The sequence below is a fragment of the Actinokineospora globicatena genome (assembly GCF_024171945.1).
GTDB lineage: Bacteria > Actinomycetota > Actinomycetes > Mycobacteriales > Pseudonocardiaceae > Actinokineospora > Actinokineospora globicatena.
The window spans coordinates 997,730-1,055,400 of sequence record NZ_JAMTCR010000003.1 but is presented as its reverse complement, the minus strand read 5'-3'; the positions used below and the strand labels follow the sequence as shown (position 1 = coordinate 1,055,400).

Sequence of the window (57,671 nt, the reverse complement as noted above, 5' to 3'; positions counted from 1 at the left end):
GCCCGGTCTCGTCGACGGTGACCAGGTTGCGGTACTGGGCCTGGGTGAAGCGCTGCCAGCCCTGGCCGATCGGCACGCCCGCACCGTCCCAGCCGGTGCCGTTCCAGCGGAACCGCTTGAGCGAGCCGTCGGTCGGGATGCTGTACACCACGCCGTCGGGACCCGCGAGGGTCTTGCCGAACCACTGGGTGCCGCGCACCTGGCCCTGCGACCACACCACCTGCCCGTTCTCCGGCTCCTCGTGCTGGTAGATCGCGAGGTCGCCGTTGGTCCTGGTGGTGAACACCGGCACGCCGGTGCGGCAGGTCAGCGTCGGGTCGGCGGCCGCCGACTGCCCTCCGCCGAGCAGTACCAGCGGGACGGCGGTGACTGCCGCCAAGAACGGCGTCGACCACCGAATTGCTCGTCGTCTCATCACATTTCCCCTGAATGGGATAGAAGAACGGAAAGCTGGATCGAGCTACCCTAACGAGCGCTTCCATCATCTCGCCATCATCTCGGTATCACCACGTTGATGGACTGAAAGTGCTGGTAGGACTGCTTGTGCGAACCGACTGGCGTGATGCATGCTCTGCCCGGTAATGGTGTGTCCTGAATCTTGGGGGGATGACTCCGGTGAATTCGAGCACTGTCCGAAAACGTGGCGTCCTCGGACGTTTGGCCACCACTCTCGTCATCGTCGCGGTGACCATCGGTCTTGTCGGACCCTCATTCCCGTCGCCGGTTCCCGACCTGTCCGATGGCGAGCGGGCACTGGCGGAGGCGATGGGGCTCGCACCGCGCCAGGCCTGGGGCGAGGCGAGCGCCGAGGCCGGTGGGTCCGCCGCGCCGACCCCGGCGGAGATCGGCAACCCCAACCAGGCCGCGTCTGTCTCGTTGCAGAGCAAGTACCCGCCGATCGCGGGGCAGTCGGCCGAACCCGCCGCCAACACGGTGCGGGTCGAGCAGGCCGAGTCGACGGTGCGCGGCTACGACAAGGCCTCCAGCCGTGAGGTGCCGCAGCAACGGGGCAGGCGGGAGCGGACCTTCCGCAACGCCGACGGCACGCTGACCACCGAGTTCTCCCGCGACCCGATCAACTACCAGGCGCCGGACGGGACTTGGCGGCCGGTCGACACCGCCATCGCCGACGCGGGCCGTGAGGGCTGGCGCAACGGCGCCGACGGCGTCGGTCTCGGGTTCAGCCGCACGGCCGACGCCGAGCGGTTGGTCCGGGTGCGGTTCGACGACGGGCACGAGTTCGCCTACGGCCTGCGGGGCGCCACAGCGTCGGCGGGCGTCGTCGCGGGCTCGACGATCACCTACCCCGGGGTGCTGCCCGGCGCTGACCTGCGCCTGGACTCGCAGGCGGGCGGGGTCAAGGAGACCATGGTCCTGGCGAGCCCCGATGCGCCGCACAGCTGGCTCTTCCCGTTGCGGCTCAGAGGCTTGACCGCCGCCGTTGTCGACAACCGGGTCGTGCTCACCGACGAGCGTGGTGTCGAGCGCGGTGTGGTTCCCGCGGGCTACATGACCGACTCCGCCGTGAACCCGCGCACCGGTGACCCGGCCACCTCGACCGGGGTCCGCTACTCCATCGTGGACGACACCGCGGCGGGCCCGGCGCTCAAGGTCGACCTCGACAGCGCGTGGCTGCGCGACCCGGCCCGCCGCTACCCGGTGCTGGTCGACCCCAGCGTCGAGCAGGCCACCGCCACCAGCACCCTCGTCGTCCAGGGTGGCGGCCGCACCACCGGCCCCGCTGACCTGCGGGTCGGCTTCAACGGCACCGAGAATGCCGCCACCTACCTCGCCTTCCCCGACATCGAGAACCGGCTGCGCAACCACCGCGTGTTCGGCGCGCAGCTCTACCTGACCAACTACTGGTCTTGGTCGTGCGCGCCGCGGTCGGTCACGGTGCACGGGGTCACCCAACCCTGGGGCAGCTCCGGGGGATACCCCGGACCGTCCGTCGGCCCCGCGCTGACCGGCGCGTCCTTCGCGCACGGCTACATCGGGCTGGAGCAGACCGGGTCGAGTTGCCCCACCGCCGCCGAGGTGGTGGACCTCGGTGTCGCGGGTCGCGACCTGGTGCAGCGCTGGGTCAACGGCGAGCAGCCCAACCACGGCCTGTCGGTGCGCGCCTCGGAGACCGAACCGTACGCCTGGAAGAAGTTCGCGGGCCAGGGCACCGCCAACCCGCCCCGGCTGTTCGTCACCCACACCGAGTACGACGCGGAGTACCGCATCGACCGGGGTGTGCCGGAACCGCCGGTGCACGCGCTGCAGGGTGGCTACGTCAAGATCACCGTCACCAACCGCGGCGCGCAGACCTGGACGCCCTCGACCTTCGCCCTCGGCCACCGCGCCTTCACCGCGCAGGGGACCCCGTTCGCGACGGTCGAGTCCGCGCAGTTGCCCGGTGACGTCCCGCGCGGCGCGTCGGTGACGCTGGACGCGTTCATCCCCGCCATGCCCGTCGGCGAGTACGTGCTCGACTTCTCGGTGCTGCGCAAGGGCGGCCCCTGGTTCACCGACGAGCAGATCCCGCCCGCCCGGTTGACCTTCCGCGTGGTCAACATCCGGCCGATCGTCAAGGCCCAGTACCCGCCCAACGGCTACTCGGCGCAGACGCTGACCCCGCAGCTGTGGGTGGACGCGGTCGACGTCGACTCGCCACCGGACCGCAAGCCGCAATACCGGTTCGAGGTCTGCGAGGACTACGTCAACGACGTGGGCACGAACTGCACGGGCTCCGGTTACGTCAACGACCGCACCTGGAGCGTCCCGGTCGGCGCGTTGCGCTGGAGCAAGGACTACCAGTGGCGCGCCTTCGGCTACGACGGCACGGCGGAGAGCGTCGCGCTGCCGCCGAGCCACCTGCTCACCGCGGTTCCGCAGCCGGAGATCACCTCGCACCTGGCCAACGCGCCCTACGGCGGCACCGACCAGGACTTCGACGCCCAGACCGGCAACTACCACACGGCCGCGGCGGACGCCGTCGTCACCGTCACCGGGCCCCCGCTTGACGTCACCCGCAGCTACAACAGCCTCGACCCGCGCCGTGACCTGGCGTTCGGGGCGGGCTGGTCGACCCGCTACGACATGCGCGCGGTCCCCGACGACGACGGCTCCGGCAACGTGGTGGTGACCTACCCCGACGGCCAGCAGGTCCGCTTCGGCCGCAACGCCGACGGGTCGTTCTCCCCACCGCAGGGCCGCTACGCCAACTTCCGCGCCGAGGTCGTGGAGAGCGGCGGCTGGGCGCTCGTGGACAAGGCGTTCACGGCCTACCGGTTCCGCGCGGACGGCAAGCTGGTCCAGGTCGTCGACGAGGCGGGCAACCGCGTCGAGATCGCCTACGACACCTCTGGCCGGATCAGCACCGCCACCAACCGCACCAGCGAGCGCGCGCTCACCTTCGCGTACACCGGTGGCCACGTCACCTCGGTCGCCACCGACGTCATCGACGGCCGCAGGCTCACCTGGACCTACACCTACAGCGGCGACGAGCTGACCAAGGTCTGCGACCCGCGCGGTGGCTGCACGACCTACGAGTACGGGACCGGCTCGCACTACCGCAGCGCGGTCGCCGACTCGCGGCCCGCTTCCTACTGGCGCCTCGGCGACCCGCAGGGGACCAAGGCCGAGAGCCAGGTCCGCACGAACCTGGGCAAGGACGACGGCATCGCCACCGACGTCACCCCGACCGGCGGTGCCATCTCGGGCACGACCGATGGCGCGGGCGACTTCAACGGCACCTCCTCGGTGGTCAAGCTCGCGGACGGGTTGGTGCGCAAGAACCGCGACCTCTCGATCGAGCTGTGGTTCCGCACCACCACCGGTGGTCCGCTGTTCGGCTACCAGCAGCAGGACATCAGCACGACCTCGGCGGGTGCGGTCCCAGCGCTCTACATCGGCCAGGACGGCAAGCTCCGCGGCCAGTTCTGGAACGGCGGCGCCCATCCGATCACCTCCGCGGGCACGGTCAACGACGGTCAGTGGCACCACGCCGTGCTGTCCGGATCACTGGCCACCCAGACGCTCTTCCTCGACGGCGTCGCCGTGGGCACCCAGCTCGGCGAGATCGCCCACCCGGACGCCCTGCACAGCCAGATCGGCGCCGCCTACACGGTCCCACCGGGTGCCTGGGAGAGCTGGGGCACCGACGCGCGGCGCTTCTTCCGCGGTCAGATCGATGAGGTCGCCTACTACGAGCACCCGCTCGGCGCGACCGCCGTCCGTGCGCACTTCCAAGCCCGCGCGCCCGCTGCCCAACTCACCTCAGTCACCACCCCGAGCGGGCGCGTCCAGGCCCGGATGTCTTACGACGCCGGTGCTGATCGGCTCACCGACTACACCGACGACAACGGTGGCCTCTGGCGGTTGGCCACCCCGGTCGTGACCGGCACCCCGGAGAACCTCGTCCGCACCACCAGGGTCACCGACCCGGGCAACAGGCACCACTTCTACGACTTCGACCCGCAACGCGGCCGGATCCTGCGCTACGTCGCACCACTTGGACTGTCCACAAGGGACGAGGACGCCCGAGATCCGGCTGGGGCGCCGACCACTCCGCCCGCACCGACCTGCCCCACCGGGCCGAGCGACACCCCGCCGAGCTACTGCGGAGGCGCGGGCACGCCCAACGGCGGCTGGATCGGTGGCCCCGTCAACGGCCAAGGAGTGCGCACCTTCGACTACGACGCACAGGGCTTCCAGAGCACGATCACCGATGAGAACGGCAGCGCCGTCGTCCTGGTCAACGACGCCCGCGGCAACCTGCTGTCCCGCAAGAGCTGCCGCGTCGCGCCGAACGACTGCCAGACCGCGTACTCGAACTACTACCTCAACCCCGCCGACCTCACCGATCCGCGCAACGACAAGCTGACCGAATCCCGCGACGCGCGCTCGTCCGGGCCCACCGACAACCGATACCTGACCACCTACGCCTACACCGGCACCGGCAAGCGCGGCCTGCTTGAGAAGCGCACCGCAGCCGATGGCGGCGTCACCTCCCGCGCCTACACCGACGCCAGCGGTGGCACACCGGCGTTCGACACCGGCAGCGCGCCCGCCGGGCTCGTCGCGTCCACCAAGGACAGCAGGGGCGCGGTCGTCACCTACCGGTACTTCCGCAACGGCGACCTCGCCGAGGAGAAGTCCACCGCCACCGGCTTGACGACGCGCTACACCTACGACGCGCTGGGCAGGTTGGCCAGTCAGACACAGATCTCCGACACCTACCCGCTGGGCCTGCGCACCACCTTCGCCCACGACGAGCTCTCCCGGCGCACGAGCACGACCGAGCCCGCCACCACCGACGCGATCACCGGCACCAAGCACACCCTGCGCACCACGGCGGTCCACGACGCGGACGGTCGTACGACCCGAGTCGACGTAGCCGACCTGACCGGCGGCGACGCCACCCGCACCACCACCAACGGCTACGACGACCACGGCAGGCTCAGTGCCGTCACCGACGCCGAGGGCGGCCAGACCTCCCACGGCTACGACGTGTTCGGCAACCGCGTCTGGACGGTCGACGCGGGCGGCGACAAGTACGAGTTCGCCTACACCGCGCGCAACAAGGTCTCCGAGGTGCGGCTGCGGTCGTGGCACGGCGACCCGGTGCCCGCGGGCGGCGGTACCGGCGGCGACGGCGATGGGCCCAAGGCGCCCGGCACGACGTTGGTCCTGCGCGCCCACACCTACGACCTCGCGGGCCGCCTCCTGCGCGAGACCGACGCGATGGGCCGCACCACCCGCTACGAGTACTACGCCGATGGCCTGGTCCGCCGGGTCGTGGCCCGCGGCGTACGGGACCCGCTCGACCAGAACGCCCCCGCTCGCGACATCGTCCTGGAGGACAACACCTACGACGGCGCGGGCAACGCGATCAAACAGGTCACCCCGGGCAACCGCGTCGTCACCAACGAGTTCGACGCGGTCGGTCGGGTCTCGGCCACCGCGCTCGACCCGGCAGGGCTCAACCGGCGCACCGAGTTCCGCTACGACACCGAGGGGAACCGCACCCAGGAGAAGCGCACCGGCGCCAGCTCCAACAGCGCTCGCGTCGACACCAGCCGGGTCGAGCTGACAGACCTCGTCTACGACAGCTCGGGCAAGCTCACCCAGCGGCGGGTCAGCAACGGGCCCAAGGTGCTGGTCAGCGTGTTCGGCTACGACCAACGCGGCTTGCTCCGCACCGCGACCGATCCGCGCGGTGCCGGCTACACCACCGACTACGGCTACGACGAGCACGGCAACGCCGTGTCGGTGACCGCGCCCGCGGTGCAGGTCGAGTCCGGTGGTGGCGCACCCTCCAGCACCCGACCGGTGACCCTGGTCGGCCGCAACACCTTCGGTGAGCCGACCGCGGCCAAGGACGCCAACGGCCGGATCACCACGACCGCCGTCGACCGGCTCGGCCGGACCGTGCGGACGGAGAGCCCCGACTACACCCGGCCGGGGGAGACCACGCCGGGACGGGCCGTCGTCACCACCAAGTACGACGCGCTCGACCGCCCGACAGAGGTGACCGACCCGCTCGGCGCGGTCACCCGGCTGCGCTACGACCAGCTCGGCAGACTGCGGGAGCGGCACCTGCCCGCCCCCGGCGGCACTTGGTCCTACTCCTACACCCGGGTCGGCGAGCAGCTCTCCGCCACCGACCCGACCGGGTCCCGGGTGGAGGCGACCTACGACGACCTCGGCCGCCAGGTCACCGCCACCCAGCTCGAGCGCACACCCACCCCGGCGGCGTTCACCACCAGGTTCGGCCACGACGACGCCGACAACCTCGTGCGCGTGACCTCGCCGACCGGCGACGTGACCCAGCACGGCTACGACGTGCTCGGCCGGCGGACCTCCAGCACCGACCCGGCGGGCGTCGTCACCCAGTTCGGCTACGACCTCGCAGGCAACCAGGTCCGGGTCTCCGACGGACTGGGCCGCACCCGGTTCACCAAGATCGATGCCGCGGGCGGCGTGACCGGGATCTACGACCTCGACCCGGCGGGCCGCATCCTGCGCCAGTCCACCGCCAAGTACGACGACGCGGGCAACCAGGTCGAGTCGCGCGACGCGCTGGGCGCGGTGACCAAGTGGGAGTACGACGCGGGCAACCGGTTGACCCGCCAGGTCGAGCCGGTCGCCGACGGCCGCGCGATCACCACGTCGTTCGGCTACGACGCGGTGGGCAACCGCACCCGGTACACCGACGGCCGCGGCAACGCGACCATCCAGACCGTCAACAGTCTCGGCCTCGCCGAATCCGTGGTCGAGCCCGCCACCGCGGCGCACCCAGCCGCGACCGACCGCACCTGGACCACCAGCTACGACCTCGCGGGCAACGCCATCCAGGTACGCGCGCCCGGCGGCATCACCAGGACCACCACCTTCGACGCGCTCGGACAACCGCGCACCGAGACCGGTTCTGGCGCCGAGGAGGCCACCACCACCCGCGTGTTCGACTTCGACACCGCGGGCAGGCTCACCGGCGTCAGCGCCCCAGGCGGCACGAACGTGCTGTCCCGCAACGATCGCGGTGCGCTCGTGGCCGCGACCGGACCGTCGGGGAACAGCTCGTTCGTCTACGACGCCGCCGGCAGGCTCACCGCCCGCACCGACGCGAGCGGCACCACCACCGCCACCTACGGTCTCGGCAGGCTGGCCGCGGTCCGCGACGGAGCGACCGGCACGACCCGGACCCTGTCCTACGACGGGGCGGGCCAGGTCAGCTCGGTCAACCTCGGCGCGGGCAATGCCCGGGACTACGTCTACGACGACTTCGGCAGGCTCAAGACCGACACCGTGCGCGGCGGCACGACCGCGGTGACCGCCACCGCGTACGGCTACGACCTCGTCGACCGGGTCAAGACCCGGGGCGTCACCACGGGGCCTACGACAACGGCCGATGCCTACGACTACGACCAATCCGGGCGCCTGGTCAAGTGGACGGTCAACGGCACCGCCACCGCCTACGAGTGGGATGACGCGGGCAACCGGACGAAGGCGGGCGCCAAGGTCTCGACCTACGACCAGCGCGGCAGGCTCCTCTCCGACGGTGACGCCACCTACACCTGGTCCGCCCGCGGCACCATGACCGGCCGCACCGCTGCGGGAACCACCCGTCCGTACGGCTTCGACGCGTTCGACCGCGGAGTGCGCCAGGGCAGCACGACCTACGCCTACGACGGCCTCGACCGCGCGGTGGCACCCGGGTTCTCCTACATCGGCACGAGCCGCGACCTGGCAGCCGACAGCACTACCACCTACAGTCGCGGCCCGGACGGGAACCTGCTCTCACTGGCCAGGGGACCGGACCGGCGCACGCTCCTGACCGACCAACACGGCGACGTCGTCGGCGGCTTCGACCCGGCCACGCAGATCAGCGGCCTCAACGAGACCACGTCGTACGACCCGTTCGGCCAGGTCCGGACCAGCACCGGCACCCGTCCCTCCCTCGGCTTCCAGAGCGACTGGACCGACCCGGCAACCGGCCACGTCGACATGGGTGCCCGCTGGTACGACCCAACCCAGGGCAGGTTCACCGCCAGGGACAGCATCGACCTGCCGACCACACCATCCACCCGCGCCAACCGCTACACCTACGGCGCGGCCGACCCCGTCGGCAACGACGACCCCACCGGCCACCTCAACTGCGGCACCGGCGGCGGGACGTGGCTCGAGGTGGGCCTGCAGGGCATCTGCACGGTCGCCACCAGCACGGCCGTCACCAGCGCGACGAAGTTCGCCACCAGGAAGCTGCCCGTCATCGGCTGGCCGCTGACCGCCTACGACCTCTACACCGACTTGAGGACCGGCCCCGAAACCAGCGGCCACCGCGGCGCCGTCGTCGTGCCGAAACCCAGAGTCGTGGCCCCCACCGAGGAAAAGCCGGAGGTAGGGGAAAAAGGCGATGAAGAGGTCGGAGACGAGGGCATCGGCCTGCCCCCACCCGTCCCACCGGGCATCGCTGCCCGCATCGCCGCTGAAGGCAGCGTGTTCAACGAGCGTGTCCCGTTGGTCCCTGGGGCCGCCGATCCTCGTTACGCCGATGGCAGGACGTCGTCGGGCTCGGACTCACCCTCGAACAGGGTCGGTGCGGGCGAGTACGGGGTGCAGGACGAGGACGAGGTCAACCGCCGAATCCGCGACACCCTCCTTGACGGCGCGCTGGACATCATCAAGGACATCGTCGAGGGACCACTGTCCGAACTGGATAGTGCTGACACCACGCACATCTACGAGGACGGCAACGTGTACCGCGTCGTCCGGGACGCCGACGGCAGACTGGTGCGGGTCGAGCTCGTCGTCGGAGGTCGCGGCGGCGGACGTGCGGGCGCGCTCGCCAAGATCGATCCCAACAAGTTCAACTACCTGTTCGGCAAGGTCAAGGAGGACGACCACAACACCCCGCGGGCGCTGCAGAACAAGAGGCAGTTCGCCAGGATCGGGATTCACGACTCTCCCGAGGGGCGGGCCTTGATCGAACAGCACTTGCGGGGGACGGTAGGCTCACCGGACAACATTCTGGAGAGCTATGTGAACGAGCACGGTTCCTTCCAGGTCCGCGAGTCCTTGTTGGCGGGCCCCAATGGATTTCTTGTGCTCAAGACCACGTGGGAGGTCCTCGATGACTCCCTGCGGCTCACGACTGTGATCCCGGTGGGTGGGTGAGAGATCAATGGCGCACATCGCCATTCCCTCGGACGACGAGTTCGCCACGACGTTCGGTGTCGCTTCCAGGTCTGTCGACGGAGAGGACGCCGTTCGCCAGATCGTGCTCGAGTCGGGTCGGGACGTGGTGACGCTCGTCGCTGACCTGCCGGGTGCGTCGGTGCGCCTCGTGTGGCGGCGTGACGACGTCGTCCTGCTCGACCTGTTCCGCGAGGCGGTCGAGCAGGTGGCCATCGTGGATGAGGACGGCGCGACCCGGCTCGTCGCCACGTCGGCGCTCGCGGGCTACCGGGGCGAGTTGATCATCCAGATCTTCCCGCGGGTTCGCGTCGAGGACCGGCAGTTGATCGTCTGAGCCCGACGAGCGGCCACCCGCTCCTTCGCTGAGCCCGTGGGGGCGGTCCGGACCCGGACCGCCCCCACGCGGCCACCAGCGGCAGACCACGTCCAGCGTCCTGTCTGAGTTCGCCGCCCGACCGACCACCGCTCGACTCATCATCGAGGCCTCGTGGCATCCGGCCCACAAGGGCCGAGTCCGGGAGTTTGGGTCAGGGCTTGGGTGTCTCGCCGGTGTCGGTGGGTGGCGTGGTGCGTCTTTCTTGCTGTTGGTCAACGATGTGCATTGCGGTCCCCCTTGTGGTGGTATCGCCCTCTCGGCGGTACAGGGGAGAACTATCGCGGGTGTAGTTTGATCGGTTGCTTGGGGAAACCTTGGCCAGGTAACGCTGGAATCGGCCTTGATCCACTGGCGGTGGTGCTGGATCGTGTGGGTTGTGGGCGAGGTGCCGAACTTCGGGGTCCTGGGGGTCATCCGGGTCCAGGTCGGTGCGGCGTTGATCGACGTCGGTCATGCGCGGCAGCGGTGTGTGCTGGCGGCGTTGCTGGTGGAGCCGAACCGGCCGGTGTCGGTCGATCTGCTGATTGAGCGGGTGTGGGGTGAGCGTCCGCCGACGCGGGCGCGGGGGACCCTGTACGGCTATCTGCACCGGCTGCGGCAGGCCCTCGCCGGGGTAGGTGCGGAGATTCGGCGCGGTGGTGGCGGCTACGTCTTGGAGGTGGACGAAGAGTCCGTTGACCTGTATCTGTTCCGGCGCCTGGTCGCCCGCTCGCGGCAGGCAGGCGACCGTGAAGCGCTGGACCTGTTGCACCGGGCGCTCGGTCTGTGGCGCGGCCGCCCGCTCGACGACGTCGACGGTCCGTGGGCGGACTCGGTGCGCCGGGTGGCGGAGCAGGACCGGTGGACGGCCCTGCTGCGGCGCAATGACATAGCCCTGCGCGAGGGGCACCACGACACCCTGCTCGCGGAGCTGCTGGACCTCGCCGACGCGCACCCGCTCGACGAGCAGCTCGCCTGCCAGCTGATCCTCGCGCTCTACCGCGCCGGACGGCAGGCCGAGGCGTTGGAGCGCTTCGAGTTCGTCCGGCGGGTGCTCGCCGAGGAACTCGGTGCCGACCCCGGCCACGAGTTGCGCGAGCTGCACCGCCAGATCCTCACTGGAGAACTCACCGGGTCACCCAGCGCAGACGTGCGGCCGCTTCCCCGGCAACTCCCGGCCGAGGTGCGGTTGTTCGTCGGCCGCCACAACGAACTCGCGCAGCTCGACAAAGCGTTGATCGGGACGCCCGGCGCATCCGCACTGGCGATCGTCGGGGTCGGCGGCATCGGCAAGACCACGCTCGCCCTGCATTGGGCGCACCGCAACACAAGCGCGTTCCCCGACGGCCAGCTGTACGCGGACCTCCGGGGTTTCGACCCGACAGGGACACCGGTGCCGCCCGCGGCCGTGGCGTCGCGCTTCCTGGCCGCGATGGGTGTGCCGTCCACCGCGTTGCCCGCCGACACCGACAGCATGCTCGCCCTGTTCCGCAGCGTGGTGGCCGAGAAGCGGGTGTTGGTGCTGTTGGACAACGCCCGCGACAGCGACCACGTGCGCCCGCTGTTGCCCGGGGGTTCCGCGAGTTCGGTGGTGGTCACCAGCAGGAACCGGCTCACCGGCCTCAGCGCCTCGCACGGCGTCCCCGTGCTGACCCTCGAAGTGCTCGACCGCGGCACAGCGCGCGACCTGCTCGCGGGTCACATGTCCGACGGCCGGGTCCGGGGCGAGCCCGACGCTGTCGCCGACCTGCTCGACTGGTGCGCTGGTCTTCCGCTCGCGTTGGCGCTGCTGGCAGCGCGGGCGACCAGCCACCCCGCGTTCCCGCTGCGCGTGCTGGCCGAGGAACTGCACCAAGCCGACGGCATCGGCGACTGGGACGCCGACGAGTCCAGTTCCGGTCTGCACGCGGTGTTCTCGACCTCGTGGCGTGCGCTGCCGGTCGCCACAGTCGAAGCCTGCTCGCTGCTGGGTCTGGTGCCAGGGCCGGACATCGGGGTGGACGCGATCGCCGCGCTGCTGGCGGCGTCCGCGTCGCGTGTCCGGGCGGTCATGCGCCCCGCGGAAGCCGCGCACCTGGTTCGTCAACCCGCCCCGGGCCGCTACCGGATGCACGACCTGGTCCGCAGATTCGCCGCGGAGCAGGCGGACCACGGCGACGTGCGGGCGCCGTTGAACAGGCTCGTGGACTACTACGTCGACACCGCCCTGGCGGCCGAGGCGGTGCTCTACCCCTACGAACTGCCCTTCGGCGCCAACCACTCGACAACGCGGTTCGCCGACGAGGACGAAGCGCTGGCCTGGCTCAGCGCCGAGTACCCAGGCCTGATGGCGATCCAGGCCGTGGCTGTGGACCTCGGCCGCCATGCGCCGGTCTGGCGGGTGGCGTGGGGGCTGGACACCTTCCAACGCCGCCAGGTGCACAGCGAGGACCAGGTGCGGGTCTGGAGCGCGGCCCTGCGGGCGGCCGAGCTGGCCGGTGACGCCGACGCCCGCGCGTTGTCGGCCTGGCGCCTCGGTGCGGCGCACAACCGGACCGGCAACCGCGCGCAAGCCCTGCGGTTGCTCGACCACGCGTTGGAGGTGAGCCTGGAGTCGGGCAACGGCCGGGCCCAGGCGAACGCGCACCAGGCCTTGGCGCCGGTGCACGAGGACATGGGCGACAACGCGCGAGCTCTCTCGCACGCCGAAAGCGCCCTTGCGATCCTGCGCGAGATGGGCAACGAGATGCGTCAAGCCCATGCCCTCAACCAAGCGGGCTGGTACGCGGCCAAGGTCGGTGACCTCGGTCGCGCCCGGGAACACTGCGCGGCGGCCTTGGAGCTCGCCAGCCGCCACGCAGACGCCGACGCGGAGGCCCGTGTCCTCGACAGTCTCGGCTACCTCGCGCACCTGGAAGGTGACCACATCCGAGCCGGGGACTACTACCGCCGCGCCTTGGCGTTGTTCGGCCGCACGCGGTCGATGTACGACTACGCCGACACCCTGGAACGCCTGGCCGACAACCACGTCGCCGGTGGCGATCTGCGCCGTGCGCGGTCGTTGTGGCGCGAGGCCCGCCGGATGTACGACACCCAGGGACGCGTGGACGGCGTCAACCGGATCTCCGTCCTGCTGGCGACCACCGACGAGGGGTGAACAGGCCGCACGCTGGCGATTCAAGGTTTCCCCGAGATGTACCGCAGCCACAGCGGTGATCCTGGTCGTGACGGACGAGGGGCGTGTACCGATGGGGCGTAGGGGACATGGTGGTCTGGTCAGTACTGGTACCAGTACTTCATCGACAGGCCTCCGGTTGCCGAGACCGCCGCGTAGTAGGACAACGCGAACTCCCGGCACGTCGCGCGCGGCGTCCACATCCCGTACGGCGCGCTCGGGTTGCGGGCGAGCACGGGGTAGGCGTTGCACGTGTAGTCGCGCAGCGTGGTGAAGAAGACGGCGTCGACCGCGCCCTTCCTGGACCGGTCCCACTGGCGGGTCTTCAGGTAGATGATCCCGTAGCCGTAATCGTGCATGTCGCAGGCGGCGCGGAAGTCGAAACCGCGGGGCTGGTCCGGCGACGTCGTGCAGTGGTCGTCGTTGACTCCCACGACCGCCTTGCGACCGGGTGTCCGCTTCCACGACGGTTGGAGTTTCTTGCCGCCGTACGCCATCGGGACCGGGCCCACCCAACACCCGTCGGTGCCCCACAGGTACTGCGAGGCGTACTTGCACTGGCTCGGGAGTGCCGAGACGGCCGGTGGGCGCGCGGCGGAGGCGAGCTTGCCCGCTGCCGCGTAGGTAAGGGCCCACGTGCCGTCTACGGGTGTGGACAACGTCGTGAGGTTGCCCGTGCTGTCGTAGCCGTAGGTACTGGTGAGGATCCCGTTGCCGTCCACCTGACGCAGGTCGCGCACCTCGCGCAGCCGTTTGGCCTGGTCGTAGGCGTACTCGCTGACGACGACCGGTGGCGCGTCGCCCGCTGGGTCGTGGGTGATCCTGGCGAGTTGGCCCGCCACGTCACCGAACCGGCTCGCTGTCGCGGTGGTCGTCGTCGCGTAGCCGAAGGTCAGCGACTCACACCCGCAGGGCGCGGTGAGCACCGCGTACCGGCCCTGGGCGTCGTACCCGACCGCGCTCATCCCCACCTGAGCCGTTCCGGTAGCGGTGACCAGGAGTTCACCGTTGACCAGCGCCCACACCCGTTCGGTCGGCGGGTCGGTCGCGGTCTTCTCCCGAAAGGTTCCGCTAGGCCCACGGACCACCATGGAGCCGTCCTCGGCCTTGAAGGTGCCAGGGCTGGCCGGGTCGGCGACGAAACGTGTGGACGCCGTCCCCGTGCTGCGGGCCAGTTGCAGGTACCCGTTGGCGCTGAAGTCCTTGAGCCGGTCGCCGAGCGAGCCACCGAGGGGCTCGAGGCGCCATCGCGGACCGAGCACGGCCTCGTTGCGCCGGGTCTGGTCGATCCGCTGTCCCGCCGCGTGGCTGCGGGTGGTGATCAGGCCCGCCTCGGTGGTGTCGGTACCGCCGGTGATCCACACCCCGGTGTCCGGCTCGGCGTGCCCCGGCCACGCGTCGCTCGGCGACGGACCCGGGTCCGCGGGGTCGTCGCCCTCGCCGGGGACCACCGGGGTGTCTGTGGTGATCGTCAGGGTCGGGCGCGTGCCGTCCTCGTGTTCCGACGAGGTGAACACCCGGTGGTTCGCGGTCGCGGTCTCGGTGGGGGAGCGCAGGACGAGGCCGTGGTTCGGAGTCCCGGTCGCCCACCTCGCCACGATCGCGGTGACGTCCCACGTCATCACGCCGCTGCCGCACGTACCCTGCTGCGACCCCTCGGTGCTCGACGCGGCGTCCTCGGTCGTGCCGTCCGGCTGCGGCGTCCAGGTCTGGCTCGCGGCGGTCCAGAAACCGGTGACCCGGCGCACCTGGATGCCCGCGCCGACGGCAGGTCCGCAGCCGGGGGCGTCGACGTTGGTGATCCGCAGTTCCGCTTTGAGCGGTGCGCGCAGCCCGCGGGTGTCGAACCGCAAGTACGTGCGGGCGCGTTCACCGTCGGTCTCGGTCCCGGCCTTGAGGTACGGGCCACCCGGGTCGGCGCCGTCGAACGAGCTGTTGACGTCGGTGTCGTCCAGCAACGGCAACTCGGCGCGGAACTGGTCCGCCGCGTGCGCTACCCGTTCGTCGGCGGGCAGTGCGAAGACCAGCGCGCCGAGCAGCACAAGAACCAGCACGCCGATCCAGGTCCTGGGCAGGCACGGCGCGGGTGGGCCGGAGCGGCTCGGTGTGTCCAGCAGTGTCACTTTCTCGTGCGGCAGCAAGGTGATCCTCCCCCCGGGCCGGTGCCCGTCGGGGACGAGACTGCGCGCCGCGGTGTGGGGGAACCTTGAACAAACCTGGAAACCCCAGGTGGGCGCCGGTCACCTTCGGCCTCCTGGGACCGGTTCGGGCATGGGGGCCGCGGGGTCCGGTGCGACTGGGGCACGCGCGCCAGGTGCGGGTGCTCGCCGCGCTGCTCGTGGACGCGGGCAAACCTGTCCCGGTGGAGCACCTGGTGTGCCGGGTGTGGGGGGAGCAGGCACCGCACAGCGCGACCACCACGCTGTACAGCTACGTCTCGCGGCTGCGGCAGAGCCTCGCCGACACCGGTGCCCGGATCGAGCGCGGCTCCAGCGGGTACACCGCCGAGGTCGAACCGGACTCCGTGGACCTGCACCGGTTCCGGCACCTGATCGCCCTGGCCCGTAGTGACGCCAAGGCCGACCTGCTCGCCGAGGCGCTGGAGCTGTGGCACGGCGAACCGTTCGGCACGATCGACAGCCCGTGGTTCAACGCGCTGCGCGAGTCGCTGCTGCGCGAACGGCACGCCGCCGCGGCCGACCTGGTCGACGCCCGGCTGGCGCAGGGCAGGCATGCCGAGCTGGTGCCCGAACTCGCCGACCGCGCTGCCGCCGAGCCCCTCGACGAGCGGGTGGCCGGGCAGCTGATGCTCGCCCTCTACCTCCAGGGCCAGACAGCCGCCGCGCTCGCCTGCTTCACCCGCACCAGGGCCCGGTTGGCCGACGAGCTGGGGGTGGACCCAGGACCGGAGTTGGTCCACCTGCACGCGCGCGTCCTGCGCGGCGACCCGGACCTCGCCCCACGTCGACCAGGCGAGCGCACGAGTCCGCCGCCCGCGTCCGCGCGTCCACCGGCGATGCTGCCACCGGACGTACCCGACTTCACCGGACGCGCCACGCAGGTAGCGGACTTGCGCGCGTTGCTGGCAGGCGCCACCCCGGTCACCGTCGTCGTCGGCATGGGCGGGGTGGGCAAGACCGCGCTCGCACTGCACGTCGCGCACCTGATGGCGGACAGCTTCCCGGAAGGGTGCCTCTCCGCGACCTTGCGCGGCGCCGACGAGCAGCCCGTGCCCGCCACCGACGTGCTTGCCCGGTTCTTGCGTGCCCTTGGCATGCCCGCGCGGGCGGTCCCGGTCGAGGAGGTCGAGCGGGCCGAGGCCTATCGGGCGTTGCTGCGCGATCGGAAGGTGTTGGTGCTGCTGGACAACGCGGTCAGCGCCGAGCAAGTGCGCCCGCTGTTGCCGGGATCGGGCAGTCCCGCCCTGGTGACCAGCCGAGATCCGCTCAGCGGGATCGCGGGGGCGCGCCGGGTCGAGCTGGGCGCGTTCGACCGGACCGACGCGGTGCGGCTGCTGGCGGGCATCGTCGGGGAGGCGAGGGTCGACGAGGAAGCCGAGGCCGCTACTCGGATCGTGCGGCGCTGCGGCTCGCTGCCCTTGGCGGTGCGGGTCGCGGGCGCTCGGCTGGCCGCTCGACCGACGTGGCGGCTGGCGCACCTGGCGGACCTGCTCGCCGACGAGCGGCGACGGCTCGACCAACTGGCCACCGGCGACCTCGCGGTCCGGGCGTCGTTGGAGCTCAGCTACCGCGAGCTCGACGGCCGCCGCAGGCGCCTGTTCCGGCTGCTCGGCCTCTTCCACGCCCCGGACTTCCCGGCCTGGCTGGCCGCCACGGCGCTCGAGTGCTCGCTGGCCGAGGCGACCGAGTGCGCTGAGGCCCTGGTCGACGCCCAACTGCTGGGCCTCTCACGGGTCGACCCGGCTGGCCAGTACCGGTACCGGTTCCACGACCTGGTGCGGTTGTTCGCGGTCGAGCGGTCACTGGCCGAGGACAGCGCGGCGGACCGGACGGCGACCCTGGCCCGTGGCCTGGGCGGGTGGCTGGCACTGGCCGAGCGGATGGCCCCGCACGTGCCCGGCCCCTGCTACGCGCCGATCTCCGGTACCGCCACGCGCCCGGTGGACGACCAGTTGCCTGCCCAGACCTCCGGCGAGCCCACCGCGTGGTTCGACGCCGAGCGGGGTGCGCTGGTGGCCGCCGTGCGGCAGGCGTGCGCGCTCGACCTCGACGAACTCGCGTTCGACCTGGCCGGTGCCCTGGAGAAGTACTTCGACCTGCGCGGTATGTACACCGACTGGGCGGACCTGGAGACCCAGGTGCTGGACCTGTGCGTCCGCACCGGCAACCGGCTCGGGGAGGCGGTGATGCGCCGGGGCCTCGCCGACGTCACCACCTGGATCACCGACGGGCGGGACGTGGACGCCATGACCAGGGCGCGCGATGAGGCGTTCGGGCTGCTCGAGTTGTTCACCGCTCTCGGTCACGAGCCGGGCATGGCCGATGCCGCGGTGATGTGCACGTGGGCGCTCGCCGCGACTGGGTCGCACGCCGAGGCCGAGGAGCTCGCACACCGGGCGTTGGAGCTGGCGCGGGGGACCGGGCACCGGGGTGGCCAGGTGCGTGCCCTGCTGGCGTTGGCGGTGGCCTGCTTCGACCGGCGAGCCCTGCCCGAGGCGATCACCCATGCCGAGGCCGCCCTGACCGCTGCGCGCGAGCTGGGCAACCCCCGTGCCGAGGCCACCGCGCTGCAGTTCTGCGGCATCGGCTACCGCGAACTCGGCGAACTCGACGCCAGCGCCCGGTTGCTGTCCGAGTCCCTGGCGATCTCCCGGCGGCACGGTGATGACTACACCGAGGTGCTCACGCTGCTCGCGGTCGCCCGGTTGCGCCTGCGGCGGTCGGATCCGGGGGCGAGGGACGCGGCGGAGTCGGCGGTCGCGCTCAGCCGCGCGCACCGGATGACCCACCACGTGGCCGAGGCGTTGACCCTGCTCGGTGATATCGAGCTGGCTGGGGGCAATCCGGTGGCGGCCGTGCCGTACCTGGAAGAGTCCGTGGCGCTGTGGCGTACGCGGGGGTGGCGATCTTTCCAGGTGGCCGCGTTGACCAGCCTGGGGCAGGCCTATCTCGCGGTGGACCCGCGGGCGGCCCAGGCCGCGTTCCGCGAGGCGCGCTCACTCGACGGGTAGGCCCTGCGATATCCACTGTGGACGTTGGCGGGGATCCACGACGCTCCCAAGGTTTGTCCAAGAACGCTCGGAGAAGCTGTTCGTGCGGTTGGGAACAACCGCTCACTCGAGCGAAGGAGAGCGAGTCATGTCCCTAGTCACACGTGTGCTGGTTGTCGCGGCCACCGTGGCCTCGATCGGCGTCGGCGTGATCGGTGCCGCCGAGGCGTCACCGAACCCGGGCACCCGGATCGGGGTGCACACCACCACCGAGGTGGCCTCCGCCGAGCAGCTCCAGGCGGCGGCGCTGCGCGAGAAGATCGTCAAGATCGCCCAGCGGGAACTGGCGGCCACCAGCCACAACAAGGAGGTGGGCACCAACTGCAACTACTACAGCGGCAAGATCGGCAGCGGCACCAAGTGCGCCAACGGGTGGCGCGCCGAGGCGTGGTGCGCGGACTTCCTGGAGTTCGTGTGGAAGGAGGCGGGGGTGAACGTCTCGGGCATCACCCCCGCGGCCGCCAGCCTCTACTCCTACGGCAAGGCGCACCGCACCTGGAACAGCGGCTCCAGCACCACCGGCGTCAAGCCGGGTGACGCCGTCGTCTACAACCTCAACGCCAACGGCACCTGGGCATCGCACGTCGGGATCGTCACCAAGGTGAGCGGCGGCAAGATCACCGTGATATCCGGCAACAGCGGCCCGAAGACCGACCGGGTCCACGAGCTCCCGCTCGGCAAGCCCAGTGGCACCGTCTCGGGCTACACCGCCCCCGTCGCCTGACCCAACCCGCGCCTCGAACGATCACGTCCCGGCACCGCGTGTGCCGGGGCGTGATCGGCGTGTGGGCGGCGCTTCCCTGGTGCGCGTGGAGGTGGGCGACCTCGGCCACGTCCTCCAGCGGTGCCGACGCGGCGCGGCAGGATCAAGTCGGCGCGACAGATTCGGTCAAGATCCAGATCAGCGCCGACCCCCACAGTTGACCTCGTGCCCGCACAGGGCGGCACGGTCACCAGGGGAGAAGCCAGATGGACCCTTACCAGGAGTCACCCACCGCCACACCTGCCTGTGGGACCGGTGAGACGCCGAAGCGCTGACGAGGTGTTCGCTGCCGGCGTGCTGGGGGTCGCCAGCAGCGAACACCACCGGCTCGGCGCGGCTATGGGTGTCCCTGCTGTGCGCACGGGTCGGCGAAGTCGATGTTGGGGAAGTAGCGCGACCAGTCCGCCAGGGTGATGGGGTGGAGTGCGCGCTGGCAGACCCAACTGGCCGCGGTGGAGATGTCGGCGGGCCACAGGAGACCAGAGTTGTTGTTGGTCAGGATCGCGAGGGCCTTGCTGTCGGCGGTGAAGCTCACCGTTCCGAAGGTGAAGTTCGAAGCATTGTGGACCGCGTACTCCACCGGGTTGTCGCGGTCGCCGATGTCCCAGACCTGCACCGTGTCCCGGTTGGCCACGGCGATGAACCGGTTGTCGGGGGACAGCGCCATCGCGACCAGGCCGGGGATGTCACCGGCCGCGCGGGGGCGTAGGGGATCCGTGGTGTCCCACAGGCGGGTGGAACCGTCCGTGCCGCCAGAGACAACCGCGGCGCCGGTGTCGATCGAGACGGCAATCGGCGCGGTCGGGGAGAACATGGCGTACGGCACATGCCGGGTGTCCGGAGACGACGATTGCCGGTACGGACGAGCCGGATCGGTGAAGTCCCACAAGTGGACGCCTGATTCTGGGCTGAGCGTGACCAAGTCGCCGTCGTGGTCGAACCCGACCACGTCTTCCTCTGTGGCGACTCGGGCCCGTTCGACCGGGTGAGCGGGATCTCGCACGTCCAGAACGCGGATCGTGCGGTTGAAGACCGGCTGGAAGGTGATGGTCGTGGTCGAGCTCTGGGCGAGCACCAGGATCGGCTCCACGGGGCTGAAGTAGGGCGCGGCCGAGTCTGTCGACGGTACGGTCGCGACCACCTGCGGCCTGCTGGGATCCGTCACATCCAGCAGGTGCACCGGCCCCTGGACCGCTTTGACCGCCAGCGTCTGTCCTGTCCGGTCGATGGCCATGCGGCTGATCGGGGCGAGGTTCGGCACGACGTGGGAGAACCTGGGTGTGGGGGTTCCGTTGGAGTCGTGGACCTTGAGCGCGCCGCGGGACGCGGTGTAGAGGTAGCGGCCGCCCGGGTGGAACAACGCCTGGTTCGTGTCGTTGAGGCTGCCGGACTCGTTGGCCCGGTTGAACGAGGAGACCACGTCGAACAGGCCGCCGCGCAAGTCCGGGTTGGGCAATAGGCGATACGCGGCAAGTGCCACCTGACCCGCGAGGGAGGGGTTGGTGGACCGCAGCAAACGCGCCTGGGCCATGGCCTGACCGATCACGGCCTCGGTCACGCGGCGCTCGTTGTCGCGAGAGGTGCGCACGGCGTAGAGGCCGACCGCGGCGAGGACCGCGACCAACGCGACCAGGGCGAAGGCGCTCAGACCTCGTCGGCGGCGGGTGCTCTTGCTCGCGGTGTGCGCCGCCCCCAGGAAGTCGCGCTGGGTGGAGGTGACGAGGGTGGGGTGGGTCGTGACCAGCTCCCGGGCCCGGGTGAGCAGGGTGCCCCGGTAGAGCGCGGTGGGATCGTGGTCGAGGTCCTGCCAGACCCGGGTCGCGTCGACGAGGTGGCGGTGGACGCGGAGGGTGTCGCGGTCCTCGGCGAGCCAGGCGCGCAGGCGCGGCCAGTGGGTGATCAGGGCCTCGTGCGCGGGCTCGACGCCGTCGTGGTCGATGGTGATGAGGCGAGCGGCGGCGAGGGTGTGCAGGACGGCGGTGGTCGTCGGGTCGTGATCCCACTCGTCGTGCGGGACGCGGCGTTTGGTGTCGTCGCCGTCGCCGAGGGCCACGAGCCGGGTGCACGTGGCCTTGGCGATGTTCTGCCCGTGCTCGTCCAGTTCGGAGTAGACCGCCTCGGCGGTGCGGGCGATGGCGTGGTCGATGCCTCCGGCGGCGGTGTAGCCCTCGAGGCCCAGGGTGATGCCGCGCCTGCGCTGCCAGGTCTCGAACAGGGCGTGCGACAGCATCGGCAGCACCCCGGCGCGACCGGCGGCGTCGGCGACGAGGCGGGTCACCAGCTCGGACTCCAGGCGGTGGCCCCGTGCCGTGGCGGGTCCGACGATGGCCTGGTGCAGCTCCTCGGTGGTCAGCCTGCCGAGCAGTACCTGGCCGTCCCGCAGGGCTTCCACGAGCGGCTCGTGCTCCGCGCAGTGCCCGTAGAAGTCGGCGCGCACCCCGAGCAGCACGTGCGCCCGGCCCGCGACCGCGACCAGCGCCTCGATGAACCAGGTGCGCTCCTCGGCGTTGTCGCAGAGGGTGAACAGCTCCTCGAACTGGTCGACGAGCAGCAGCAGGCCTGTCGTCGGCGCGAGCAGCAGGGCCAGGTTCGCCGGGTCCGCGCGCAGCTGCTCGTGCACCTCCACCGTTGATCGCCCGACGAGCTCGGCGACGTGGATCGCGCACTCCTCGACCGGGTTGGCGCCGGGGGCGAGCACCGCGACCGGACCAGGCCAGCGAGCCGCGACACCCGCCCGCAGCACCGACGTCTTGCCCGCGCCGGACGCGCCGAACACCCCGACGAAGTGCCGTTCGCTCAGGCGCGTGCGGATTTCCCCGACGGCCCGGTCCCGTCCGAAGAACACCTCGGCGTCGCCCTCGTGGAAGGCGAACAGCCCCCGGTACGGGACGGTCGTGTCCTCCTGAGCCACCGGTCGCCCGAGTTCCGCGTCCGCCTGCCGCCACCGCTGTTCCCATGCCCGCGCGTCGCCGCCGCAGGCGCGGACGTAGGCGAGGGTGACGGTCAGAGTGGGCAACCGCCGCCCGGCAGCCGCATCGGACAGCGCGGCGATCGAGTAGTGCGCCCGTGTGCTGAGTTGGCGGTACGTCGGGGAACCGGCCTGTCGGCGCAGCTCGCGCAGGGCCTCGGCGAAGTCGACGAGCACCGGGTCGCCCGCTTCCACGGGACGTTCCTGTCGCGGCACGCCCCGTTCCCCCTGTTCACGTCGCGTTGTCCAGCGGAGTGCGCCGGATCCTGAACAACGCCGCGCACGCTACACACGAGCTGACAGCGGCCAGTGGCGCGAAACCGCCTTGTGGCGGGAGAACCCGGTGGCCTGCCTCGAACTCGCCGACACCAGGGGGAACACCGATGCACGTCCAGATCCGTTTGCTCGGCGCCGTCGAACTGCTCGTCGACGGTCGTCGCCGCGCCGTGGGCCACACCCGCCAGCGGTGTGTCCTCGCCGCCTTGGCCGTCGACGCGAACAGACCCGTGAGCTACGAACAGTTGGCCACCCGCGTCTGGGGCGACGCCTTACCCCGTGAGCCGCGCGGAGCCCTGTACGGCTACGTCCACCGACTGCGCCGCGTCCTGGCCGATGTCCGCGAGGTGCGGCTCGAACGCGCCCCGGGCTGCTACACCCTCGTCGCGGCGCCGGACATCGTCGACCTGCGCCGGTTCGAGCACCTGGCGACGGCGGTGCGCCGGGAGACCGGGGATCCCCGGCTGGTCGAGCTGAGCGACGAGGCACTGGGCACCTGGCACGGCTCCCGCGCGTTCGAGGGGCTGGACACCCCGTGGTTCGAGGCGGCGCGGGAACTGGTGCACCAACGGCGGTACCTCGTGGAGACGGCCCGCACCGACGCCGTCCTGAGGCTCGGCCGCGGCGGCGAGGTCGTCGCTGACCTGTTCGCCCGCGTCCGCGCGCACCCCTTCGACGAGCAGGTCGCCGCGCACCTGATGCTCGCCCTGCACAGCGTCGGCCGCACCGCCGACGCGTTCACCATCCACCGCGACCTCTGCCGCCGCCTCGTCGACCACCTCGGCACCAACCCGGGCGAGGCCGTCCACCACGCGTTCCAGACACTCCTCCGGGGCTTCGACCGCGCTGACCGGTCTGCGGTGCCGGTCCGAGGTTTGTCCTAGTTCGGTCCAAGACCGGCTCGCGACAGTGGAGGTCATCAGCACCCGCCGGATCGAGGCGAGGTGCGCGGAAGAGGAGGTTCTCCGTGAGAGCACGTGCGATCATCCCGGCCGTGGTGGCGGTGGGGTCCGTTCTGGCCGGGGTCGGCCAGCTGCCCGCAGCCGGGCAGACGGCGGGCAGCCCCCTGGCGTGCAAGCAGCACTCCCACAAGGCCCGCGACACGTACAACAACGGCGGGGTGAAGGGATCGAGCGCGCCGGTGCGCGCTGCCGGGCCCTACGCGGGCTGCGCCATCGACGGAACCGTCAGCTCGGGCGTCCGGCTGCACTACCACTGCTACGTCATCAACAGCGAGGGCAACAGCTGGACGTGGGTCCGCGTGGTCGGCCAACCCGTCGCAGGCTGGATCTACAGCGGCAACCTGAAGCCGAAGCCGAACCAGAAGGTCGGCGGCTCAACCGAACGCTGCTAGCGAACCACCCCCGACTCCCCACCACCTCGCGGTCCGCTCCAGCTGCGACGCACTGCCGCTCGGCGCGCTGCCCGTGGAGCGTGACGAGGTAGTCGTTCATCGCCGCGTTCGAGCAAGCCTCCCTGAGCACCGCGATGGGCGGATCTAACCAGTGACCGCTTCGGGGTGAACTATGAGGCTTATTCAGGACGCCGTCCGCCAGCGGTTGGATGATCGCCAGGGTGGGGGGAGGTGAAATAGGCGGCGGTCCGTTTGAGAGAATCTGGTTACCACACCAAAGAACCTCACCAGACGGACCGCCTGCATGTATCATACCACCGACCTTGCACGCGATTCCCTCGAGAACCTCAGTGCCGCGATTCACCAGCAGGTCGGTGGTGGTCGGCGGCCGTGGCCGCCGGTGTTAGGCTTGTTCACCTCGCTGGTCGTCACGCTGACTTATTTACGACGACATCGTGTGCAGGCGGAGTTGGCGGAGACCTTCGGGGTCTCGCAATCCACGATCAGCCGAGCGATCGCCGCGGTCACACCCCTGTTGGGCAGCGTTCTCGCCGACCACATCCCCGCGGTCGACGACGTGGACGACCAACGGCGCCACATCATCGATGGAACCCTGTTGCCCTGCTGGTCATGGGCATCGCAACCCGGTCTGCACTCGAAGCGACACCGGAGAACCGGGGTCAACGTCCAGGTCGCCTGCACACTCGACGGATCACTCGCGTGGGTATCGAGCCCCTTCGAAGGCCGCCACCACGACTTCCACTGCCTCAAGCAATCAGGAATCCTGGAAGGCCGGGACACCACCTCCTGGCTCGCCGACAAAGGCTACATCGGCAGCGACATGCTCATCCCGTTCCACAAACCCCGCAAACGTGAATAACCACGATGGCAGAAAGACTACAACTTCCGGCACAACAAGATCCGCGTCGCCGTCGAACGAGCCATCGCCCACCTCACAACCTGGCGAATACTCCACACCGACTACCGACGCCCCTGCAACACCTTCGCCACCACCATCACAGCGGTCATCGGACTCTCCTTCTACGCCCGCTCTGAATAGCCCTCTATGTATGGCATATCGTGTTGACCTGTCGGAATCCGATTTCGGCAGGTCAGCACGCGTATGTCCCGGGCAATTGAACGCAGTTCATGGCCGTTGGAGCATTTCTGCTCCAGTACGCAGGCGCGGTGCGCCTGTGCGAATTACGTACTCTGGTGGAAGCAGCTCAGAGGGCGGTCCACCACGGCGTTGACCGGTCAACACCACGAGCCGTAGACGTCGATGTAGGTGTAGTCGAAGATCTTGTGCCAGCCGGAGTTCGCGGGGAGGTACCCGTAGTCGGTGTAGAGGCCGCAGGACCCGACGTAGAAGCCGTCCACGTCGACGCCGTATCCGCCTCTCATCTGGCCTGGGTAGACCCAGCCGGCGGCGCCCTCCTTGTCGCCCCAATCAAGGGTGTACTTCACCCGGATAGCTGACGAGTTGCCGAGCTTGCCGCACGCGTACCACTCGTCCGGTGCACATCCGCCGAGCACGCCGATGCCCACCCGAGGTACGTCCGCCTGGGCCGTCATCGGCGCAACGAGCATGAGCGCCCCGATCGTGAGTCCCAGCACCAAGGCTCGAAGCCTTCTTTTCTCCCTGCTCACTGCTTCCTCCCCTTGTGTGACACGTGACCTGATTCGAGCTGCCGCGTACTCGGGGTCACCTCGGGCAGGTCTCGTGGGGCGTGGTCTCCGGTAGGTGTTCGGCCCACTGGGCCGCGGTCAGGCCGTGCGACAGGTTGGCGCAGATCTCCCGCGCGGTCCGGTCGGGGTCCAGGTCCCACAGAGTCGTCGTGTCGTCGGCGGCGGCGGCCAGCGTCGTGCCGTCCGGGCTGAACGCCAACGACCGCACGGTGGACGTGCGGCCGCTGAGACGGGCCGCGATCGCGCGTTCGCGCACGTTCCACAGCCTGATGGTGTTGTCGTTGCCCGTGTAGGCGAGAGTGCTCCCATCGGGGCTGAAAGCGACACCGGTGAACGGGGCATCGGCGTGACCGGGGAGGGTGGCCACCCGCGTGCCGGTCGCGACGTCCCACACGATCACCGTCTGGTCGGTGCTCGCCGACGCGAGCAGCGTGCCGTCCGGGCTGAACGCCAGTGACCGCACCCACCCGGTGTGGCCGGTGAACGTGGTGCGGCGGCTGTGCGAACCGACGTCCCACAGCGTCACGAGGTGGTTGTCGTGGTCGGCGGTGGCCAGGGTCTGGCCGTTCGGGCTGAACGCGACGCCGGTGACGACCGCTTCGACGTCGAATGTCGCCAGGCGGGTACGCGTGGGAACGTCCCAGAGGATGGCCGTGTGGTCGATGCTCGCCGACGCCGCGGTACGCCCGTCAGGACTCGTCGCCACGTCGACGACCGCGGCCCCGTGTCCGGCGAGTGGCTCGCGCGGCTGCCACACCACAACGCCGTTGGCAGCCGGGTCGTAGGGGTCGTGGGCGGACTCGACACCGGTCACCACCGTGCCGTCCCCGCCCGGCACCACCGAGTTGACCACTCTGTCCGGCTCGGCGAGACGTCGCGCGGGCGTGCGTGACGCCATGTCCCACAGCGTGGTCCCGCCCACCCCCGCGGTCGCCAGCCGCCGCCCGTCCGGCGTGAACGCGACGTCGTTGACCGTGGACCCGTTCGCGATCGGTGCCACCGCCGTGTCCCACAGGCTGATCCGCCCGTTCTCGCCGCCCACCGCGAGGAGGTTCGACTCGGTCGGGCTGAAGGCGACGGAGTACAGGTTGAGCCGGTGTCCGGCAAGGCGGCCGCGCGGGGTGCGGAGGGTGGTGTCCCACAACCTGATGACGGCGTCGCTGCCCGCCGAGACGAGGGTGCGGCCGTCCGCGCTGAACGCGAGGGTGTACACCCCGAGGGTGTGGTCGGCCAGCACGGCGGTGCGGGTACGGGTCGGCACGTCCCACAGCGCGACCGTGGTGTCGTCACCGGTGGACGCGAGGGTGTGCCCGTCCGGGCTGAACTCCACCGCCCGCACACCGTCTGTGTGTCCGGTCAGTGTTGCCACCGGGGTCTGCCGGGTGACGTCCCACAACCGGATCGTGCGGTCGTCGGCCGAGCTGGCGAGGGTCGCGCCGTCCGGGCTGAACGCGAGACCGGCGACCGACGCGGTGTGGCCGGTCAGGGTGGCGACAAGTCGTCCGCTCGGCACGTCCCACAGCCGCACCTGGAGATCGTTCCCCGCGCCTGCCAGGAGACCGCCGTCGGGGCTGAACTTCAGCACGCGGACGATGTCGCCGCTGCCGGTGAACTCCCGCAGCACGGTCCGTGCCCTCAGGTCCCACAGGACGACGCGCCGGTCGTCACCACCGGTGGCCGCCAGCGTGCCCGCGGAGTTCACCGCGAGGGCGCGGATCCACGTGTGGTGACCTCTCAGGGTGGCGGTTCGACCCCGGTCGTCCCCGCGCCACAGGGACAGGGTCTGGTCCTGGCTCGCGCTGACCACCGTGCCGTCCGGGGTGAAGGCGACCCCGGACACGGCCTGGGCGTGGCGCTCGACGTCCGTGCGCAGGTGCCGGTACGCCGACAAGCTGATCAGCGCGCTCCGTGCCTCGATCGTCGACGCGGCCCGGTTCGCTTCGACGCTGAGGAGTTTCGCCGTGATGGGGTCGGAGTGGGCCAGCGCCAGCGCACGGGTCGCGAGTTGGCGGGAGACCGCGGCCTGACGCGCGCGCACCGCGTCCGCACGCTGGACGGCGGCCACCACGCCGATGACGGTGGTGATGGTCACCAGCACGGCCAGCGCCGCCATCACGTACCGGGACTGCCGGGTCCGCCGCGCCGCTGCCGCCCGTTCCCCCGCCTGCTGGTCCGAACTCGCCGCCAGGAATGCCCGTTCGACGGGGTTGAGCTGTCCCTCTGCCCGGCGCGCCCACTCGAGGGCGGCCGACAGCCGCACCCCTCGGTACAGCGCGCCGGGATCGCGGTCCAGCACCTCCCACTCCTGGGCGGCGCGGGTCGTCGCGCGGTGCGTGCGCTGCCCTTCGCGGTCCGCGGCGAGCCAGTCGCGCAGCCGGGGCCACGCGTGGATGAGGGCCTCGTGGGCGATCTCGACCGCCTCGGCGGAGACTGTGATCAACCTGCGTTCGGCGAGCGCGGCGAGCACCTCGGCGGTGTCGTCGGTCAGTTCCGACCGGACGACGCGGCGTTTGGTGTCCGCGGTGCCGTCGCCCAGCGCGGTGAGCCGCAGGAACAACGCGCGCGCCGACTGCCGCGCGCCGGGTGACAAGCAGGCGAACGCCGATTCCGCGGAGCGGGCGAGCGCGCCGTCGATGCCGCCCGCCGCGTGGAAGCCCGCCAGGGTCAGTGTGTTCCCACGTCGTCGGTGCCAGGTCTCCAGCAGCGCGTGCGACAACAGCGGCAACGCACCGGCGTTGCCCGCTGACTGGGCGAGCAGTTCAGCGACCAGCGCGCCTTCGAGGACGAACCCGGCGTCGACCGCGGGACGGACGATCGCCTGGCGCAGCTCGTCGTTGGTCATCGGTCCGACGGCCACCTGGGCGTCCTCGAGCGCGTCGACGAGGTCGGGGTACCGGGTGCAGTGGGCGTAGAAGTCGGCGCGGACACCCAGCACTACGCGGCACCGGCCATCGGGCGTGCGTGCGGCGGTGAGCAGGAGTTCGACGAAGCGGGCGCGCTCGGTGTCGTCGAGGCAGAGGGTGAAGACCTCCTCGAACTGGTCGACCACCAGGAGCAGCTCGGCGTTGCCCGGCAGATGGGTCGACGCGACCCGCACCAGGTCGTGGCGGGCCAGGCCGGTCGGGCTCGCCAGACGGGCCGCCGCCTCGTCCAGCGGGTGCGGTCCCGGGGTGAACAGCACGACGTGCCGGTCCGGTTCGGCTGCCTGCCAGCGCGGCACCAGGCCCGCGCGCAGCAACGACGACTTGCCCGCGCCGGACGCGCCGAACAACGCGACGAAGCGCTGTCTTCCCACTCGGTCGAGCAACTGTTCGACGACCCGCTCCCGGCCGTGGAACCGCTCGGCGTCCTCAGGCTGGTAGGCGGCCAGCCCCACATACGGTGTGGGACCGTCGAGCGGCGGATCGACGGGTCTGGCGGTCATGGCCTGCTCGAGGGCCACCCGGTGCCAGCGCCGTTCCCACTCGGCGGTGTCGCCCGCGCATCCGCGCACGTAGGCCAGCGTCACCGCCAAGCTCGGCAGCCGTCGCCCGTTGGCCGCACTCGACAACGTGGTGACGGAGAAGTGCACACGTGCGGCCAGTTCGCGGTAGGTCGGACTGCCCGCCGCCAAGCGGAGCAGACGCAGGTCCGCCGCGAACCGCACCACCGCGTCGTCGCCCGCGTCGAGCGGACGTTCGTGTCGCGGCATGGTGTTCGCCCCCTGCAACCCGGTCTCGCCGACATTGTTCTGCGTCCGTTTGTTCGGCGCCACGTCCCGACACCGAACAACCCGATCGCAGTACACCGGAGCGGACCGAGGGCGTGGCCTCGTGTCATCGGCGCGTCCCCGCAGTGGTGGGCCGCCGATCCGCGGGTGGAAGGGGCACTCATGGGTCCGACGATGTCCGATCCCGGCTCGGCGAGGAACACGGCCGAGTTCGCGGAGATGATGCGACGACTGAAACTGCGTTCCGGCTTGACCTACCGGGACCTGGAGAGGGAGGCCGCGCGCCGGGGTGACTACCTCGCGCGCAGCACCCTGGCCTCCGTCATCGCGAACGACCGCCTGCCGCGCCCGGACCTGCTGTGCGCGTTCGTCCGGGCGTGCGGGTGCGACGACGAGGTGGGCCGGTGGCTCTCCGCGCGCCACCGGATCGTGGAACTGTCTGCCCGACAGGGATCTCCAGCCACCGCCTCGCACACACCGACCGAGGTCCCGCCCATCTGGGTGCTGCTGTGCGCCGCGCTGGCCTTGGTCCTCGCCATGCGTCTCCGGTTCACCCGCGTGCCCGCCGGACCCGGCACACCACCAGTGCGACGACCCGGTTAGGTCGTTGAGCGCTGCCTAGCAGTGGATGGAGTCGGTCACCGGCTTCTCCTCCTGCACGGATGTCGGTCGGAGGTCGATCGTGTTGCGCCGAACCGGCCCCACGACCCGCACGGTGCTGCGGGCGCTCGAGACGGCCCCGAACGCCCGCAGCACTTCGTCACCGGGTCACCGGCACCGTCACAGGAACACCAGCTCCACCTGCTCGACGTTGCCCCAGCTGCAGTAGGCGTTCGTCCTGGTAGCACCCTGGACGACGCTGCTCTCGCCGCTCCCGCCGAGGGTGCACCAGACACGCACCCTCCACTTGTAGCTGCCCTTGGTCGTGCACTGGCCCCAGCCGTTCGTCAGGTTCTTGCCCTTGGTGCACGAGGGGCCGAACCCGTCGGTCGACGCGGTCGTGACCGACGTGCCTGCCGTCGTCGGTGCGGCGACCGCCGTTCCCGACACCCCTAGGAAGGCCGCACCGGCGACCATGGCGCTGATCAGGACTGCCTTGATTTTCATCTCATCCGTCCTTTCACCCCATTGCTGTCCGTTGAATCGGTGCCGACAGAACACCCCATCGTCGGGTTCCGCCTACATGATTGAGACCTGCGCGCGGTTGCTCAGGGATATTCTTCCGGCGAGGTAGAAGCCTCTGCTCGGGTGTCGCACCGGGTGGGCTGTTCCAGCTTGACAAGGCGGAGCGCGTATTGCCAGGTGTTTGGGGCGTCCCGGACGGAGGCGGAGCACCGTGGCTGGTCAGCGGCCTTTGTCCGGCCGTCCGGACAGTGCCCGGACGGGCGATTCCCTGGCTTGCTGCTGATCCACCCCGATGGAGTGGTGAATCAAGACCCTCTTCGACCCGGTTCCGCTCGGAACGCCGCAGAGTTCTCCACTCCGCTGAGGTTGCTCAAACTCACTGCCGCGCAGCGCAGCCGCGAACATGCTGCGCCGTGACACCCGACCACGGTCGGAGTTGCTCGCTGTGTTCGTGCGCGCGTGTGGCGACGAGCACCACCTGGCGGAGTGTTTGAGCACCAGGGAACGCTTGGCCGTGGGGTCGCACCTCGACCGTGCACGGACCACTCAGGCGACCGGACCCGACCCTCACCCTGAACCCGTCCCGCAGCGAACGAGACGATCACATCCGTGATCAGCAGGTTCCTCGGTGGTCGTCCCCCGTCAAGCTGGTCGTGGACCGGACCCACGCCCGATCCAAACGCAGCGTGGCTGGCGCGTTGGCCTGTGGGGTTCCAGAACTCCGCGCGATGCGTCTGACCTGCGTGGCGGGTAGCCCAGATTAGCCCCCGTGTGATCGCAAGGGGTCATGGTCGTCGAGCTGCTGGCGATTGACTATTCGCGAGCGTGGAGTCCACCGTGAAGGTGGCCCACCTGGATGGCGGTCCCTGTGTGGCGCCCGGTCATCACGTTGTGCACCGGTGCCACCTCCTGTTCGTGCGCGTTGAGCGCGGGGCGGAAGCACAGGTGGATGTGGAACTCTGACTCATGCGGCTGGATGGGCGCCGTCGATCGGCTCGCGTACTCCACCCCGCCGCCTCGGCGGACACCGAGGAACCCGACCCGGTACAGCAATTCGATGGCTATGTCCGGATCGAACAATGCCGTGTGCGCCGGGTACTCCTTGGGCAGCAGGTTCTTCACCAATTCGAACCTCACAGCGAACGCCGCGCGGGTCACCACATACCCCATGTTGTGGAACAGGATCAGCAGGCGGTCGAGGAACGGGAAGCTGATCCCGTACTCCTTGGCCAGGTCCAAGCGCTTCCACTTGGAGAAGCCCAGGGTGGCGTCCAGGACGTCGGCCTCCTCGACGCGTCGGTGCCCCCGCGCGTGGGCTGTGTCCCGGCAGAGGTTGAGGAACTGGATCGCGTCGCGCGGGCGGGGCAGCATCCGTGCGACCAGGTACTCCTCAGTCGGCTGGCCTGCGACTTGAACCGGGAAGACCTCGCCCCACAGCTCCGCACGGGTCAACCTGCGGCCCAGCGACGCGGACGCGCGCGCCAGGGCGAGGTCCCCCAACTGTTCCCCCGTCCAGTCGATGCGCAGCTCGTCGCTGTGGAACTTGTCCGCGTCGCTGAAGGTCAGCGAGTCGTAGACGTCTGAGCGCAGGAACACGACGCAGCGCACCGCGGAGCCGAAGACCAGCGAGCAGTGCTTGCTCGCCATGAGCAGCCCGGTGACGAGGTCGATGCTGACGGCGTCATCGGACCACGTCTGCTCCAACTGGTCGACCAGCAGCATGAGCGGTCCATGTGAACCCACGCACCCCAGGTCGTCACTGGCCCGCCTGACTGCGGCTTCCAACACCTCCAACTGCCTCGATACCCGCACCCCGGCCGTGGTGTCGCCGGTGTCAACGGCGACTTTGGCGCCGAGCGCCTCGAACGACAAGGACGCCTTGAGCCCTCGGCTCGCCCGCACGACCCGATCGAGGAACTGGTCTTCTGAGGTCTCGCCGTTGTCCTGGAGAAACCGGCGAAGCGCCTTGATCGACGGCGAACGGCGACCCCGATGCCTCCTGGCGTGCACGATCAGGAACCGCGCCGCGTGGGTGGCGAACACGTAGCGCCACAGCAGCGACTTCGCTGCGGCGCTTGTGAGACCGGCCAGCTCAAAACGGCGGAGCTCGTCGCCTGCAGCGTTGTCCGGGGTGATCAGGCGGGTGTGGCCGTCGGTCAGGTCGCCCATTGCCAGGCGCATGCAGATAGCGCTCTTACCCGAACCCTTGCGCCCGATGATCAGGCTCTTGCGACCGGAAAACGCTTCTGCGAACGCGGTCGTGTGCAGAAAACCCTGGCGCAGCAGCCCGTCGGCGATGTCGTGCTCGGCGTCGTCCCTGCCGAAGTACAGCGGGGTGACTATGTCCACCTGCTCGACCAGGCCCATTCCGGCGGAGTTCACAGCACTCAGTCCGAGCACGCGTTCGGCTCGCTGCCGGTCGAGCGCGGCCGAGTGCGTGCCCTGGACGCTCGCGGTCATCGGGCTCGCCCCTGCCTCCGACATGGATCGGTTCAACGTGGTGGCGAAGTCAGCATCGTGTTCCGCTCGGTCGTCCACCGCGAGCTGTGCTCGCCACCGGGTCCGCTCCGAGGCGCGGCCCTGCTCGCGCACCTCTTGGACAAGCCGCAGAACGGCAGGGTCATCACCCAGCGCGGACAGGATCAGCGCGCCCACGAACGCGGTAGTGGGGGCCAGTGCACCGACCGCATCACCGCGTCCGGCGCGAACATGTGCGACCAGCAGATCGACCTCGTCCAGCAGACCCGCCTCCACCCTGCAGACCATGTCCCGTGATCTACATCGGTTCGCCGGGAGTGGTCGTGACAGGGAGGACACGAACGGAGTAGTTCGTGTTTGAGGTCGTGTATCTCGTCGCGCAGCCGGAAAGCTAGCTCGAACTCGGCATGAGGCTGCATGAGTGCCCGATCGAGTCTCGGCACGACCCATGGTGTCCATGCAGCGGGTGGATCAAGTGCCTGCGGGGCAAGCACTGTGTGTGGGTAAGCAAGGAGAGCGGTCAGCGGCCCAACCCCGCGGGCCGCTCGGACGCTGCCGTCGCCTCGGTGGCCACGGCGAGGAAATCGCGGAGGGTGTCGCCGGTGAAGGTGAGCACCACGACTCCGTTCATGCGGCCTCCGCGGGTGAACTCGGTCTCTCCCACCGTGTTGGTCTCGAACGACATCGGACAGCCGGTGGTGACCTTCGCGTAGACATCGAGAGTCGGGGCATACATTTGTGGAGCCTCACTTCTGCGCGTAGCCAATCCACGCGACGTTGATATTGAACGGTTGCCACCTGACGGCGTCCCGTGCTGTGTCCACCAAATTAGGGCGACGGCCGCGGCAGCGACAGAGCGGCAATGCGGCTACCTTGTGGCGTCCTTGTGGCGTCACCATCGCCGCAACGCGTTCTTCACGGAAGACTTGGGGCAACGCCCCTAGCACGGCTACGAGAATTGCTGTGCCAGACCGAGATTTGCGGCAGCACGTGTGGCCATCGTCGGCCTGATCCGATAGTTCATTCGGGTGAATCGGGTTGTGCCGCCAGGAGACGGTGGTGCCGATGGGCTGTTTCCCCAGTTCAGCGCTCCGCGGCGAGTGGTGTCGACGTCGTGAAATGTGGCACGATCGGCGCATCGAGCGTGGGCGGATGGGGATGTCATGGCAACGCGACGACGTGCACTGGCCCAACGCAGAACTGCGATGGGATTCACCCAGGAGACCCTGGCGGAGGCACTAAGGGTAGAGCGCTCGACGGTAGCGCGGTGGGAATCGGGAAACCAGGCACCCATGCCGGGGATCCGACGTCGGCTGGCGGACGCTCTGACGGTGCCACTTCACGAACTGGTGGCGCTACTCGAAGTCGGTCCTGTCCAGGCTAATCTCGATCTAGAGCCGGTTGGCGTTATCGATGCGCACCTGCTGACTCAAGGGGTGGCAGAGCGATCCCAAGACCAGGTGCCGCAGGATCGGGAGACGCACGTTGGGGCCCTGGGATGGCACGCTGGTCCAGGTGGAGACGTCGGTGATGGACTGCCCGGCAGGGATACCGTGGAGTCGGTGTTGAGGTTGGGAGGCGCGGACGTGGACCGTCGTGAGTTCCTGGCGTCGGCTGCGGTGACCGTCGCGGCTGCGGCGTTCGCTCCCGGCGACCCGGACGCGATCATGCGCCTTGTGGCTCGGATGGGGGGTGTTCGGGTTGGTGCTGGGGAGGTCGCGGCGATCCGGACGATGACCACGGCTCTGGGGGACACCGCGTCGGAACTGGGGGGTGCGCATGCGCGTCATCTGGTGGTGCGCTACCTGGTCGATGACGTCGGGCGGTGGTTGGACGGGGCCTATACCGAGGCCGTCGGGCGTGAGTTGGTCACCGCGACCGCCGAGTTGGTGCATCTTGCGGGGTGGATGGCGCGTGACGCGGGCGAGAACGGCGTTGCTCAGCGGTACTACCTCCACAGCTATCGCTTGGCGAATGAGGCAGGCGCCCCCGAGGTTGCCGCCACGTCACTTCGGGGGCTCGCCGACCAAGCTCTTGACCTCGGTTACACGGGTATGGCGCTCCGTTTCGCCGGTGCCGCCGACCAGACTGGACGCCATCTCGGCGAGCCGAAAGCGCGGGCTTACTACGCCACGACTCACGCGCGCGCGGCAGCGGCCGACAGCGACTTCGCGACCGCCCGCGCTCGACTGTCAGTGGCCGGGAGTGCCATGGACCGCGCGGTGGACACGCCTGGCCTCAGTTGGGCCGGTCACTACAGTCCAGGCCGATGGGCCCACGAAGCGGCACTGGTCCATGCCCGCATGGGAGACATGCTCGCCGCCGAGGAACACATCGACCACGCGCTCTCGCTCGGCCTTGACCGCCGCCGCACCCGCGCCATGGTCCTGGCCGATCTGGGCGGTATTCGATTCCGCCGCGAGGACGCCGACGGCGCTGTGGCGGCGTGGACCGAGTTCGCGGGTCTCGCCGAAGGCGTTCACTCGACGCGGATCGATCGCAGTGCCGCTGACATCGCAGTGCGGCTGGGCTCGGTCGCGGGGGAACCGGCCGCACACCTCCGCGACCTGCTCGCCCAACGCAGCCCGATCTGATCCGAGCGCTCCACCGAGCAAGATGAGGGCTCCGGGGCCGTCGAGCATTGCTAGCCCCGGAGCTGAGCGAGTCGATGGACGTGGTGGTCTGGTTCGAGCCTCAGTCCTGCTGTGCTAGCCATCCCAGGATTGCCTGGGTGGTCTGTGCTGGTTGTTCTTGTTGGATCCAGTGGCCGGAGTCGAGGGTGATGACGGTGGCGTTGGGGACGGAGTCGGTGAGGGTTTCGGATGGTGGGATGGCGTCGCGGGTGCCGTGGAGCATGAGGGTGGGGTGGGGGAGGACAGGGTTGGCAGCGGCTAGGTGGTGCCAGTTGCGGTCCAGGTTTCTGTACCAGTTCACGCTGGGGGTGAAGCCGGTCGTGGTGAAGGCGGAGATGAAGATGGCTAGGTCGGCTTCGGGCATTAGTGGGTCGCCGAGGGGGGTGGGGGAGTGGGCTAGGTTGACGAAGGTCATGCCTGGTTGGGGGGTGCTGGGGGGCTCGTTCTTGCGGAAGAGATTGCGGAGGAATTGGGGGGTGTTGGCGTCGAACACGGCGTCGGCGACGCCTGGTTGGCGGTTGAAGTGGACGAAGTAGTAGTCCCCACCTAGGAACTGTTCCATGGACTCGATCCAGGGCTTTTCGCCGCGTTCGATGTAGGGGAGGCTCAGGTTGATGATTTTGTTGACGCGCTGTGGGTGCAGGAGGGCCAGGCCCCAGACGACCATCGCGCCCCAGTCGTGGCCGACGAAGGTGGCGTCCTCGTAGCCGTAGTGGTCGAGCAGGGCCACGAGGTCGCCGGTCAGGTGTTCGATGTCGTAGTCGGTCACCTCGGTCGGGCAGGACGAGTTCCCGTAACCCCGCTGGTTGGGGACGATGACGTGGTAGCCCGCCGCGACGAGGGCGGGTACTTGGTGGCGCCAGGAGTAGGCGTGTTCCGGCCAGCCGTGGCACAGGACGATGGGGCGTCCCGCGCCCGCCTCGAAGACTTCGAGCTCCACGCCGTTGACGGGCACGAGGGTGGGCTCGGGAAACTCGGTGGGGTAGGTCATGGCGCCATGGTGCCGACCTAAACCGGTCAGCCCATGACCGGTTTGTGTGCGAGTGTTGCTCTCGTGCGAACCGACCGGCTGGTGGCCATCCTCCTCATGCTGCAGCGGCGCGAGCAGACGACAGCGGCAGAAGTCGCCCGTGAGCTGGAGGTCTCCGAGCGCACCGCGCGCCGTGACCTGGATGCCCTGGCCATGGCCGGGGTGCCCATCTACTCCACGCAGGGCCGGGGCGGCGGCTGGCGGCTCGTGGGCGGCGCCCGCACCGACCTGTCCGGCTTGACCGCCAGTGAGGTCCGCGCCCTGTTCCTCGTCGCAGGCCCTGCCTCGGCGGCCACACCAGCCGTGAAAGCGGCGTTGCGCAAGCTCGTCCAGGCCCTCCCAGAGCCCTTCCGGGTGCAGGCCGAGGCCGCGGCGTCATCGCTGGTCAGGGACCCGCAACAATGGGGCACGAACCGCGTCGAGCCCAGGCCACCTCAGTTCCTCGACGCACTCCAAGACGCGGTGATCCGCGGCGTCCAAGTGCGACTTGGCTACCTCGACCGCAAAGGTGCCGAATCCGAGCGAACCGTCCACCCGCTGGGCATCGTCGCGAAAGGACCGTCGTGGTACCTGGTCGCCAACACCGACGCAGGGAGACGGACCTTCCGGATCGATCGCGTGTCCTCTGTCAACCCGACCGACGATCCCGTGCACCGACCCGACGACTTCGACCTAGCCGAGAGTTGGCGCGAGATCGCCGACGAGGTCGACCGCAAACGCACACCCCTGGAGATCCAAGCCCTCTGCGTGCCCGACGGCGTAGGCGTGCTCCGGATGGCATTCGGCAGCCGACTCGAAGTGGGCGGAACGAGGCCCGATGGCCGCGTCGAGATCGTGATCCGCGGTCACAGCGAGTACATGCTCGCGGGCGAACTCTCCGGACTCATCGACTATGTCGAAGTCACCAGTCCCCAAGGCGTGCGAGACCACCTAGCCTCAATCGGCACCACACTCGTCAAACGGTACGGCTCAGTCAGCGATCGCGGTGAAACCGACGACTGACTCGATCCGGCCGCGCACCAGGTACTCGCCAGGGACGGAGTTGCGGATGCCGTACTCCGCCGCGCGATGCTCGCCCATGTAGCGCGCACCGATGCGGGTAGCCCACTCGCGGACGACAGTCAGATCGTCGATGAAGGTCGGCGTCCCAGTGACAGTGACATAGGAGTACGGCGGCTCCTGGTCGTCCACGCACACGCTGAAGCGCCCGGTGCGGCGCAGTGCCCGATACTTCACCGAATCCGACCAGGTGGTGAAGACAATGTCGTCACCATCGAGAAGGAACCAGATCGGTGTGACGTGCGGTGTCCCATCTCGACGGACGACCGCCAGCTTCCCGGTGCGGGTGCCGGTGAGTGCGAAGGCGCGCCAGGTCTCGTCGGACATGCGGGGCATCGTGGTCCTCCTCGGTGGCCGTCAACAGTAGTGTGCACAATACGTTCCGGCACAGGGAGGCGGGCCCCACGAGGAGGCCCGCCTCATGGTCTACCGATCAGAGCGGGGTGGCCGCGATGTCGAGCTCGCGGACCGTTGTGCCGACGCGGGTCCGCAGCGTCACCGTGGCCGAGTCACCCGAGCGCGCCACGGCGATGGTGCGCTCGTCGGTCCACCCGGCGAAGCGGAACTCGCCGTCGCCGATGTGGATGAGCTTCGCGGTCGGCTTGCCCGCCACCGTGAGCACGAGCGCGCCGTCGACGACGGTGATCGTGGCGTCCGCCTGCTCCTGCGGCCGCAGGAACTCTCCGTCCTCCTCTTCCCAGCTGGGGAACGACACCGGGATCGGGAACGACACCGCGTGCGCGCCCAACTGGTCCTCGGCCAGCGGCACGCGCTTCTTGTTGATGAGCACGTCGTCGCGGTCGAGGTCGGCGAGGTAGTGGTCGGGGAACAGCTCCAGCAGCTCCTCGGACACCAGCGCGTCGATCACCATGTGCACCCGGGGCACGGTGTCGGTGTTCTCCACCTGGTGCATGCGGGAGAAGTCACCGAACCAGAACTCGCCCGGCTGCCACTGGTGCAGGGTGCCCTCCATGAACAGCTTGGCGCCCTCGCAGGTGGTGACCGGCACGTGCAGCCGGGCGTTGCCCCAGGCAGGCCCGTACTTGGTGTCGTTGTGCAGCCAGCTCTTGGCGCCGGGCCCGAGCGAGAGCAGCCGCACCGCGCGCAGCTCGGCGGGGATGTCGGCGAGCAACTGGGACAGGTACGGCGCCTTGTCCCGCCAGATGGTGTCCTCGTGCTCGACCAGGCCGGGGCCGCCGGGGTCGGTGCGCTCGAGGTTGCCCGCGGCGCTGCGCAGCGAAAGGCAGCGCCAGTCGATCTCGGCCTCGGTGATGGTGCCGTCGTCGGCGTAGCTGCGCTGCAGGCTCCACCGGTGCTCGCTCAGCGTGCGCAGGTCGTCCTGCAGCTGGTCGGCGTCGTAGTCGCGCTTGAGTCGGACGGCGGGCGGGACCTTGGCCACGGTGGGTGGGAGTGGGTTGTCGAGTGACACCGTTGTAGACCTTTCGCAGATGTGTGGGAAACGGGAGAGGGGCTCGCTCAGCCCTGGGCCAGCGCCGGGTCGATAGCGGCCCGCACACCCGCGAGCACGTCGTCGACCGCGGCGCGGACCTCCGGGATGAGGAACCCGTGCCGCCGGGAGAGCTCGTCCAGGTGGGCACCGAGAGTGTCCACATCGGAGTACTCGCAGGTGATCACCGTGTTGGCGTAGCGGGTGCCGTCGATGGTGAAGCTGCTCGACCGCACCACCGCCAGGGTGGCCCTGATGTCGGCGTCGGCCGCGTCGTCCAGCGGGGTGGTGGGGAACTGCAGGGCGATCCGCTTGGCGGACCCCGAGGTCGCGTCGTGGCGCTGCCCCCACTCGCCGAACAGGATGTCCAGCATCGCCACGTAGGTGTTGAGCCCCGAGGCCGCGATCGACAGCGAGGTCGAGCCGGACACCCGGGGGTTGATCTCGATGACCTCGTACCGGCCGTCGACGTAGATCATCTCGACCTCGACCGAGCCGGTCACCTCGAGCGCCGCGCACAGCCGCTTGAGCCGCTCGGCGACCGGTGCGAAGCGCTCGTCGGCCTCCGCGCGCGGGGCGGTGTAGCGGACCGTGGTGAAGGCGAACGTCGGGGCCCCGCCGGTGGGACCCTTCCACAGCAAGGGTTGCACGACGTAGTCGCCCGCCGCGCCGACGACCTCCACCGAGCACAGCTCGCCCGCCACGCACCGCTCCAGCACGACGTTGCCGTCGTAGGGCTCGTCGAGGTAGCCGTCGAGGTCGCCCTGGTCGGCCAGGAAGCGGATCCCGTTGCCCAGGCAGTCCCACAGCGGCTTGCTCAGCAGCGGGTAGCCGAGTTCGCCTGCCCGCTCGACGAGGTAGTCGCGGTACGCGGGTACCGGCAGGGTCCGGGAGTTGAGCAGGTCGCCGTCGACCAGGACCCCCTCGGGGGTGTCGAGCCCGTGCGCGCCGACCAGCAGCTTGGTCTCCCACTTGTTGGCCATCAGCCCGGTCGCCGCCGCGCTGTGCATGACCGTCGGGATCCCCTCGGCCGCGAGCCGCTCGCAGACCAGTGCGTCGCGCAGCGCGTTCTCGTCCGGAATGGACAGTGAGATGACGCCGTCGGTGCCCCACTCCCGGATGCGGCGCAGGGTCTCGGCGACCGACACTCCTGCGGGCATCTTCTCGACCTCGCCGGGGAACTCCCCGGGCGCGCACTCGCCGTCGGTGTAGAACAGCTTCCCGACCAGGCCCCGCTCGCGCAGGGCGACACCGAGCTCTTCGAGGTAGGGGACGGTCTGCTGGATCTCGATGGAGCGTAAGAAGGCTATCTTTCTCATGGGCGGTCCACCTCGACGGTGATCGCGCCCACGACGTCGTTGGCCAACTCGTTGACCTCGGTCGTCGACCCGGCGGTGACGATGACGTAGCCGACACGGGCCACGTTGTCGGTCGGGTCGCCGATCTCCTTGCCCGGCTCGGCGTACACCTCGGCCTCCACGACGTGTTCGCTCTCGGGCACGCCGCTGACGCCGCGGAACACCCCGGCGCTGGGCGGGGTGAGGAACCGGATCGCCGCCGCGCGCTCCTCGGTCGGGTCGAGCGAAGGCGCCTTGCCCACCGCGATGTCGATGTACGCGGCGGCCTCGCTGATCCCGGTCGCCAGGCGCACCAGCTTCATGATGTGGTCACCAGGCGGCCGGGCGCCGATCTCGATGATCTTCGCGACACCCGGGGAGACCAGCTTGATCTCGGTGTGGGCGATGCCGTGCCGGAAGCCGAGCGCGGACAGGCCCGCCTCGACGCCCGCGAGCAGGGTGGCGCGGTCGCCGGAGGACAGCTCCGCGGGCACGGTGTGGCCCAGCTCCGCGCGGCTGTCGTCGTCGGTGGTGAACTTCTGGGTCACCGCGATGTGCCGCACCGCGCCGTCGACCACGGCCGACTCGACGCTGAACTCCACGCCGCCCACGTACTCCTGGGCCAGCACCGAGTTGTCCAGCGGGGTGCCGTGCGGGAACTCGAAGGGCCAGCCCTGGGCGAACTCCACCGCGCGCGCCAGGCCCGCCGCCTCGCGCACGATGGACACCCCGATCGACCCGGCGTTCTCGGCAGGCTTGACCACCAGCGGGTAGTCCAGACCGGCCTCGGCGATCCGCGCGGCGAGGACCTCGGCGTCGGGACCGGTGACCGTGCGCGGCGCCGGGGCACCCGCCTGGTCGAACGCCTCGGCCATGGCCCGCTTGTTGCGGACGGCGTCGGCGAGCGCCGGGTCGTGCGACGGCAGACCCAGGTCGGCGGCGACCAGGGTGGACAGGCCGGAGAAGAACTCCCAGCCGGTGATGACGCCGTCGACACCGGTCTCGCGGCCGTAGGCCACCAGTTCCTTGCGGGCCTGCTCCAGGTCGCTGAAGTCGGTGAACACGGTGCCCGCGATCAGGTCCCTGCTGCTCTGCGGGTACTTCTCGTAGAGGTCGGCGTGGGTGGCGACGTAGGTCCGCACGCCCAGTGCCTCGGCGGCCCTGAGCAGGTCCTCCCCGGCGTTGCCGTTCGCTTCGATCAACAGCAGCTTCGTCATTGTTGCCTCTTGTGTGTGGGTATCAGCGGGGGAGGGGTGGAGCGGGTCTCGGAGGACTCACGCGGTGGCGGCGGGCTGGCGCGGCGCCCGCACCAGCAGCGTGGACAGCAGGCTCAGCGCGATCAGCACCACCCACGGCCAGATCCGGCCCCACGACAGCAGCGTGGTGAACAGCGCCGGGGCCAGCGCGCCGCCGACGTTCCACGACAGCATCTGGAACACCGCCAGGTAGCGCCCGCGCAGTGCGGGCGGGGCCAGTTCGATCGACAGCGTGCTCACCGCGGGGGACTGGATGATCTCGGCGAGGGTGTAGACCAGGATCGCCAGGCCGAGCGTGGGGATCATCGCCCACGCGGGCACCAGGCCCGCCGCGGCGAAGAGCCCGAAGGCGCCCGCGTTGAGCACCGCGGCGAGGGCGATCATCCGCGATGACCGGTGCTTCTCGACCCAGCCGCTGATGACCGTCTGCGTGGTCGCCACCAGCACCGTGTTGACCGTGAGCAGCACACCGGCCAGCCAGACGATGCCCTCCAGCGTCTCGATGATGTAGATCGCGAGCAGCACGCTGAGCACCATGGCCGAGAGCACGAACACGAAGTTCACCGCCACCAACCGCATGAACGCCCGGTCGCGCAGCACCACCCGGTAGCCGCCCGCCTTCTCCGGTTCCGGCTCGGAATCCTCGTCCTCGGCGGGCTCACTCGCCTTCTCGACCACGGGGTCCGCGCCCGCCGGGTTCCAGCTGACCAGCAGCCACGCGGCGAAGAGGTACGACACCGCGTTGGCCACCAGCAGCCAGTGCATCCAGTTCACGCCACCGATGCCGACCACGGCGGCGGCGATCGCGCCGCCGAGGCCGACACCGGCGTTGCGCAGCGCCTGCATCAGGCCGAACCAGCGGGTCCGGTTGTCCTCTGTGGACGCCAGGGCGACCAGGGCGCCGTAGGAGGTCCAGTAGGCGCTCACGCCCACCTGCACGATCAGCCCGAGCACCGCCACGTGCCAGAAGTCCTCGGCCACCAGGTACGCCGCGAAGCCCGCGCCTGCCACCAGGTTGCCCGCCGCGGCGACCGCTCGGGGACCGAACCTGTCCACCAGCGGGCCGAACAGCGTCGGTGCCGGGATCGCCAGCAGTTGGGCCACCGTCAGCGCGAGGCCGACCTCCAGCAGCGACATCGACGTCGTCCTGGCGAAGTACACGACCTGGAAGGCGAAGAGCAAGCCGCTGCCGAGGCTGTCGATGGCGCCCGCGGTGAGAAACCGGGTGTGGCCCCTGACCTCGGGTAAGCCCCAGCGCGAACGGGGTCGCTCGGCGCCGGCGGTGGTGGTGTCAGGCATGGGAGTCCTTGCAGGGGAGTGGGTGCGGGTCTTCCGGACCTTATTCGCCGTAGGCGCGCCGGAACTTCTCCATGATGTACTCCCCGGAGTAGACCGGGGCGTAGCGCGGGGGGTTGCCCGGGGCGGTGCAGGTCGGGATGCACTCGATCAGCGCCCCGTAGTTCGGCTGGTGGAAGAACGGCACCGAGAACCGCTCCTTGGCCGCGAGTTCCGGCGCCGGGTTGACCACCCGGTGCACGGTGCTCACCCAGCGGTCGTTGGTCCAGATCGCCATCAGGTCACCGATGTTGACGACGAACGACCCCTCGATCGCGGGCACGTCGACCCACTCGCCGACCTTGTCGAGCACCTGCAGGCCGCCGGGGGCGTCGTCCTGGTACAGGATGGTGAGGCTGCCCCAGTCGCTGTGCTGGCCCTTGCGCAGCTGACCGGGCTTGGGCGGCACCAGCTGCGCCGGGTAGTAGTTCGCGGTCAGGTTCGTCATGTGGTCGTCGACCTTGTCGTCGAACCAGTTCTCCGGCAGGTCCAGTGCCAGCGCGAACAGCCGCATCAGCTCGGTGGCCAGGTCCTCCATGCTCGCGTAGTAGGCCCGGTAGGCCTCCGCGAACCCGGGCAGCTCCGGCCACAGGTTCGGCGTGGTGAGCAGCGGGTTCGAGCCCTCGGGCAGGGTCGGTCCGTTCGGCTCGCCGAGCCGGTTGTAGGTGTAGGTCTGCGACAGGTCCGGCAGGTCGCGCTCCTGCTCGACCGAGGCGTCGGAGTTGGACGCGGCGAGGCTGCCCTGGCGGCCGAACCCGCGCATCAGCGGGTCGTCGGGGGTGCTGACCAGCGCCAGCTTCCGCTCGTCCGCCAGCGCGAAGAACTCGCGGGTCGCGCGGTACATCTCATCGATGCGCTCCTGCGGGACGCCGTGGCCGACGATCGCCAGGAAGCCGCTGGTCTCGCAGACCCGGCCCAGGGTCTTGGCGACCAGGGCGCGCGCCCGCTCGTCGCCCTCGCGGGCGCTGGACAGGTCGATGACCGGCACGTAGCCGTCGATCAGCGTGACCGGCGCCTTCCGGGTGCCTGCTTCGGAAATGGTCATCCGAGATCCTCACCTCGTGACTGCTGTGCTTGTGGAGCCTGCGTTGCGTCGGGGGCGGGCCAGCGCGGCGGCGGCGGCGCCCAGGCGCGCACCGCCTCCTCGAACCCGGCGGCGTCGGTGACCGACACCAGCGAACCGCGCTCGGCCTCCCGCAGGAAACCCCGTCCCGCCATCCGGACGACCACGTCGACCAGCGGGTCCCAGTACCCGTCGATGTTGAGCAGCACCAACGGTTTGCGGTGGTGCCCGAGGATGAGGGCGGCCCACACCTCGAAGAGCTCCTCGAGCGTGCCGACCCCGCCGGGGACCGCGACGATCGCGTCGCCCAGCTCCGCCAGCAGCTGCTTGCGCTCGTGCATGGTGGGCACCACGTGCAGCTCGGTGAGCCCGGGGTGGGCGATCTCGGCGTCCACCAGCTCGCGCGGGATGACGCCGATGACCTTGCCGCCCTCGGCGAGCGCGCGGTCGGCCACCACGCCCATCAGCCCGGTGCTGCCACCGCCGTAGACGAACTCGGTGCCGCGCCCGGCGAGCTCGGCGACGAAGCGCCCGACCTCGTCGGCGAACACGGGGGAGTCCCCGGGCGCCGAACCCGCGTAGACCGTGACCCGCATCAGGGGCTCACGCGCCCGTAGGACTCGAACGCGGCGTGCGTGATCGGCATGAGCTGCCGCCACTGGGCCTCCATCGCCTCGGCGACGACGGCGATCTCGTGCTGCGGGTGCGACGGGTAGGTCGCGTCCTCGCGGTGCGTGCGCAGGCTCAGGAAGTGCATGAGCGAGCGCGCGTTGCAGGTCGCGTACAGCGAGGAGTAGGTGGCGTTGGGCAGCACCATGCGGGCGACCTCGCGGGCGACGCCGCGCTCGATCAGCTCGTGGTAGCCGGCGTACGCGGCGCCGTAGGTGGACCTGGCGATGTCGACCAGGCGCTCGTGGTCGCCGTCGGCGCCGGGGACGTACTGGTAGTGGCCGGGCTTGCCCTTCTGGCGCAGCAACCGCTGGGCGTCTGGCACGTAGAACACCGGGCGCACCTCGCGGTAGCGGGCGCTCTCCTCGTTGAACGACCAGGTGCGGTGGCGCATCATGTGCCGCACGGTGAAGATCGGCGCCGACACCAGGAACGTCAGGTAGTTGTGCTCGAACGGGCTGCCGTGCCTGGCCTTCATCAGGTACTTGATCAGGCCCTGCACGTAGCCGTCGGTGTTGTTCTCGGTGTGGGCGATCTCGCCGACGGTGGACACCCGGGCCGCGCGGACCACGCCGAGGTCGCTGGCCTGGTGGTCGACCAGTTGCACGGTGATCTCGCTGCGGAGTTCGATCTCTGGGGTCGTGGCGTCGTCGGCGAGGTTCTCGGGACGGACGAGCTGGCTGGTCACGACTGGTGATCCATTCTGGTTGTGGACATCGCACCTGGTGCGGCGCCGCGCGCCGACCAGGCCTTGGCTGCGCCGGTCGGTCTGGTGCGACCGCCGGGCGGGTCTCGCGGGGGCCGTCAGCCGGGGGTGGCGGCCAGGGCGTGGCGCGTGTCGCCGTCGATGCCCTGCACGGCGTAGGTGGCGGTGACGACGGCGGCCCTGGCGCTGCTCAGCGCGGCCCTGGCGGCGTCGACATCCGGTTGCGGCAGCAGCGAGACCACCTCGATGGCGCACTTGATGAGGTGCACCGCCGTCGCGGTCAACCGCTCCTCGGGGTACCCGCCCGCCAGCACCGCCTGCTGCGCGCCGCGCAGCAGGTCGAGCGCGGTCGGCTCGGACCTCTTGGCAGGAATCACCCAAACCCCCCATTTGTGTGATAGTCACGTTCCCGACCCCGCCGCGCGACGAGGGCGTGGTTGGTGGGCCGGTGCTATCGAGTCAACCCGGTAGGGCTATTCCGCGGTTATCGCGGAGGCATCGCCGAACGCGTCTTGGGGAATAGTGGCGGGATACCACCCGCTCGTACCGTTATCACCAGTGGCGGCGCGGGGCACCGCGTCGCCGGGGAAGTCCACTGAGAGGAACAGGCACTGACCATGTGGGGGCGCAGGATCGTGACGACCTTGGCCGTGGCACTCGCGATGTGGCAAGCCGTGGCGGTAACCGCGGTGGCCGACACACCTTGGGGTACCTGAGAAGTAGCAGTTCAGGCCCTGTCTGACGCGGGTGGCGCGAGCGTCGCGCCGCCCGCCCGGTTCGCCGCCGCGGTGAATTGGTGGCTGCCGTGACCCGCCCGGGAAAGGCAGGATCAACGGGCCTGCGGCATTTGCGTGACCGATGTTCGCTAGTAGCCGCGTCCTAGTTGTTGGATAGCCACACGCGCGGCGCTTGACAGTGGTACAGCCGGTGGCGCTTCAGCGCGAGGTCCGCCATTTCCGGATCGCTTTCACGGTGTAGCTCTCGGCGCATCGCCCTTTCGGCCCAATCGCCGCGCGCGGTCGTCTCAGCAGGCGGAGACGCGGTGCACGACCAGCCGCAACGGCTGGGTGGCCGCGGTCCCGGCCTCGCTCTCCACCCGCGCGGCGCCCTCGTGGTCGCCGAGTTCGCGCAGCTGCGCCGCCAGCTCCCGGCGGATCCCGTCGACCGGCACGGTGTTCACCGCCTGCCCGGCCAGCTCCAGCGCCTCGCGCAGCATCTCCGCCGCGACCCCCGGGTTGCCCAGCACCGCGTTCACCGTGCCCAGCCGCTCCAGCACCCGCACCTGCCCCATGAGGTCGCGGCTGACCCGCACGGTCTCGAGCAGCCCGGTGAGCAGCTCCGCCGCGTGCTGGTACCGCGCCTGGCGCACCAGCAGCTCGCTGAGCCGGAACCGCAGCTGGTTCTCCACCCGCCTGCTTCCCTCCGGCGGGCACAACGCCAAGGCGCGCAACAGGTGCTGCTCCGCGCGGCCGATGTCACCGGACTTCAGCTCCAGCGCGGCGATCTGCACCCACACGTGCGCCTGGCCCACGACGTCGCCCACGGCGGCGAACTCCGCGGAGGCCGTCTGGTAGCCGTGCCGCGCGGCCTCGTCCTCGCCGCGCATCTGGTCCACCAACGCCAGGTTCCGCCGCGCGATGGCCATTCCGTGCACGTCGTCCAGGTCGGTGAACGTCGCCAGCGCGGGCCGCAGTACCTGTCGGGCTTGGGAGAGCCTGCGCCCACTCAGGTGCATCGATCCCAGCGAGCACAGCAGTGCCGCCTCGCCGCGCCGGTTGCCCGTGGCGCGAACCGCTTCCAGGGCTCGGGTGTGGGTCCGTTCCCAGTGCTCGTGGTAGAGCCGCGCCTCGAACAGCGCGACGAGGGTCACCGCGAGGTCCCAGGCGTGTTCGTCGAGCCCAGCGGCCACGGCCAGGTCCACCGCGCCGCACAGGCAGTCGCGCTCGGCCTCCAGCCACGCCAGCGGCCGCGCCAGCAGCCGGTCGACCAGATCTCGCGGCAGCGGCAGGCGTTCGCCCTCGCCGTGCAGCACGGTGCTGTTGTCGCGTCCGTAGAGCGCGATGTGCGCGTCGCGGGCCAACCCCAGCCACCCGCCGACGACCCGGGTGATCGCGGCGTTGGCGTCGTCGCCCTCCTGTTCGAGCCGCTCGCGGGCGAACAGCCGCAGCAGACCGTGGAACCGGTAGCGCGGCATGGCGGCCACCTCACCGGCGGCGATCTCGATCATCTGCATGTCGACCAGGTGCTCGAGCAGGTCGGTGCCCCGGTCGAGGTCGACCCCGAGCAGCGCGGCCGCCACCCAGGCCGGGAAGGTCGAGCTGGTCAGGGCGCCCAGCAGGCGAAGGAGTTCGCGCGCTTGGGAGCCGAGGCCGTCGTAGGTGAGCGCGACGCTGGCGCGCACCACCATCTCCCCGTGCGAGAGCTCGTCGAGCCTGCGCTGTTCGTCGGAGAGCCGCTCCAGCATCCACGACAGCGTCAACGTGGGCCGCGCCGCGAGCCGGGCCGAGATGACGCGCAGCGCCAGGGGTAATCGGTCCACCAGCAGCACCAGCGCGTCCGCCGCCGCGGGCTCGGCGGCGACCCGCTCCTGCCCGACCACCTGCACCAGCATCTGCACGGCCTGCGCGGGTTCGAGCACGTCGACCTCGAGCACCTTGGCGCCCGCCAGACCGGTGAGCCGGACCCGGCTGGTCACCACCACCGCGCAGTTGCTGTTGCCCGGCAGCAGGTGGCAGACCTGCGACTCCGACGCGGCGTCGTCGAGCATGATCAGCAGCCGGGAGTCCGCCAGCAGGTGCCGGAACAGGGTCGCCCGCTCGCCTAGGCTCTCCGGGATCGCTTCCGCCAAGACCCCGAGCGCGCGAAGGAACCTGCCGAGCACGTCAGCGGGATCGGCCGGGGTCGGGCCGGTGCCGCCCAGCTCGCAGTAGAGCTGACCGTCGGGGAAGTGGTTCTCGCCAAGGGCGTGCGCCACGTGCACCCCGAGCGCGCTCTTGCCGACCCCCGGTTTCCCGGCCAGCACCACCACTTTCGCCGCGCGCCGCGTGTCCCGGCCGACCAGCAGGTACCGCGCGCGGGCGATCAGGTCGGCGTGCCCGGTGAAGTCGGCGATGTCGGCGGGCAGTTGTCGCGGCACGTTGACGGGTTCGGGCGCGGTGCGGACCACCGCGGTCGGCTGCGGCGCGAGCAGTTGGTGGGCGTCCGACAGCATCGCCGATTCCAGCTCGCGCAGCTCCGCACCAGGCTCGATGCCCAGCTCCTCGACCATCAACTCCCGGCCGACCCGGTAGGCCTCCAGCGCTTCCGCGCGGCGCCCGGAGCGGTACAGGGCGAGCATGTACTGCCCGCGCAACCGTTCCCGCAGCGGGTGTTCCTGCAGCAGGGCCGCGATGTCGCCGATCGTGGTGTGGTGCTCGCCGACCCGGAAGGCCAGGTCGAACGAGGTTTCCTTGGCCAGCAACAGGCTCTCGTCGAGCTGCGCGGCGCGCGCCCGCACCAGCCTGCTGTGAATACCGTCCAGCGCGGGACCGCGCCAGAGTCCGATGGCCTGGCGCAGGACCTTGGTGGCCTCTTTCAGGTTGCCCTGCGCGGCCAGGACGTCGGCATCCGCGGTCAGCTGGGCGAAAAGCCGCGCGTCGACCTCGTCGTCGGGGACCTGTAACACATACCCCGGCGCCCGCGTGACCAGCGCGTCGGCCCACCCCGACTCGCGCAGGACGTTGCGCAGCGCCGACACGCAGATCTGCACCTGCACCCTGGCCGTGGCGGGCGGCGCCCCGTCCCAGATCGCCTCGATCAACCGATTGGTCCCCACCACCCGGTTGGCCTCCAGCAACAGCATCGCCAACACGATCTCCTGCCGCCCCGGCGAAAGCCGGAACGGCTCCCCGCCGTGCACCTCCAACGGACCCAGCACGCGGAATGCCGACACCCGCCGCCCCGATCCCGAGTCCATCCGTCCCCCCGCCCTCCCCCTCGCCCCGGCAAGTCGAAAACCCACCCGCGCCCGATGCTGCACTCTAGCGACCACGCGCTCCGCCAACAGTGGCTTCGCCCCAACCAATCGGCCCAGTCCGATGATCGGTCACCCGACTGTCGCAAGACCGCTACGTAGTCGATTTACACCATGTGGGTGGCGGTGGAAAATCCCCGCCCGTGACCGAGTGGAGTTCAGCGCGTCAGGGGCGGAACGGGTGATCGAGACTCATGGTGGCCAACCGTCCGGACGCCTTCGCGCTGAGACCGGCGCGCTTGCGGGTGGACCTTGGTCGCCTAGTAACGGGCGGAGGTTCTTCGCGACGTACAACTCGTCTCGACGCCGCAGGAGGATGGATGGGGTGTCCGCACTGTGGGGCGCGAACCCGACGGCAGGTAAGTCGGGGTGTCTACGTCTGCACGGGGTTGGTGCTCGGGCCGGGTCCGGTCCTCGGGCCCGGCGGTTCGGTGCAGATCATTCCGGTCGGTACGCCCTGCGGACACCAGTACATCGACATGAGCAACGAGAACGTGCCGGAGTGCCACTGCGGCTTCCTGTCGGAAGGTCCGTGCACCCGCTGCGGGACGTGGGTGTGCGACGTCCACTCGATGGTCGCCGAGGAGTCGATTTGTGGGAACTGCGTGCACCGCGAGGCGAAAGACGCGCGGCAGGAGCGCCGTGAGGCGCACGGGCGGAAGGTCCGGGCACTGGCGGAGGTGGCGGATCCGTACCAGCGGTTGACGCGCACGGTCGCCTATCTGCTCCCTTACGCGGGCCACATCCCCGGCGCGATCAGGGACAGCAAGTCGAGCGCGTTGAGTTCGCCGGTGCACTTCGAGGCACTGGCGGAGATCCTGCCCGAGATGGGGAGCGACCCGGAGAGGTGGACCTCCTCGTCACCGCCGTGGGACTCGACCGCGCTGGCCGCGTGGTTCGCGAGCCGTGCCGGTGCCGCTCGGGTCGCCTTGGACCGGATGCCCGTCTACTCGACACGCCGTCGTCTCTTCAAGGAGGAGACGGTGGTCGACCACACGGACGCGTGGCACTTCTCTGACGGGGCAACGAGGAACGGTGACTCCGCTCTGTCGTCGTGGCGGACGTACCCGCTCTACGTGCTTCCGGATGGCCGAGCGGCACTCGACGCGACAACGGTGTTGTCCCGCGGTCGGCCGCGGTCAGCGGGGCGCGACTCGGTCTACTTGGTGCATCAGGAATACGGCTGTGCGGTCAGCTTGTGGGGGTGTGCGCAGATGGCGTACCGCCTGGTGAAAGCGCGGGCCGCGAGATGTGAACTGGGCGGTTGCGACGATGTGGCGCTCGGGCGGTGCGTGGCGTGCGATGTGTCGTTCTGCACGGGGCACGGCGGGCGACAGCTTCTGGCGGATCTGGTCAGGTGCGGGGATTGCGTGTCGGCCCTTCAAGGTGCGCTCGATGTGGGCTAGGGGTTGTTGCTGACCAGGACGGTGGGGGAGCCCGTGACCCGCGCGGGCTGAGGGCGGTGTGTCTGCGGTCACGAAATATAGCTAAGCTAGTTAGTGACTTAGCTAGTAGACTATCGAGCATGACGCCGCCACGTAGCCCTTTGGGTACCGCATCCGCCGAGGAGCAGGTCGCGGGTAGGTGGCGGGTTGAGTCGCCGGGGGTGGGGAATCCGGTGATGGAGCGCCTGCAGGAGGTGGGGGCGCTGACGCGGGTTATCGAGAAGCGGCTCAGTGGGGCTCTGGGGGTCAACACCACGGGGTTGTCGGCGATGGAGCACCTTGCCAGTGAGGGGCCGTTGACCGCCAAGGACCTGGCTGATCGGCTACGGGTGTCGACGGCTGCGAGTACGCACATCGTGGATCGGTTGGAGAACGCTGGGCACGTGGTCCGCCGCCCGCACGCCACCGATCGTCGGAAGGTGTTGGTTGAGCCGGTCCAGGAGTCGATGGCCCGGCTCTTCGGTCACCTCGGGCCGCTGCTGCACGGCGTGGAGGGACTGGTCGAGGCGTTGAGTCCCGAGGACCGGGCCGCCGTGGAGAACTTTCTGGCCGGGGTCGTGTGGATCTACACCGACACTGCGGATTCCCTGCCCCAGGACTGATCGCCGAGCAAGACTGCGTTGATCAACCCCAGTTCGGAGAAGACATGGCTGTGCCAGGAAAGACCCGGTCGATGTGGTGGCTGCTGGCCACGGTGCTCGTCGTCGAACTGATGGACCTGCTGGACTCGACGATCGTCAACGTCGCCGGTCCCGCGCTGGAACGGTCCCTGGGCGCCAGCCCGGTGGGCCTGCAATGGGTGATCGGCGGCTACGCGCTGACCCTCGGCGCGGGTCTGGTGCTCGGCGGGCGCCTGGGTGACCGCTATGGGCGCCGCCCGATGTTTCTCGTCGGGCTCGTCGGGTTCATCGCCGCGTCGCTGTTGTGCGCGCTGGCGCCGAGCACCGGTCTGCTGATCACCTTCCGGCTGGTCCAAGGCGTGGCCGGGGCCATGATGCTGCCCCAGGGCCTGGGCATCCTGCGCGACAACCTCAGCCCACGTGACCTGACAAAGGCCCTCGCTGTGTTCGGTCCCGTGCTCGGCCTCGGCGGCGTGCTGGGTCCGGTCCTGGGCGGCGCGCTCGTGGACTGGGACCTGTTCGGGCTCGGCTGGCGGATGGTGTTCCTGGTCAACGTTCCCATCGGCCTCGCCGCGCTCGCGTTGTCGTGGCGGCTCGTGCCCCGCGGCGAGAAGACCCGGACGCTGCGGGTGGACATCGTCGGTGCCGTTCTCGTCGCTGGTGCCTCCGCGCTGCTTGTCCTTCCGTTGAACGAAGGGCAATCCGCTGGCTGGCCACTGTGGACTTGGTTGTCGCTCACCGCCGCCGCGATCGGCTACGTGGTGTTCGCGTTGTGGCAGCGTCGAATGGTGCGCCGCGACCGCACCCCGCTGGTCACGCCGAGCCTGTTCGGCAAGTCCGCGTTCACCGTCGGGTTGGTCGCGGTCGCGCTGTTCTTCGGCGGTCTGATCGGGACCCAGTTGGTGCTGACGTTCTTCCTGCAGATCGGGGAGGGCTTCACCGCCGGGCAGGCCGGGCTGGGCAACCTCCCGGTCGCGCTGGGCACAGCCGTTGGCGGCGGCATCAGCGGTGGATTGCTCGCCGCGAAGCTCGGTCGCACGGTGCTGCAGGCGGGCGCTGTGGTCCAGTTCGCCGGGGTCGCGTGGCTGTGGTTCGCCTTGGCCGACACGACCGAGTTCACGATCTGGCGGATCGTGCCCGGCAGCGTGGTGGCCGGGATCGGCGCCGGGATCGTGATCGCGGCTGTGTTCAACACCGTCCTGGGTGCCGTGGCCGACGATGAGGTCGGCTCCGCGTCCGGAGTCCTGTCGGCGGTCCAGTCCATCGGCGGCTCAGTCGGCGTCGCGGTGTTCAGCACCGTATTCTTCGCTGGAGTCCTTACCGGCGAAGCGACCAGCAGCTTCCGCGACGCGCTCGTGGTCCAGGCCATCATCATCGGGCTGTTCCTGCTCATCTCACCGCTGTTCCCGCGCCGAGCCCGTCCCGACGACATCGCCGCCCCGGCGCAGGAGTTGGCCGCCAGCGCCACAGTCAGCTGACCCATGTCAAGGAGGACACCCCATGTCACGCCGCGTCTTGATCTCCGGTGCCAGCATCGCGGGACCCGCGCTCGCGTATTGGCTGCACCGGTACGGGATGTCTCCAACCGTAGTCGAACGCGCCACCGAGATGCGGCTCGGCGGCCAGACGGTCGACCTGCGCGGCGCGGGCCGCACTGTCATCGAGCGCATGGGCCTGGAGCAGGCCGCACGGGAACGCATCACCCACGAGGAGGGTGTGCACTTCGTCGACGACCGCGACCGCGTCCGGGCCTCGTTCGGCAGCGAATCCCTTGACGGGGACGGGTTCGTGACCGAGCTGGAACTGCTGCGCGGCGAACTGGCCGACCTGCTCTACCAACGAACCCGCGACGATGCCGAGTACGTCTTCGGTGACGAGATCACCGGCTTGACCGAGACCGGCGACGGCGTGGACGTCACCTTCCGCACCGGACCCGACCGCCGGTTCGACCTCGTCGTCCTGGCCGACGGGTTCCGCTCCCGCACCCGCGACCTCGTCTTCGCCGACATCGCCCGCACCCGGTCGTTCGGCCTCTACACCGCGTACTTCACCATTCCCCGCGCGGAATCCGATGGCAGCTGGGCCCGCTGGTACAACGCCCCTGGCCGCCGCGTCGTCCTCCTGCGCCCGGACAACCAAGGCACGACCCGTGCGTCGCTGAACTTCCTCAGTGCCCACAAAGGAATCGACCGACTGCAAACCCCGGCGCAGAAGGAGTTCTTGCGCCGTCACTACGCTGGGGCGGGTTGGGAGACGCCGCGCGTGCTGGACGGTATGGACGGGTCACCGGACTTCTACTTCGAGTCCGTCGGCCAGATGCACCTCCAGCAGTGGTCACGCGGCCGGATCGCGGTCGTCGGCGACGCGGGCTACTGCGCCTCCCCGCTCAGCGGAATGGGCACCAGCCTCGCCCTGGTCGGCGCCTACGTCCTCGCAGGCGAACTCGGCCGCCACGCTGACCACCGCGACGCCTTCCAGGCCTACGAAACCATCCTGCGCCCGTACGTCACCCAGGCCCAGAAGGTCTCCTGGTTCGCCCCACGCATCGCGTCCCCGAAGACCCGCACCGGCATTCGAGCCCTCCACACCGCCGCGGGCATCGCCACCAACCCCAGGTTCAGCCGCGTCGTTTCCCGCGTCACCAACCCGCCTTCGGACGCGATCGACCTCCCCAGTTACCCGACGCCGCACTGAACACCTGGTTCGGTGCCGGTGTCTGATCGTCCGGTCACCGCCCCGCGACGACGGGAAGTCCCTGCCCGCTGACGTGGAACACCTCGGTCCGCTCGCCGCTCACCTGGTCACGCAGCCGCACCACGTCGGCGAGCGGGGCGCGGGACTCGATCGAGAGGGCGGCCAGGGTGCGCAGCTTGTCCGCGCGCAGCAGCCGCTCGACCTGGGCGGCGTCGGCGACCAAGACCTTGGGCACGTCTAACGACTCCAGGTCCGGTACATCGATGTCCGCGATCGAGAGCCGGATCACCCCGCCCAGGTCGTGGGCTCGCACGGCCTGCCGCACCCCCGACAAGGACAGGTCCCACAGCTCCGGGTGCCCGCCGGTCCCCTCGGTGTCCACCGCGGCCGCGTCGATCGACAACGACTCCAACCGGGGGAGCCGCCGGGCATCGCCGACGACCCGGCCCGCCCGGACGATGTTCAGGTGTGTCAGCAGGCTGAGGTTCGCCAGGCCGGCGAGGTCGGCCACGCCCGCGTCGACGAGGGAGACCCGCTGGGCCCGCCACGGGTCGTCGACCTCGGTGGGCACGCCGATGAACGTCGTGCTGTGCGGCTCGATGGACCCCGTGTCGAACGTCGCGGCGACGTCGAGCGTGCCACGCCGAACCTCGTGCCGACCCTCCCGCAGCGCGGTGACGACGTCGACCAGCATGTCCCGCACCGACGCGGCGACCAGCCGGGGCGCGCCGTGGAAGTCGCGGCCGTGCTCGATCACCTGGCCGCGCGTGCCGTCCACGTCGGGGTCGAGGTCGACGAAGAGGTTGTTGCACGCGCGGTCGCCGCCGAACCGGATCCACCACGGGCTGTGGCTCAGGCGCTTGACCCGACCCGCGGGCCGGACCGTGTAGACCGGGTCCTGCTCGAACACCGTCTCCGGCCAGCTCTCCCACGGTTCGACCCAGTCCAGCTTGGTGTGGCTGTAGCGACCGAGCAGACCGGACTCGGCGAAGTCGTTGGCCAGCATCAGGTATAAGGCGCGCAGGTCCTCGGGCAGCCGCACGCCCAGCCGGGTCTCGACAGCGGTCAGCTCCGCCTCGGTGGCGGGCTGGGCCCATCCGGGCGCGCTGCCGACGAGGTCGGTGTGGAACCGGCCGAACTCCTCGACCAAGGCCCGCACCTCGGCCAGCACCGCCGGGTCGGTCGGCACACCGATCGGGCGCCCGGGCGCCGCGGCGGCGGACATCTGCCGACCTGGCAGCCGGAAATCCGGGTCGAGCACGATCTTGCCCGGCACGGGCGTCCCCAACGCCGCGGTGAGCGTGAAGCCGCCGAGCCCGTCCACGAGCACCTCGTACCGGCCGACCTCGGCGAGGTCGAGCACCTCCCGCGGCAGGTCGTCCAGGGTGATCTGAGCCGTCCGCAAGCTGCCCCACGCGTCCGTCCGCGCCCCGCTGCGCCACCGCGCCACGACCGCACCACCGGGCCCAGGCCCGGTCACCCGACTCCCCAGCACGGCCCCCAGCGCCCCAGCGACATCCACCATGGAGCGGCACCCTACCTGCGGGTTACCGCCAGCCAGCCGGGCTGACCAGTGACGTTGTCCTCGCCCCAGAGCCGGATCGCGCCGCGGTGTTGGCGCCCGCCCGCTCGGTCGATCTTCCCCATCGGCCGAGCGGGCGGGACGGTGACAAGCATACCCCGCTATCGAACATATGTTCAACTCGGCGATGTGAGCGGGCCTCCGGCCTTGGAGGAGAGGTCGGAGGCCCCACGGCAGATCATGTTCGGCGCGAATGGCAGCGAAGTGAATCCGCGCAAGGAAATCGGCCAGTTCTCCGAATGAATGATCACAGGCGGGCCTAGTGGATCATCGCGAGGAAACCAGTGCCGCTGGTCAGTGTGGTGGGCGCGCCTGGTGGGTACCTCCATTTTGACGCTCTGTACCGGCCCGGTGGCGATGTCGTGTCCAGGTGCGCAACTTCTCGAGGAGGACACCGCAGGCATGAGCATCAATCTGGGGTTACGCCCTGCCCGTTGGGACGCGCACCCGGGGTACGCCGTGGTGGAGCAGTAGTGGGCGAGTCGGCTGGTTCGTGGTCGCTGTCGGTGCCGGGTGTCCCGGCGAGCGTGGCGGTCACACGGCGCACCCTGCGGTCGTGGCTGACGAAGAGCGGTATCGCCTGCGGTCTGATCGACGACGTGGTGCTGTGCGCGAGCGAGGCGGTGACCAACGCGATCCAACACGGCTACCGCGGCGCCGAAGGCACGGTCCTGGTGTCGGTCCACCTGGCTGACGAAGGTGTCGTCCTGACCGTCGTCGACGAGGGCGACTGGCTGCCCACCCAAGACGGGATCGGCGTCAGCCACGGTTGGGGCCTCCCCCTGATCGAGGCGATCTGCCGGACCGTCGACCTGACCCGTACGCTGGGCAAGACGGTCCTCACCGCCCGACTCGGCATGGCCACCTGAGCACCACGGCGCCGGGCAACGCACTGGACAGGCTCGCTGCGGGAAAGGGACTGGGTGACCCGTGGGAGTTGGCGTAGTGCGGTTCCCCGGTGGTACCCGCCCGGACGGCTTGCCCGCGGCCCTGTCGGATCCGGCGCGGCTGGCGGCGGTGCGGGCGACGGGTCTGCTCGACACCGGTCCGGAGGCGGCGTTCGACGACCTCGCGGCGTTGGCGGCGGGGTTGACCGGGTGTGACCGGGCGTTCGTGACGCTGGTCGACGAGCAGCGCTCGTTCTGGAAGGCCTGCGTCGGGGTCGACCTGCACGAGATCCCCGACCGGCAGAACCCGGTGCGGGAGAGCTTCTGCTACTTCCTCGTCGGCTTGGGCGACACCTTCGCCGTGGCGGACGCGCCCAACGACCCGCGCACCCGGGATCACCCGTCGGTGCGGCCGATGAACATCGGGGCGTGGGCCGGGCACCCCATCCTCGACCGCGACGGCCGGGTCCTGGGCAGCCTGTGCGTCATCGACGACCAGCCGCACCCCTGGGAACCGACGGTGCTGGCCTCGCTGGCGACCCTGGCGCGCGCGGTCAGCACCGAGATTGGCATGCGCCAGACCCTCGCCGCCGCCGTGGCCGCACACGAGCTGAGCGCGGGGCTGGCCCGGAGCCTGCAGGACAGCCTGCTCCCACCGGTGTTACCGCAGGTCCCGGGCGTCGAGGCGGCGGCATCGTACGTCCCCGCGGGCGGCGGCATCGCGGTGGTCGGCGACTTCTACGACCTGTTCCGCGGCGAGGACGACCAGTGGCACGCCGTGCTGGGTGACGTGTGCGGCAAGGGTGTCGCCGCCGCCGAGGTCACCGCCCTGGCCCGCTACACCGTGCGCGCCGAGGCCAGCCACCACCCGGCCCCAGCCACGGTCCTGGCCCGCCTGAACGCCGCCCTGCTCGCCCAACGCGACGACGGCCGCTTCCTCACCGCCGCGCACCTCACCTTCCGCGCCACCTCCGACGGCCTCACCGGCACGCTGTGCCTGGCAGGCCATCCCCAACCCCTGCTGCGCCACGCCGACGGCCGCGTCGAACCCCTCGGCACTCCCGGCACCCTCCTCGGCATCCTGCCCACCGTCGACCTCACCGACGTCGCC

At 70.1% G+C, this 57,671-nt stretch carries 38 protein-coding genes (2 of these 38 running past the window's edge); 17 read left to right on the top strand and 21 right to left on the bottom strand.

From position 1 onward, the window contains the following. Nucleotides 1-415, bottom strand: the start of a protein-coding gene (locus LV79_RS18050) for a tachylectin-related carbohydrate-binding protein (protein ID WP_253838239.1). 1,499 nt of this gene lie to the left of the window's left edge; only the first 415 of its 1,914 coding nucleotides appear in the window; the start codon lies at nt 413-415; its stop codon lies off the left edge, out of view. Between the two features lie 200 nt (nt 416-615). Between LV79_RS18050 and LV79_RS18045 the strand changes: the two genes are divergently transcribed. The 3 genes from LV79_RS18045 (at nt 616) to LV79_RS18035 (ending at nt 13,175) form a co-directional block, all read left to right on the top strand. Next, on the top strand, nt 616-9,663 hold the full coding sequence (locus tag LV79_RS18045; RefSeq protein WP_253838232.1) for an RHS repeat-associated core domain-containing protein: 9,048 nt from the start codon (nt 616-618) through the stop codon (nt 9,661-9,663). Then, nucleotides 9,656-10,018, top strand: coding sequence for a hypothetical protein (locus LV79_RS18040; protein ID WP_253838222.1), 363 nt, complete (start codon nt 9,656-9,658; stop codon nt 10,016-10,018). The genes LV79_RS18045 and LV79_RS18040 overlap by 8 nt, the downstream gene beginning before the upstream one ends. Nucleotides 10,019-10,436: 418 nt before the next feature. Beyond that, nucleotides 10,437-13,175: an AfsR/SARP family transcriptional regulator gene (locus tag LV79_RS18035; RefSeq protein WP_253838220.1), complete on the top strand. Its 2,739-nt coding sequence runs from the start codon at nt 10,437-10,439 to the stop codon at nt 13,173-13,175. A 119-nt stretch (nt 13,176-13,294) separates the two neighbouring features. On the opposite strand, the gene LV79_RS18030 is transcribed toward LV79_RS18035, so the two are convergent. Continuing rightward, nucleotides 13,295-15,334 carry a phospholipase A2 gene (locus tag LV79_RS18030; protein ID WP_253838218.1) on the bottom strand — a complete coding sequence of 680 codons (2,040 nt, stop codon included), beginning with the start codon at nt 15,332-15,334 and terminating at the stop codon, nt 13,295-13,297. Nucleotides 15,335-15,483: 149 nt separating this feature from the next. Here LV79_RS18030 and LV79_RS18025 point away from each other — a divergent pair, with 149 nt between their 5' ends. Beyond that, the gene (locus LV79_RS18025) at nt 15,484-18,384 is read left to right on the top strand and encodes an AfsR/SARP family transcriptional regulator (protein ID WP_253838216.1); all 2,901 of its coding nucleotides are present in this window, start codon (nt 15,484-15,486) and stop codon (nt 18,382-18,384) included. 127 nt (nt 18,385-18,511) lie between these two features. Continuing rightward, nucleotides 18,512-19,147, top strand: coding sequence for a CHAP domain-containing protein (locus tag LV79_RS18020; protein ID WP_253838214.1), 636 nt, complete (start codon nt 18,512-18,514; stop codon nt 19,145-19,147). A 376-nt stretch (nt 19,148-19,523) separates the two neighbouring features. Here the strand turns inward: LV79_RS18020 and LV79_RS18015 are convergent, their stop codons facing one another. Continuing rightward, nucleotides 19,524-22,370, bottom strand: coding sequence for an nSTAND1 domain-containing NTPase (locus LV79_RS18015; protein WP_253838212.1), 2,847 nt, complete (start codon nt 22,368-22,370; stop codon nt 19,524-19,526). A gap of 167 nt (nt 22,371-22,537) precedes the next feature. Between LV79_RS18015 and LV79_RS18010 the strand changes: the two genes are divergently transcribed. From LV79_RS18010 to LV79_RS18000, 3 genes are all read left to right on the top strand, one after another. Next, on the top strand, nt 22,538-23,314 hold the full coding sequence (locus LV79_RS18010) for an AfsR/SARP family transcriptional regulator (RefSeq protein ID WP_253838210.1): 777 nt from the start codon (nt 22,538-22,540) through the stop codon (nt 23,312-23,314). 83 nt (nt 23,315-23,397) lie between these two features. After that, entirely contained in the window at nt 23,398-23,784 is a 387-nt protein-coding gene (locus LV79_RS18005) for a hypothetical protein (RefSeq protein WP_253838208.1), read from the top strand. Nucleotides 23,785-24,088: 304 nt separating this feature from the next. Next, nucleotides 24,089-24,664: a transposase family protein gene (locus LV79_RS18000; RefSeq protein WP_253838207.1), complete on the top strand. Its 576-nt coding sequence runs from the start codon at nt 24,089-24,091 to the stop codon at nt 24,662-24,664. A gap of 377 nt (nt 24,665-25,041) precedes the next feature. Here the strand turns inward: LV79_RS18000 and LV79_RS17995 are convergent, their stop codons facing one another. Further along, nucleotides 25,042-25,434 (bottom strand): hypothetical protein, encoded by a 393-nt coding sequence (locus LV79_RS17995; RefSeq protein ID WP_253838205.1) that lies wholly within the window; start codon nt 25,432-25,434, stop codon nt 25,042-25,044. A gap of 55 nt (nt 25,435-25,489) precedes the next feature. After that, on the bottom strand, nt 25,490-29,164 hold the full coding sequence (locus tag LV79_RS17990) for an nSTAND1 domain-containing NTPase (protein ID WP_253838203.1): 3,675 nt from the start codon (nt 29,162-29,164) through the stop codon (nt 25,490-25,492). Between the two features lie 180 nt (nt 29,165-29,344). Here LV79_RS17990 and LV79_RS17985 point away from each other — a divergent pair, with 180 nt between their 5' ends. Further along, nucleotides 29,345-29,785: a hypothetical protein gene (locus tag LV79_RS17985; protein WP_253838201.1), complete on the top strand. Its 441-nt coding sequence runs from the start codon at nt 29,345-29,347 to the stop codon at nt 29,783-29,785. Nucleotides 29,786-29,962: 177 nt separating this feature from the next. On the opposite strand, the gene LV79_RS17980 is transcribed toward LV79_RS17985, so the two are convergent. The 3 genes from LV79_RS17980 to LV79_RS17970 all read right to left on the bottom strand — a co-directional run bounded on the left by LV79_RS17980 (nt 29,963) and on the right by LV79_RS17970 (nt 33,521). Continuing rightward, nucleotides 29,963-30,289, bottom strand: a complete 327-nt coding sequence (locus tag LV79_RS17980; protein WP_253838199.1) for a hypothetical protein — start codon at nt 30,287-30,289, stop codon at nt 29,963-29,965. A gap of 831 nt (nt 30,290-31,120) precedes the next feature. Further along, nucleotides 31,121-33,073, bottom strand: a complete 1,953-nt coding sequence (locus tag LV79_RS17975; RefSeq protein ID WP_253838198.1) for a P-loop ATPase, Sll1717 family — start codon at nt 33,071-33,073, stop codon at nt 31,121-31,123. Nucleotides 33,074-33,305: 232 nt separating this feature from the next. After that, a complete protein-coding gene (locus tag LV79_RS17970) occupies nt 33,306-33,521 on the bottom strand; it encodes a hypothetical protein (protein ID WP_253838197.1) in 216 nt (71 codons plus the stop codon). A gap of 427 nt (nt 33,522-33,948) precedes the next feature. Here LV79_RS17970 and LV79_RS17960 point away from each other — a divergent pair, with 427 nt between their 5' ends. Beyond that, on the top strand, nt 33,949-35,379 hold the full coding sequence (locus tag LV79_RS17960; RefSeq protein WP_301321141.1) for a helix-turn-helix domain-containing protein: 1,431 nt from the start codon (nt 33,949-33,951) through the stop codon (nt 35,377-35,379). Nucleotides 35,380-35,479: 100 nt separating this feature from the next. Here LV79_RS17960 and LV79_RS17955 read toward each other — a convergent pair whose 3' ends face one another. Then, the gene (locus LV79_RS17955) at nt 35,480-36,409 is read right to left on the bottom strand and encodes an alpha/beta fold hydrolase (RefSeq protein ID WP_253838196.1); all 930 of its coding nucleotides are present in this window, start codon (nt 36,407-36,409) and stop codon (nt 35,480-35,482) included. A gap of 63 nt (nt 36,410-36,472) precedes the next feature. Between LV79_RS17955 and LV79_RS17950 the strand changes: the two genes are divergently transcribed. Beyond that, nucleotides 36,473-37,450, top strand: a complete 978-nt coding sequence (locus tag LV79_RS17950) for a helix-turn-helix transcriptional regulator (protein ID WP_253838195.1) — start codon at nt 36,473-36,475, stop codon at nt 37,448-37,450. On the opposite strand, the gene LV79_RS17945 is transcribed toward LV79_RS17950, so the two are convergent. From LV79_RS17945 to LV79_RS17900, 10 genes are all read right to left on the bottom strand, one after another. Continuing rightward, nucleotides 37,418-37,843 (bottom strand): PPOX class F420-dependent oxidoreductase, encoded by a 426-nt coding sequence (locus LV79_RS17945; protein WP_253838194.1) that lies wholly within the window; start codon nt 37,841-37,843, stop codon nt 37,418-37,420. The genes LV79_RS17950 and LV79_RS17945 overlap by 33 nt on opposite strands. A 97-nt stretch (nt 37,844-37,940) precedes the next feature. Then, nucleotides 37,941-38,936 carry an aspartyl/asparaginyl beta-hydroxylase domain-containing protein gene (locus LV79_RS17940; RefSeq protein WP_253838193.1) on the bottom strand — a complete coding sequence of 332 codons (996 nt, stop codon included), beginning with the start codon at nt 38,934-38,936 and terminating at the stop codon, nt 37,941-37,943. A gap of 47 nt (nt 38,937-38,983) precedes the next feature. Beyond that, a complete protein-coding gene (locus tag LV79_RS17935; protein ID WP_253838192.1) occupies nt 38,984-40,273 on the bottom strand; it encodes an ATP-grasp domain-containing protein in 1,290 nt (429 codons plus the stop codon). Continuing rightward, nucleotides 40,270-41,508, bottom strand: coding sequence for an ATP-grasp domain-containing protein (locus LV79_RS17930; RefSeq protein ID WP_253838191.1), 1,239 nt, complete (start codon nt 41,506-41,508; stop codon nt 40,270-40,272). Before LV79_RS17930 ends, LV79_RS17935 begins: the two co-directional genes overlap by 4 nt. A gap of 57 nt (nt 41,509-41,565) precedes the next feature. Then, complete coding sequence (locus LV79_RS17925; RefSeq protein WP_253838189.1) at nt 41,566-42,846, bottom strand: MFS transporter; 1,281 nt, start codon at nt 42,844-42,846, stop codon at nt 41,566-41,568. 40 nt (nt 42,847-42,886) lie between these two features. After that, on the bottom strand, nt 42,887-43,927 hold the full coding sequence (locus tag LV79_RS17920) for an isopenicillin N synthase family dioxygenase (RefSeq protein WP_253838187.1): 1,041 nt from the start codon (nt 43,925-43,927) through the stop codon (nt 42,887-42,889). Next, nucleotides 43,924-44,541 carry an LOG family protein gene (locus tag LV79_RS17915; protein WP_253838185.1) on the bottom strand — a complete coding sequence of 206 codons (618 nt, stop codon included), beginning with the start codon at nt 44,539-44,541 and terminating at the stop codon, nt 43,924-43,926. Before LV79_RS17915 ends, LV79_RS17920 begins: the two co-directional genes overlap by 4 nt. Beyond that, nucleotides 44,541-45,302 carry an FAD-dependent thymidylate synthase gene (thyX, locus tag LV79_RS17910; protein ID WP_253838183.1) on the bottom strand — a complete coding sequence of 254 codons (762 nt, stop codon included), beginning with the start codon at nt 45,300-45,302 and terminating at the stop codon, nt 44,541-44,543. The genes LV79_RS17915 and thyX overlap by 1 nt, the downstream gene beginning before the upstream one ends. A 116-nt stretch (nt 45,303-45,418) precedes the next feature. Next, complete coding sequence (locus LV79_RS34530) at nt 45,419-45,697, bottom strand: hypothetical protein (RefSeq protein ID WP_253838181.1); 279 nt, start codon at nt 45,695-45,697, stop codon at nt 45,419-45,421. Nucleotides 45,698-46,344: 647 nt separating this feature from the next. Next, nucleotides 46,345-49,275, bottom strand: coding sequence for an AfsR/SARP family transcriptional regulator (locus tag LV79_RS17900; RefSeq protein WP_253838179.1), 2,931 nt, complete (start codon nt 49,273-49,275; stop codon nt 46,345-46,347). A gap of 536 nt (nt 49,276-49,811) precedes the next feature. Here LV79_RS17900 and LV79_RS17895 point away from each other — a divergent pair. From LV79_RS17895 to LV79_RS17880, 4 genes are all read left to right on the top strand, one after another. Then, nucleotides 49,812-50,738 carry a hypothetical protein gene (locus tag LV79_RS17895; protein ID WP_253838177.1) on the top strand — a complete coding sequence of 309 codons (927 nt, stop codon included), beginning with the start codon at nt 49,812-49,814 and terminating at the stop codon, nt 50,736-50,738. A gap of 215 nt (nt 50,739-50,953) precedes the next feature. Next, nucleotides 50,954-51,379, top strand: a complete 426-nt coding sequence (locus tag LV79_RS17890; RefSeq protein WP_253838175.1) for a MarR family winged helix-turn-helix transcriptional regulator — start codon at nt 50,954-50,956, stop codon at nt 51,377-51,379. Between the two features lie 44 nt (nt 51,380-51,423). Beyond that, complete coding sequence (locus LV79_RS17885; protein WP_253838167.1) at nt 51,424-52,875, top strand: MFS transporter; 1,452 nt, start codon at nt 51,424-51,426, stop codon at nt 52,873-52,875. Nucleotides 52,876-52,897: 22 nt separating this feature from the next. Beyond that, nucleotides 52,898-54,091: an FAD-dependent monooxygenase gene (locus tag LV79_RS17880; protein WP_253838165.1), complete on the top strand. Its 1,194-nt coding sequence runs from the start codon at nt 52,898-52,900 to the stop codon at nt 54,089-54,091. Between the two features lie 34 nt (nt 54,092-54,125). Here the strand turns inward: LV79_RS17880 and LV79_RS17875 are convergent, their stop codons facing one another. Together LV79_RS17875 and LV79_RS17870 are read right to left on the bottom strand one after the other, a co-directional pair. Further along, on the bottom strand, nt 54,126-55,616 hold the full coding sequence (locus LV79_RS17875; RefSeq protein WP_253838163.1) for an SMI1/KNR4 family protein: 1,491 nt from the start codon (nt 55,614-55,616) through the stop codon (nt 54,126-54,128). 11 nt (nt 55,617-55,627) lie between these two features. Beyond that, nucleotides 55,628-55,768 (bottom strand): hypothetical protein, encoded by a 141-nt coding sequence (locus LV79_RS17870; protein ID WP_253838161.1) that lies wholly within the window; start codon nt 55,766-55,768, stop codon nt 55,628-55,630. 378 nt (nt 55,769-56,146) lie between these two features. On the opposite strand from LV79_RS17870, the gene LV79_RS17865 reads away from it, so the two are divergent. Next, nucleotides 56,147-56,542 (top strand): ATP-binding protein, encoded by a 396-nt coding sequence (locus tag LV79_RS17865; protein ID WP_285469962.1) that lies wholly within the window; start codon nt 56,147-56,149, stop codon nt 56,540-56,542. A 76-nt stretch (nt 56,543-56,618) separates the two neighbouring features. Next, nucleotides 56,619-57,671, top strand: partial view of a PP2C family protein-serine/threonine phosphatase gene (locus LV79_RS17860; RefSeq protein WP_253838159.1) — the 5' portion only. 267 nt of this gene lie beyond the right edge of the window; the window shows 1,053 of its 1,320 coding nt (coding positions 1-1,053); its start codon is at nt 56,619-56,621; its stop codon lies off the right edge, out of view.

Coding starts and splice junctions, on each gene's coding strand:
- LV79_RS18020 (WP_253838214.1), top strand. CDS start 18,512: ATGTCCCTAGTCACACGTGTGCTGGTTGTCGCGGCCACCGTGGCCTCG.
- LV79_RS18010 (WP_253838210.1), top strand. CDS start 22,538: ATGCACGTCCAGATCCGTTTGCTCGGCGCCGTCGAACTGCTCGTCGAC.
- LV79_RS18000 (WP_253838207.1), top strand. CDS start 24,089: ATGTATCATACCACCGACCTTGCACGCGATTCCCTCGAGAACCTCAGT.
- LV79_RS17990 (WP_253838203.1), bottom strand. CDS start 29,164: ATGCCGCGACACGAACGTCCGCTCGACGCGGGCGACGACGCGGTGGTG.
- LV79_RS17985 (WP_253838201.1), top strand. CDS start 29,345: ATGGGTCCGACGATGTCCGATCCCGGCTCGGCGAGGAACACGGCCGAG.
- LV79_RS17980 (WP_253838199.1), bottom strand. CDS start 30,289: ATGAAAATCAAGGCAGTCCTGATCAGCGCCATGGTCGCCGGTGCGGCC.
- LV79_RS17975 (WP_253838198.1), bottom strand. CDS start 33,073: ATGGTCTGCAGGGTGGAGGCGGGTCTGCTGGACGAGGTCGATCTGCTG.
- LV79_RS17970 (WP_253838197.1), bottom strand. CDS start 33,521: ATGTATGCCCCGACTCTCGATGTCTACGCGAAGGTCACCACCGGCTGT.
- LV79_RS17960 (WP_301321141.1), top strand. CDS start 33,949: ATGGCAACGCGACGACGTGCACTGGCCCAACGCAGAACTGCGATGGGA.
- LV79_RS17955 (WP_253838196.1), bottom strand. CDS start 36,409: ATGACCTACCCCACCGAGTTTCCCGAGCCCACCCTCGTGCCCGTCAAC.
- LV79_RS17945 (WP_253838194.1), bottom strand. CDS start 37,843: ATGCCCCGCATGTCCGACGAGACCTGGCGCGCCTTCGCACTCACCGGC.
- LV79_RS17935 (WP_253838192.1), bottom strand. CDS start 40,273: ATGAGAAAGATAGCCTTCTTACGCTCCATCGAGATCCAGCAGACCGTC.
- LV79_RS17930 (WP_253838191.1), bottom strand. CDS start 41,508: ATGACGAAGCTGCTGTTGATCGAAGCGAACGGCAACGCCGGGGAGGAC.
- LV79_RS17925 (WP_253838189.1), bottom strand. CDS start 42,846: ATGCCTGACACCACCACCGCCGGCGCCGAGCGACCCCGTTCGCGCTGG.
- LV79_RS17920 (WP_253838187.1), bottom strand. CDS start 43,927: ATGACCATTTCCGAAGCAGGCACCCGGAAGGCGCCGGTCACGCTGATC.
- LV79_RS17915 (WP_253838185.1), bottom strand. CDS start 44,541: ATGCGGGTCACGGTCTACGCGGGTTCGGCGCCCGGGGACTCCCCCGTG.
- LV79_RS17900 (WP_253838179.1), bottom strand. CDS start 49,275: ATGGACTCGGGATCGGGGCGGCGGGTGTCGGCATTCCGCGTGCTGGGT.
- LV79_RS17895 (WP_253838177.1), top strand. CDS start 49,812: ATGAGCAACGAGAACGTGCCGGAGTGCCACTGCGGCTTCCTGTCGGAA.
- LV79_RS17890 (WP_253838175.1), top strand. CDS start 50,954: ATGGAGCGCCTGCAGGAGGTGGGGGCGCTGACGCGGGTTATCGAGAAG.
- LV79_RS17885 (WP_253838167.1), top strand. CDS start 51,424: ATGGCTGTGCCAGGAAAGACCCGGTCGATGTGGTGGCTGCTGGCCACG.
- LV79_RS17880 (WP_253838165.1), top strand. CDS start 52,898: ATGTCACGCCGCGTCTTGATCTCCGGTGCCAGCATCGCGGGACCCGCG.
- LV79_RS17875 (WP_253838163.1), bottom strand. CDS start 55,616: ATGGTGGATGTCGCTGGGGCGCTGGGGGCCGTGCTGGGGAGTCGGGTG.
- LV79_RS17870 (WP_253838161.1), bottom strand. CDS start 55,768: ATGCTTGTCACCGTCCCGCCCGCTCGGCCGATGGGGAAGATCGACCGA.